Origin of the sequence: Rheinheimera texasensis DSM 17496, assembly GCF_000711985.1 — a bacterium.
GTDB lineage: Bacteria > Pseudomonadota > Gammaproteobacteria > Enterobacterales > Alteromonadaceae > Pararheinheimera > Pararheinheimera texasensis.
The window spans coordinates 863999-920047 of sequence record NZ_JONU01000007.1 but is presented as its reverse complement, the minus strand read 5'-3'; the positions used below and the strand labels follow the sequence as shown (position 1 = coordinate 920047).

Annotated in this window: 59 protein-coding genes and 1 pseudogene (2 of these 60 only partly in view); 45 read left to right on the top strand and 15 right to left on the bottom strand. The window is 52.4% G+C overall.

Annotated elements, in window-relative coordinates:
- The 17 genes and pseudogenes from Q399_RS0104270 to Q399_RS0104190 form a co-directional block, all read left to right on the top strand.
- On the top strand, positions 1 to 6 hold the end of the coding sequence (locus tag Q399_RS0104270; protein WP_031565940.1) for a hypothetical protein. The gene continues 318 nt to the left of window position 1, outside the view; only the last 6 of its 324 coding nucleotides appear in the window; its start codon lies off the left edge, out of view; it ends in the stop codon at positions 4 to 6.
- Between the two features lie 90 nt (positions 7 to 96).
- Positions 97 to 531: a hypothetical protein gene (locus Q399_RS0104265; RefSeq protein WP_031565939.1), complete on the top strand. Its 435-nt coding sequence runs from the start codon at positions 97 to 99 to the stop codon at positions 529 to 531.
- A 31-nt stretch (positions 532 to 562) separates the two neighbouring features.
- Positions 563 to 1039, top strand: a complete 477-nt coding sequence (locus Q399_RS0104260) for a hypothetical protein (RefSeq protein ID WP_031565937.1) — start codon at positions 563 to 565, stop codon at positions 1037 to 1039.
- Positions 1040 to 1335: 296 nt separating this feature from the next.
- Positions 1336 to 1890 (top strand): hypothetical protein, encoded by a 555-nt coding sequence (locus Q399_RS0104255; RefSeq protein ID WP_031565934.1) that lies wholly within the window; start codon positions 1336 to 1338, stop codon positions 1888 to 1890.
- Between the two features lie 40 nt (positions 1891 to 1930).
- Complete coding sequence (locus tag Q399_RS0104250) at positions 1931 to 2575, top strand: hypothetical protein (RefSeq protein ID WP_031565932.1); 645 nt, start codon at positions 1931 to 1933, stop codon at positions 2573 to 2575.
- Positions 2576 to 2683: 108 nt separating this feature from the next.
- Positions 2684 to 3001, top strand: a complete 318-nt coding sequence (locus tag Q399_RS0104245; protein ID WP_031565930.1) for a DUF3784 domain-containing protein — start codon at positions 2684 to 2686, stop codon at positions 2999 to 3001.
- Positions 3002 to 3088: 87 nt separating this feature from the next.
- Complete coding sequence (locus tag Q399_RS0104240) at positions 3089 to 3460, top strand: nuclear transport factor 2 family protein (protein WP_031565928.1); 372 nt, start codon at positions 3089 to 3091, stop codon at positions 3458 to 3460.
- Between the two features lie 96 nt (positions 3461 to 3556).
- Positions 3557 to 3862, top strand: coding sequence for a hypothetical protein (locus Q399_RS0104235; RefSeq protein ID WP_031565926.1), 306 nt, complete (start codon positions 3557 to 3559; stop codon positions 3860 to 3862).
- A 201-nt stretch (positions 3863 to 4063) separates the two neighbouring features.
- On the top strand, positions 4064 to 4579 hold the full coding sequence (locus Q399_RS0104230) for a DUF1993 family protein (RefSeq protein ID WP_051685723.1): 516 nt from the start codon (positions 4064 to 4066) through the stop codon (positions 4577 to 4579).
- A gap of 145 nt (positions 4580 to 4724) precedes the next feature.
- Positions 4725 to 5090, top strand: a complete 366-nt coding sequence (locus Q399_RS0104225; protein WP_031565922.1) for a VOC family protein — start codon at positions 4725 to 4727, stop codon at positions 5088 to 5090.
- A 97-nt stretch (positions 5091 to 5187) separates the two neighbouring features.
- Positions 5188 to 6318: an alpha/beta hydrolase gene (locus Q399_RS0104220; protein WP_031565919.1), complete on the top strand. Its 1131-nt coding sequence runs from the start codon at positions 5188 to 5190 to the stop codon at positions 6316 to 6318.
- 108 nt (positions 6319 to 6426) lie between these two features.
- Complete coding sequence (locus Q399_RS0104215; protein WP_157836219.1) at positions 6427 to 6951, top strand: GNAT family N-acetyltransferase; 525 nt, start codon at positions 6427 to 6429, stop codon at positions 6949 to 6951.
- 217 nt (positions 6952 to 7168) lie between these two features.
- Positions 7169 to 7573, top strand: coding sequence for a lysozyme inhibitor LprI family protein (locus tag Q399_RS0104210; protein ID WP_031565914.1), 405 nt, complete (start codon positions 7169 to 7171; stop codon positions 7571 to 7573).
- A gap of 191 nt (positions 7574 to 7764) precedes the next feature.
- Positions 7765 to 8229, top strand: a complete 465-nt coding sequence (locus Q399_RS0104205) for a hypothetical protein (protein WP_031565913.1) — start codon at positions 7765 to 7767, stop codon at positions 8227 to 8229.
- A 45-nt stretch (positions 8230 to 8274) separates the two neighbouring features.
- Entirely contained in the window at positions 8275 to 8697 is a 423-nt protein-coding gene (locus Q399_RS0104200) for a GNAT family N-acetyltransferase (protein ID WP_031565911.1), read from the top strand.
- 76 nt (positions 8698 to 8773) lie between these two features.
- Complete coding sequence (locus tag Q399_RS22435; RefSeq protein ID WP_281172194.1) at positions 8774 to 8908, top strand: hypothetical protein; 135 nt, start codon at positions 8774 to 8776, stop codon at positions 8906 to 8908.
- 178 nt (positions 8909 to 9086) lie between these two features.
- Positions 9087 to 9461, top strand: a pseudogene (locus Q399_RS0104190) (SRPBCC domain-containing protein); the annotation flags it as partial.
- Between the two features lie 73 nt (positions 9462 to 9534).
- Here the strand turns inward: Q399_RS0104190 and Q399_RS0104185 are convergent.
- The 3 genes from Q399_RS0104185 to Q399_RS0104175 all read right to left on the bottom strand — a co-directional run bounded on the left by Q399_RS0104185 (position 9535) and on the right by Q399_RS0104175 (position 14134).
- Complete coding sequence (locus Q399_RS0104185) at positions 9535 to 11940, bottom strand: PKD domain-containing protein (protein ID WP_031565907.1); 2406 nt, start codon at positions 11938 to 11940, stop codon at positions 9535 to 9537.
- A gap of 213 nt (positions 11941 to 12153) precedes the next feature.
- The gene (locus Q399_RS0104180; RefSeq protein ID WP_031565904.1) at positions 12154 to 13026 is read right to left on the bottom strand and encodes a sugar phosphate isomerase/epimerase family protein; all 873 of its coding nucleotides are present in this window, start codon (positions 13024 to 13026) and stop codon (positions 12154 to 12156) included.
- 37 nt (positions 13027 to 13063) lie between these two features.
- Positions 13064 to 14134: a LacI family DNA-binding transcriptional regulator gene (locus Q399_RS0104175; RefSeq protein WP_051685721.1), complete on the bottom strand. Its 1071-nt coding sequence runs from the start codon at positions 14132 to 14134 to the stop codon at positions 13064 to 13066.
- Between the two features lie 354 nt (positions 14135 to 14488).
- Here Q399_RS0104175 and Q399_RS0104165 point away from each other — a divergent pair, with 354 nt between their 5' ends.
- The 7 genes from Q399_RS0104165 to Q399_RS0104135 all read left to right on the top strand — a co-directional run bounded on the left by Q399_RS0104165 (position 14489) and on the right by Q399_RS0104135 (position 22304).
- Complete coding sequence (locus Q399_RS0104165; protein ID WP_037045534.1) at positions 14489 to 15658, top strand: Gfo/Idh/MocA family protein; 1170 nt, start codon at positions 14489 to 14491, stop codon at positions 15656 to 15658.
- A 54-nt stretch (positions 15659 to 15712) separates the two neighbouring features.
- The gene (locus tag Q399_RS0104160; protein WP_031565898.1) at positions 15713 to 16768 is read left to right on the top strand and encodes a sugar phosphate isomerase/epimerase family protein; all 1056 of its coding nucleotides are present in this window, start codon (positions 15713 to 15715) and stop codon (positions 16766 to 16768) included.
- A gap of 78 nt (positions 16769 to 16846) precedes the next feature.
- Complete coding sequence (locus Q399_RS0104155) at positions 16847 to 18082, top strand: nucleoside permease (protein ID WP_031565896.1); 1236 nt, start codon at positions 16847 to 16849, stop codon at positions 18080 to 18082.
- A complete protein-coding gene (locus tag Q399_RS0104150; protein ID WP_051685806.1) occupies positions 18075 to 19055 on the top strand; it encodes a hydroxypyruvate isomerase family protein in 981 nt (326 codons plus the stop codon). Before Q399_RS0104155 ends, Q399_RS0104150 begins: the two co-directional genes overlap by 8 nt.
- 71 nt (positions 19056 to 19126) lie before the next feature.
- Positions 19127 to 20818, top strand: coding sequence for a GMC oxidoreductase (locus tag Q399_RS0104145; protein WP_031565892.1), 1692 nt, complete (start codon positions 19127 to 19129; stop codon positions 20816 to 20818).
- 1 nt (position 20819) lies between these two features.
- A complete protein-coding gene (locus Q399_RS0104140; RefSeq protein ID WP_031565889.1) occupies positions 20820 to 21422 on the top strand; it encodes a gluconate 2-dehydrogenase subunit 3 family protein in 603 nt (200 codons plus the stop codon).
- Positions 21423 to 21512: 90 nt separating this feature from the next.
- Positions 21513 to 22304, top strand: coding sequence for a 3-keto-disaccharide hydrolase (locus Q399_RS0104135; protein ID WP_031565887.1), 792 nt, complete (start codon positions 21513 to 21515; stop codon positions 22302 to 22304).
- A 122-nt stretch (positions 22305 to 22426) separates the two neighbouring features.
- On the opposite strand, the gene Q399_RS0104130 is transcribed toward Q399_RS0104135, so the two are convergent.
- Together Q399_RS0104130 and yjjX are read right to left on the bottom strand one after the other, a co-directional pair.
- Entirely contained in the window at positions 22427 to 24805 is a 2379-nt protein-coding gene (locus Q399_RS0104130; RefSeq protein ID WP_169739299.1) for a methyl-accepting chemotaxis protein, read from the bottom strand.
- Positions 24806 to 25111: 306 nt separating this feature from the next.
- Positions 25112 to 25627, bottom strand: coding sequence for an inosine/xanthosine triphosphatase (yjjX, locus tag Q399_RS0104125; protein ID WP_031565883.1), 516 nt, complete (start codon positions 25625 to 25627; stop codon positions 25112 to 25114).
- Between the two features lie 151 nt (positions 25628 to 25778).
- Here yjjX and Q399_RS0104120 point away from each other — a divergent pair, with 151 nt between their 5' ends.
- From Q399_RS0104120 to Q399_RS0104090, 7 genes are all read left to right on the top strand, one after another.
- Positions 25779 to 26453 (top strand): nitroreductase family protein, encoded by a 675-nt coding sequence (locus Q399_RS0104120; RefSeq protein ID WP_031565881.1) that lies wholly within the window; start codon positions 25779 to 25781, stop codon positions 26451 to 26453.
- Between the two features lie 39 nt (positions 26454 to 26492).
- A complete protein-coding gene (locus Q399_RS0104115) occupies positions 26493 to 26906 on the top strand; it encodes a DoxX family protein (RefSeq protein WP_051685720.1) in 414 nt (137 codons plus the stop codon).
- Between the two features lie 121 nt (positions 26907 to 27027).
- The gene (locus tag Q399_RS0104110) at positions 27028 to 28233 is read left to right on the top strand and encodes a hypothetical protein (RefSeq protein ID WP_031565877.1); all 1206 of its coding nucleotides are present in this window, start codon (positions 27028 to 27030) and stop codon (positions 28231 to 28233) included.
- 10 nt (positions 28234 to 28243) lie between these two features.
- On the top strand, positions 28244 to 28651 hold the full coding sequence (locus Q399_RS0104105; protein WP_031565875.1) for a type 2 periplasmic-binding domain-containing protein: 408 nt from the start codon (positions 28244 to 28246) through the stop codon (positions 28649 to 28651).
- 166 nt (positions 28652 to 28817) lie between these two features.
- A complete protein-coding gene (locus Q399_RS0104100; RefSeq protein ID WP_031565872.1) occupies positions 28818 to 29351 on the top strand; it encodes a helix-turn-helix domain-containing protein in 534 nt (177 codons plus the stop codon).
- Complete coding sequence (locus Q399_RS0104095; protein WP_031565870.1) at positions 29344 to 30060, top strand: AzlC family ABC transporter permease; 717 nt, start codon at positions 29344 to 29346, stop codon at positions 30058 to 30060. Before Q399_RS0104100 ends, Q399_RS0104095 begins: the two co-directional genes overlap by 8 nt.
- Positions 30050 to 30397 carry an AzlD domain-containing protein gene (locus Q399_RS0104090; protein ID WP_031565868.1) on the top strand — a complete coding sequence of 116 codons (348 nt, stop codon included), beginning with the start codon at positions 30050 to 30052 and terminating at the stop codon, positions 30395 to 30397. The genes Q399_RS0104095 and Q399_RS0104090 overlap by 11 nt, the downstream gene beginning before the upstream one ends.
- Before the next feature lie 55 nt (positions 30398 to 30452).
- Here Q399_RS0104090 and Q399_RS0104085 read toward each other — a convergent pair whose 3' ends face one another.
- Positions 30453 to 31163: a YebC/PmpR family DNA-binding transcriptional regulator gene (locus Q399_RS0104085; protein ID WP_031565866.1), complete on the bottom strand. Its 711-nt coding sequence runs from the start codon at positions 31161 to 31163 to the stop codon at positions 30453 to 30455.
- Between the two features lie 122 nt (positions 31164 to 31285).
- Between Q399_RS0104085 and Q399_RS0104080 the strand changes: the two genes are divergently transcribed.
- The 14 genes from Q399_RS0104080 to Q399_RS0104015 all read left to right on the top strand — a co-directional run bounded on the left by Q399_RS0104080 (position 31286) and on the right by Q399_RS0104015 (position 44747).
- Positions 31286 to 31723: a cytochrome b562 gene (locus Q399_RS0104080; RefSeq protein ID WP_031565864.1), complete on the top strand. Its 438-nt coding sequence runs from the start codon at positions 31286 to 31288 to the stop codon at positions 31721 to 31723.
- A gap of 144 nt (positions 31724 to 31867) precedes the next feature.
- The gene (locus Q399_RS21385; RefSeq protein ID WP_051685719.1) at positions 31868 to 32590 is read left to right on the top strand and encodes a thermostable hemolysin; all 723 of its coding nucleotides are present in this window, start codon (positions 31868 to 31870) and stop codon (positions 32588 to 32590) included.
- A gap of 11 nt (positions 32591 to 32601) precedes the next feature.
- The gene (locus Q399_RS0104070; RefSeq protein ID WP_051685718.1) at positions 32602 to 34089 is read left to right on the top strand and encodes an AMP-binding protein; all 1488 of its coding nucleotides are present in this window, start codon (positions 32602 to 32604) and stop codon (positions 34087 to 34089) included.
- Positions 34090 to 34258: 169 nt separating this feature from the next.
- The gene (locus Q399_RS0104065) at positions 34259 to 34954 is read left to right on the top strand and encodes an iron-containing redox enzyme family protein (RefSeq protein ID WP_031565858.1); all 696 of its coding nucleotides are present in this window, start codon (positions 34259 to 34261) and stop codon (positions 34952 to 34954) included.
- Positions 34954 to 35757 carry an SDR family oxidoreductase gene (locus Q399_RS0104060; protein ID WP_031565856.1) on the top strand — a complete coding sequence of 268 codons (804 nt, stop codon included), beginning with the start codon at positions 34954 to 34956 and terminating at the stop codon, positions 35755 to 35757. Before Q399_RS0104065 ends, Q399_RS0104060 begins: the two co-directional genes overlap by 1 nt.
- 4 nt (positions 35758 to 35761) lie before the next feature.
- Positions 35762 to 36409, top strand: coding sequence for a tetratricopeptide repeat protein (locus Q399_RS0104055; protein ID WP_031565854.1), 648 nt, complete (start codon positions 35762 to 35764; stop codon positions 36407 to 36409).
- A gap of 68 nt (positions 36410 to 36477) precedes the next feature.
- A complete protein-coding gene (locus tag Q399_RS0104050) occupies positions 36478 to 37137 on the top strand; it encodes a response regulator (protein WP_031565851.1) in 660 nt (219 codons plus the stop codon).
- Complete coding sequence (locus Q399_RS0104045; RefSeq protein WP_031565849.1) at positions 37134 to 38450, top strand: sensor histidine kinase; 1317 nt, start codon at positions 37134 to 37136, stop codon at positions 38448 to 38450. The genes Q399_RS0104050 and Q399_RS0104045 overlap by 4 nt, the downstream gene beginning before the upstream one ends.
- Positions 38441 to 38839 (top strand): cupredoxin domain-containing protein, encoded by a 399-nt coding sequence (locus tag Q399_RS0104040; protein WP_245612822.1) that lies wholly within the window; start codon positions 38441 to 38443, stop codon positions 38837 to 38839. Before Q399_RS0104045 ends, Q399_RS0104040 begins: the two co-directional genes overlap by 10 nt.
- On the top strand, positions 38829 to 39557 hold the full coding sequence (locus Q399_RS0104035; protein WP_031565835.1) for an FTR1 family protein: 729 nt from the start codon (positions 38829 to 38831) through the stop codon (positions 39555 to 39557). Before Q399_RS0104040 ends, Q399_RS0104035 begins: the two co-directional genes overlap by 11 nt.
- The gene (locus Q399_RS0104030) at positions 39554 to 40279 is read left to right on the top strand and encodes a hypothetical protein (protein ID WP_031565822.1); all 726 of its coding nucleotides are present in this window, start codon (positions 39554 to 39556) and stop codon (positions 40277 to 40279) included. The genes Q399_RS0104035 and Q399_RS0104030 overlap by 4 nt, the downstream gene beginning before the upstream one ends.
- A 172-nt stretch (positions 40280 to 40451) precedes the next feature.
- Complete coding sequence (locus Q399_RS0104025) at positions 40452 to 42446, top strand: LTA synthase family protein (protein WP_037045529.1); 1995 nt, start codon at positions 40452 to 40454, stop codon at positions 42444 to 42446.
- 110 nt (positions 42447 to 42556) lie between these two features.
- Complete coding sequence (locus tag Q399_RS0104020; RefSeq protein ID WP_031565797.1) at positions 42557 to 43414, top strand: MBL fold metallo-hydrolase; 858 nt, start codon at positions 42557 to 42559, stop codon at positions 43412 to 43414.
- A 157-nt stretch (positions 43415 to 43571) separates the two neighbouring features.
- A complete protein-coding gene (locus Q399_RS0104015; RefSeq protein ID WP_031565794.1) occupies positions 43572 to 44747 on the top strand; it encodes a DUF547 domain-containing protein in 1176 nt (391 codons plus the stop codon).
- Positions 44748 to 44814: 67 nt separating this feature from the next.
- Here Q399_RS0104015 and Q399_RS0104010 read toward each other — a convergent pair whose 3' ends face one another.
- The 9 genes from Q399_RS0104010 to Q399_RS20995 all read right to left on the bottom strand — a co-directional run.
- Positions 44815 to 45117 carry a hypothetical protein gene (locus Q399_RS0104010; RefSeq protein ID WP_031565792.1) on the bottom strand — a complete coding sequence of 101 codons (303 nt, stop codon included), beginning with the start codon at positions 45115 to 45117 and terminating at the stop codon, positions 44815 to 44817.
- Positions 45118 to 45244: 127 nt separating this feature from the next.
- Positions 45245 to 46699, bottom strand: coding sequence for a protein adenylyltransferase SelO (locus tag Q399_RS0104005; RefSeq protein ID WP_031565790.1), 1455 nt, complete (start codon positions 46697 to 46699; stop codon positions 45245 to 45247).
- A gap of 14 nt (positions 46700 to 46713) precedes the next feature.
- Positions 46714 to 47112, bottom strand: a complete 399-nt coding sequence (locus Q399_RS0104000; RefSeq protein WP_031565787.1) for a ribonuclease E inhibitor RraB — start codon at positions 47110 to 47112, stop codon at positions 46714 to 46716.
- An 80-nt stretch (positions 47113 to 47192) separates the two neighbouring features.
- Positions 47193 to 47807, bottom strand: a complete 615-nt coding sequence (locus Q399_RS0103995) for an acyl carrier protein phosphodiesterase (RefSeq protein ID WP_031565784.1) — start codon at positions 47805 to 47807, stop codon at positions 47193 to 47195.
- Positions 47804 to 48679 carry a DMT family transporter gene (locus Q399_RS0103990; RefSeq protein ID WP_031565782.1) on the bottom strand — a complete coding sequence of 292 codons (876 nt, stop codon included), beginning with the start codon at positions 48677 to 48679 and terminating at the stop codon, positions 47804 to 47806. The genes Q399_RS0103995 and Q399_RS0103990 overlap by 4 nt, the downstream gene beginning before the upstream one ends.
- A gap of 55 nt (positions 48680 to 48734) precedes the next feature.
- On the bottom strand, positions 48735 to 51461 hold the full coding sequence (locus tag Q399_RS0103985) for a glucosidase family protein (protein ID WP_051685717.1): 2727 nt from the start codon (positions 51459 to 51461) through the stop codon (positions 48735 to 48737).
- Positions 51462 to 51603: 142 nt separating this feature from the next.
- Complete coding sequence (locus Q399_RS22010) at positions 51604 to 52101, bottom strand: hypothetical protein (protein WP_106388949.1); 498 nt, start codon at positions 52099 to 52101, stop codon at positions 51604 to 51606.
- Between the two features lie 71 nt (positions 52102 to 52172).
- Positions 52173 to 55382, bottom strand: a complete 3210-nt coding sequence (locus Q399_RS0103975; RefSeq protein WP_031565774.1) for an error-prone DNA polymerase — start codon at positions 55380 to 55382, stop codon at positions 52173 to 52175.
- Positions 55382 to 56049 carry the end of a Y-family DNA polymerase gene (locus tag Q399_RS20995; protein WP_037045526.1) on the bottom strand. The gene runs 910 nt beyond the window's last position, so 668 of the gene's 1578 nt are visible here — the last part of the coding sequence; the start codon falls outside the window, past its right edge; it ends in the stop codon at positions 55382 to 55384. Before Q399_RS20995 ends, Q399_RS0103975 begins: the two co-directional genes overlap by 1 nt.

Below are 56049 nucleotides of genomic sequence, written 5' to 3'. Positions count from 1 at the left end.
AAGTAAACACATAACAAACAAAGGCAGCACCGCCCTGCGGGCTGGACGCGCTAACGCGCGCCGCTGCTTTGGCAGTTATGTGCCAATAAGGTTAGTATGAGAAATTTCTTCATCTTCCTCACTCTGATATTTTCATTATCAGTCAGCGCAGAAAACTGCGTTGGTCATATATTTTTCTACAATCTAGATGAAAACGCAATAGAATATGAAACTAAAGCCGACTATGAGTTTTATTACCATAAAACTAAAAAGCGACTACCTAACGAAGGTGTTTCAAGTTCTTTTCACACAAAGCTCCCTATTAAAAGTAACACATGCTTTGGCAATGAAATCTCTATTGATGTATCTAGTCTTGATAGTTCACTTGGCTATGTATTTGTTAAGCCGAACATGCAGAAAAAAGTAGTCGGTGGTGTCTTAACGGACATAGATCTAAGTAATATTGTCAATGAATTTTTAAAACAAGCACATAACAAAACGCTTAAGGCCGGCTCCGCCGGCACGGGACAGCCGCAAGCGGCTGCCGCTTAGCTTGTCGTTATACCTCGTTCAGGGATTGCTCATGAAGCCACTTACTGACAAGCAACGACAGGAATGGTCAGCGGTTTATCGCGAAACACTCGCGCTTGCAGAATTCATGGATCGGTATGTTCCTAAACTTTCCGAGGCAATTCGGAAGACCGAGGAGCCTCGCCACCCTTCTAGTTCTTATCTAGCTGGTCTCAAAGAATCCAGAAAGGATCTATTGGAAATGACATCAGACCTTACTGGCCACGAATTACGCGAATTAGATCAGTATCTGAGGCAAAAACTAAGAGTTTCTTTAGACAGCCTGCAGGTTAAGAGACTCGAGAAGATTGTCGCATTGCGGCAAAAGGGTGCTCTCACCACCGATACGCAATTCCGTTTGATCTATGGACGGCATGAGCAGATATGGAGTGATCCTGCCCACGAGCAAGAAGCGACGGAGCTGAAGGCATTGATGGTCGCGTATGAGAATAAAATTGCACATCGCTCCAAGAAACAGAGCAGTGTTTGAGCATACGAGGTATAACAAGCACAGGCTGTCGGTCGTCAAAACTGCATAGCAGTTTCGCCACCGCAACTATGGTCGTTAGCTTTTCGGAGTAATCACCCTGGGTAAATGGAAATTAGAAAAAGGCAGTTCGCTTTTTCGAGTATATGTATGGCAAAAGATGCCACAGCGACAGCTAAAAACTTTAGTTATCGCAAAATAAACAAAGCTAACAAGCCGCGTTATTGGGTTCCTGCGGCGCCAGTAACGCTCATTATTTCGCGCGTATGCGCGGGGCGTTAAATTTACAAGGAGTATCAATGAAGATAGTGAAACGTCTTCTGAAGCAAGGCGAAAATAAGAATTCAATTTTCGAGAAGGCTTCAGCTGAAGGGCTAAATCCCAAAAAGGTTTCGAAATATCTATCAATGTACCCGGATGCCGAAGAGTCTGAGAACTACAACAGAGCCAATAACATCTTGATTGCTTTATATTCTGTTTTGGTTTTGCTAGGTGTTCTTGGGGCATCGCCATTTCTATCTGGGCTACCTGTAGGGGCAATGTTTGCAGTCTTGGCCTTTGCGCTATTGATACCTGGTGCAGTTATTTACTACATTTATAAAAAACAATCGATGGGGTATTTGGTACTTTGCTTTTTCCTTCTTAAGGGTATCCTTGATTCATTCAAAGAGTACGAAGCCGACCCTATGGCGGTTTGGGTGGGGGTAATCATCAATGCCTGTCTTATTGTCTATGTTGTAATTCTGAAAAATAAGCTCTTCCCTTATCAAAATTTCTTTAACACTAAGAAAGACGTTGAGGGTTTTTCTATCTTCACGAAAGATTTAATGAGTCAATCAAGTAGGACGCCGTAACCGATCCCCTGCCATGAGATGTTAGTTTTAAAAGGTATGTATGAGATTTTTGCTGATTGTTTGTCTGCTCCTTTGGATTATCCCATTGATGGGAAATAAATTATTGCCTAGCATTTTTTCTGTTTGGTATGTTCAGTGGCCGCCTTTTCTACTGCTCAGTATTTTAGTACCTTACGGTTTTGCCAAAAGTATCCAAGCCGCAATGATAAATAATATTCAGGATAAAGAATTTGGCAACTGCCTTTTATTCCTTTTCGTTTTTCTAGCTAACAATTTCCTTATGAAGGTTGGCTTCAATATGCTGCAATCTGTGCCCAAAATGTTAATTGCATCTACTCCCAGTATGCCAGAAAATATGTCACTGCAAGCAATAGAGAACAAGAGTTCAGATAACAGAAAGCTTATAGCTAGTGTTATGTATATCGAATTTGGTCAACCAATAATTTATAAAGATGAAACGAATAGTCTTGTCGTTTACGTTCCAACAGCGGAGGAAAAATTAAAATATCAGGATAAAGAAATTACCGCGTCAAAGGCAAATAATTTAATTGATCAAACTAGAAAGCAAACTCTTGAGACAATGTATTTGTATGTGTGGTCTGTATTGAGCTTCTTTGTCACATTTGCGGTAACTTTTTCTTCCGGACAAAGAAAAGCTGCAAAAGTTATAGCATCCAATTATTAAAATGTATGGCTCGCTAACAAGGCGCGACACTTTGCGGCCAGCGGGCGCAGCGACGCTCACCAAGGTTCGCGCGCGTGCGCTTATAGTTAGCCATTTACAGGAGTAGCTATGAGTACAGGTTTATTTATTCTTCTGATTTGCCTGAGTACTGGGGTAGTTTTTATTCTACTCGGCTTTCTTATTGGTTATAAAAACAAATCAGACCTCATCAATGGCGTAGATTTCAGTAAAATTGCTGATGTTGGTAAATTTTGCAGAACATTTGGCAATGGCCTTATTTTGTCAGGCGTGTTTGTTGCCTTGTCGGGCTGTCTGGTTTATTTCGCTGGTACAGGGCTAGTGTCGTTTTTAGTCTCATTTTTTATTTTTTCTTCATTGCCGTTAGTTTACTTTTTCTATGCAAAGCAAAAGTATGCCGTTGGCTAAGAGTAAGTTAAATGTGGCTGGCAAAGTACGGCACTTTGCGGTTTGTTGCCGCAGCGGCGGCCAAGGTTTGGGCATTTCGTAGCTTCTATGGAAGATTTGAAGCAAATATTAATCGGGTTGGAGCAGCGTCTTTTCCAGCCTGATGTTCGAAGTTCTTCAAGTGAACTCGCTCAGCTAATCTCTGATGATTTTATTGAGATTGGTGCTTCAGGTTTGCGATTTGGCAAGGCAAATGTGTTGGAGCGTTTACCAACGGAGATTGCACCTGAAATAACCGCAAGTAATTATGAATTACGAATGTTTAGCCTGGACTGTGCTCAGTTGTTATACAAAGCGAAGATGTTAAAAATTGATCATCCATCGCCAATTTATTCGCACAGGTGTTCAATCTGGCGTCGGAGTGCGGGCGGTCAGTGGCAAATGATTTACCATCAGGGGACAACATGTGCACCGTTTTAGTCTGCAGCCATAACCATCGTGTTAAACATCGCGGCTTACGTCCGCTGTACTTTAAACAAATGGCTCGCCTATTGTGCGGGCGTTAGCGGAGGACTCGTGAAATTATTTCTAATTTTGTCAGGCTTGTTAACTTTTCAGGTTTTTGGTGAAGCGCACGTAGATTTTGAAAGACTAATCAATGTGACTGACAAAGCAGAATTTTTGCAGTTTAAAGAAAATATTGAATGGATCAAAAAATCGCCAAAGGTAACAGCTATAGAAAAAGATGATCGCGATATATTTGGAAACGGTCGTTTAGTGACAGTTACGGGATATGATTGTGATCGTGATGGCAAAATAGATGAGCCACCCAAATGCGCGATTCTTTACAAAGAGCTAAAAAAGTATTTTGAAACGCACTGATGCTGAAATCATTTGATCGTTTGTAAACATCAGAAGGCAATTACGTCATTGTAAATATTGCTGTTGTTGCTTTTTAAATAGCAAGGTTGGCTTTAGTTTCTACACAGTTCGCAAATAAGCTGCGCAGCTCGCGGCCCGTGCGGCAAACCGCAGGCAGATTGCCAACTGTGCACACAACGTCAGGTGTAGATAAGGTCTGTCGTGAAAAACAAACATATTGCAATTTTTGTTGAATACTTAAGCTTACTTTCGGGCTTACTCAACAAGGTCGAGGAACATGTCGGCGGGGATGAACATATACTCCACGAAAGACTGAGTCCCGATATGTTCCCTTTATGTGTGCAAGTCGAGATTGTGGCCAGTTTTGCCTTAAGGTCCTGTTGTCCAATTGCGGGTGTAGACGTCAGTTCGTACTGCCGTGAGGTGAAGTCATTTATTAATTTAAGGGCTCAGCTTGAGGATACACTTCACTACCTGGCAAGTTTGGATGAAAGGCAGAGCAACCTCGAAGTAGTCATTGCAGATATGGCTGGCCCGGCGCCAATCTCAATGAAAGCAGAGGATTTTCTCATGCGTTTTGCGTATCCAAATTTCTATTTCCACGTGGGGATGGTGTATGCCATTGCCCGGTCTCGGGGCGTACCGCTGACAAAAGGCGACTTTGATGGGCTTCATCAGTATCCGCCGGGTTTTTCATTTGAGCGCAGTGGTACCTGATAAGTCGCCGACGCATCGCACATTTCGTACGTTGTTTATTTTGTGTTGCATTTGCGTGTTTTTTGTGTGCATAAAGTGTCAGGCAAAACCGCAATTTAAAAATTACCGCTTAGCTGAGCTTTATCAGTAAAACAGAGTCAACCCAATGACCAGACACGAAAAATTAAATTATGTTGAGTTCCCGGCTGCTGACCTGCAGTCCACAAAATCATTCTTTCAGAAGGCTTTTGGCTGGTCGTTTACCGACTACGGCCCTGAGTACACCGCATTTTCCGGGCAGGGCCTGGATGGTGGATTCTTCCAGGCCGATTTGAGCGCAATCACAGCCAATGGCTCGGCGTTATTGGTTTTTTATAGCGATAACCTCGAGAGCACACTTTTAAAAGTGACCGACGCCGGTGGCACAGTGATCAAACCGATATTCAGCTTCCCTAGAGGCCGTCGTTTTCATTTCACAGAGCCAAGTGGTAACGAGTTTGCAGTCTGGTCTGAAGCAGACGTATCACCATAAGCTCTACTTCTCACTGGGGTTGCCATTTAGCTTTATCGCTTGTGCTGTAATTACCACACTTAAAAATATATAAAATTCATAATCTTAGGGAAGGAAAATGCGAAAAATACTCCATGGATTCATCCTGCTGTTACTGTGCAGCCCTTGCTGTGGTTGGGCTGCTGCCGATCAAACGGAAGTGCGCGCAGTCAGCATAAAAAGCGCGGTACTGGCAGAGCAACGTGAACTGGTAGTGTATCTGCCTGCGGGTTATCAGCAGAGTAATGAGCGGTATCCGGTGTTCTACCTCACCGACGGCGACATTCAGGGCCCTCATACCGCCGGAACCATCGATTATTTAGCAAAATTTGAGCAGATGCCGCCGATGATTGTAGTCGGCATCGTGAACCGGCAACACCGCGAACGGGACCTGACGCTGACCCCTAAAGACCAGCAAAAGCCCAACCAGCCACAAAACGCTGACCAATTTTTAGCCTTTGTTGAAAACGAAGTGATCCCTTATGTGAAACAGAATTACCGGACGCTGGACTATCAGGTCCTGTCCGGAACCTCTCATGGCGGTCAGTTTGCCATCAATGCGCTGGTAAAGCGCCCAGGCTTGTTTAACGCGATTATCGCCATCAGCCCGTCGTTATATTGGGATAACAATCAGTTGCTTGGGTTAACTGAGCAGGCGCTGAAACAGCAGCGCCTGCAGGGGCGTCTATTTGTATCCATTGCCAATGAAGAACCGACGATGACAGCGCCGTATCAACAATTTGTCGATTTACTGGGCCGTTTTCCGTCCGACAATTTAGTCGTCGCGTCCCAGACTTTTAGCGATGAAACCCACAACACCACAGTGTTGCAAGGGCAATATGTCGCTTTAAAGCACGTCTTTGCCGGCTGGGCTATTCCAGAAGGGCAGCCGCAGACTTTGGCCGATTTGCAGGCAAAATTTGCCAGTCGCGCGAAACTGCTTAAAACAGACCTGATGATCCCGGAAGATAAAGCCAATGGGTACGGCCAGTGGCTGCAATACCTGAACCGCCCACAGGATGCGCTGGTTTTGCTGCAGTGGAACCGGACAAATTATCCGCAATCGTTCCATGCGCATACCGCGCTCATCAACGCTTATCTGCATTTTAAAATGGCCGCTGAGGCCAAAGCCGCACAAAAAGATGCGCTGCAATCACTCAAGGGGCTGAGTACCGACCAAAAAGCTCAGCTGGAAGCTTTGGTTATTTAGCATGTGTTTCAAGTATTCAATCGCGGGCAAATGCCAGTACACAGTAGTTGGGGCAAAGGATGCGCAACATGCTACTCGCCTTTATGGCGGTCGACAGGTATGAAAAACATGGAATTCAGATTTATATCAGCAGACGATGCAGCTTTTTTTGCTGATTTCTACCAAAGAAATGCAGAACACTTAGATAGGTGGGAACCTCTCAGAGACAACGGATTTCATTCAGCTGAAGCCTGGCTACGTCGACTACAAGCGTGTGCGATAGAGTTTGCCGAAGGTAAATCCGTGCATTTTGTTTGCTTTAACCCAATGGAGATGGACATTGTGGCGATATGCTCTCTGACAAATATTGTTAGAGGTCCTTTTATGGCTTGTAACATGGGATATGCCGTGTCGAAGAGGTATCAAGGGAAGGGGCTGATGAAAAAGTTATGTGACCATGTCATTGATTATGCTTTTTCAGAGCTGCAGCTAAACAGGATTATGGCGAATTATATGCCTTGCAATCAAAGGTCAGCGGCGCTGCTTCGGCGTTTGGGTTTTGTTGAGGAAGGGCTTGCCAGAAAATATTTAAAAATTAACGGAAGTTGGGAAGATCATGTGCTTACGTCGTTGGTGAATCCAAACTGCAGGTAATAAACAACAATACACCGCATCTGTGGCGAACAGATTGCGACAGGTCGCAAGAGTTTACGGCAGCCTGCCAAAATCTGAAGATTGTAGCGGTGGCTGGGCCGCACTTTGTGCTGCAAGCTGAACCCAAGGCTTGTGTTGAAGCTGTTCTGGCGGCGATTGGGCATTTAATAGGGCAAAGCAATGGGGTGGATTCAGCATCCCGGCATGAAGGGAATATATGAAACTACGTCTTGGATTGATTGTTGTCTTGTTGTCCTGCGTGTGTCAGGCAGAAGAAGTCGACTGCAATAATGCCTTCACTACATACGAGATGAATACTTGCGCGGCCAAAGAGGTTGAAGCGGCCAATATCCTTTTAGAACAATATCTTAAAAAGGCTAAAGAGAAATACGCAGATGACGCCGCAATTTTCAAATCAATAGAAAATGGGCAAGGGGCCTGGCTTGCCTATCGAACAACACACTGTGATTCAGTCCGTGAAGTCTGGTCCGGTGGCTCAATCCGGGGAGTGATGACCAGCGGCTGTAAATTGCAGTTAACCAAGGAAAGAACTCATACGATTTGGGCTGACTATCTCACTTATATGGATTCAACCCCGCCATTGTTACCTGAGCCAAAATAGCTACTTCACGTGGGGCGCGATTTTTAACACCAAATCATCACCTTTAACGTTGGAAATTTATGGCAGGATTGGTTTGTGGGATTGAAGATGTATTTGTCTGATGGATGGAAGGCAGAGTTTGTTCTGTACCAGCATAAAGGCCTTTAGTTTTTCCCGAATCACAACGGTCAGTTCGTTATAAGGAAATAAATATGCGTATTGTTTTAGCAAGTCTGGTATTCGTTTTGGCCGGTTGCAGTTCTACAACCCAGCTGTCTGGCAGTACCCCTGCGGTGCCCATGACCAACACCATGGACATAATCAAGAGCGCTGCTGAGTCGGCGCCTCAGGGAGTGCCGGGCGAATATCTGTTGACTATCCAGGCCACCGGCACAAAAGACGCGGTGGTGTATCTTAATACTGAACTTGATTACCGGGATCAGCGCAATGTGACAGTGGCGATATATCCAGCCGTGATTGCGCAAATGCAGGCGAAATACGGTGTTGGGCCTGAAGCGTTTTTTACCGGTAAAAAAATTATGGTCAAAGGCAGCGCGCAGCGGGTGCGGGTCGATTTTATCAGTGCAAACCGACGGCAGTCGGGCAAATACTATTATCAGACGCACATCCCGGTGTTAAACATCGCGCAAATCGAGATTGTGAATGATCAGGCCTGATGCCTTACCCGACAGGCGCTTTGACGCTGGCAAGGAGTTCGATTGATGCAAATCGCTATTGCCGAGACTGATCAGGATATTGCCGATTGTTACCCGGTGCTGTCGCAGCTGCGCCCGCAGCTGGCGCAGGAGCAGTTTGTGGCACAGGTCCGTGAGTTGATGCGTGAGCACGGCTACCGGCTGGTGTATTTAAAAGACCCGCAAATCAAATCCGTGATGGGGATCCGAACTGGCGCCTGGTTGCATCGTGGCAAGTATGTCGAAATCGAAGACTTAGTGACCTGCCAGGATCAACGTTCCCAAGGCTATGGCGTGCAAATGCTGAATTGGGCAAAAACGTACGCCAAAGCCAATGGTTGTAGTCAGGTTCGGTTGGTTTCTGGCGTCGCCAGGGAACGGGCACACCAGTTTTATCAGCAGCATGGCATGACATTCGAAGCAAAATATTTTTCCATTGATATTGAGTAAACCATGTTGGCATCAGCATGCTAGACAAGGTTATTTAGCATCAGGAAATATCAGTTTATCAGCAAGGAGATAGAGAATGACGGAAGCAACTTTTATCGCGCTGGGCGCTGCAGCTATGGGGCTTTTGGTGTTTGCCTTTGCTATTTTTGTCGCGGTCAATGCGAAAAAGCAGCAGGGCAATAAAAAGACGAAGTCAGACAAATCCAGCTGACGCACTGGTTAGGAACCATGAGCGACAGACGTTAGCAGACATTTTTTCCAAAACTTGCCGATTTATACAAAGCCGTTTCGACCAGAAGGAAGAACCTGAATGCAGGTCCGCTGATTTGCACTGATAAGCAACGGAGTGATAATGAAAATTTCAACAGCCCCTACTAAACGCACCTTTAGAACTGGTGTGGCAAAGCTTTGTCACACCAAAGGATATTGTGTGCTGGAACTTTGCCATCGACGAATGGTGTTGCCCGAAGGCTGAGCTGGAGCTGGTCGTGGGCGGAAGTTTTAACTACCGGATGGAAGCGAAAGATGGCTCTTTCGGTTTTGATTTTTCCGGTTCTTTTGTTGCTATCAAGCCTTATCAGACACTGAGTTACCAGCTGGGTGACGGCCGTCAGGTAGATATCGAATTCATCAACACGCCCGAAGGGGTCAAAGTCACAGAATCCTTTGATGCTGAAGATGAAAATTCCGCAGAAATGCAGCGACAGGGCTGGCTTGGCATTTTGCATAACTTCCGGCGTCATGTGGAGCGTCAGACCAGTTAATCAGGGCCCGCAAAATTCTTCAGAACCATGCGATGCAGGAAAGGTAGCCAGACCGGTCTGGCTACCTTTTCTTTTAGCGATGGCAGAAGGTGAAAGTATTCAGAATAGTCCCCAGTGGCATAAAAGGGTGCTGGTATTGCTGGCTGGTGGCGAAGCCACCACTGCCAAAGCTGTGATCCAGCAACACATCCGCGTCAGTGACTGCAACCCGATAACCTGCACCTGATGGCAGCAGCAATGTTGTCAGCCCCGTCTTGGTCAAATCGACCGGTACAGTCACGGTATAGTCGCTGCTGAAGATTGAACCGGCAGGCAGGGCATTGAGGGTAAAACGCAAGTTAAAACGCTCTGGTCCGCGATAAAATGCACAGCCTTGTATCGTCAGCATCTCCAGCGGCAACTCTGGCACCAGCCGTTGATTTCCCAGCATTAACTCGAAGTTATCTTTGGTTTGGACCGGGCTGGTGTATGTCAGCAGCGCAGACTTTTGCTGACGAACTTTGACTTCAACCGCCTCGCCGGACCGTTGCTGTATCACTTTGCTGAAGTAACCATTGCTGTCGGCTGTTGTTTGGCTGCCATTGATCAAAATAGTCACGTCATTTGCCAGTGGCTGATTGTCCGGATCTAACAACCGTCCTGACACTGTGCCGCTGATGGTCTGTGTTGGTTCAGTGATGCGGACTTTGCGCTCCGCTTTGCTGCTATTACCGGCATCATCGGTCAGGGTCAGTGTCAGCAGATAATCACCGGCAACGTCGGCGGTAAAATTCGGCGTGGCGCTGTCGGGTTGCAGCAACACGGCTTTACTGCCAGCCGGTTTTGTCATCAACCAGCTAAAACTGAGCCGGCCATTTTCCGGATCGCGACTTTGACTGGCGTCAAAACTGAACAACGCACCCGGAACTCCGGTTTGTTCAGCCGGGCCTGCCAGAATAATTTCCGGTGGCAGGTTATCCGTCACTTGCAGATCCCAGCGCGCGGCCTGAGTCCGCTGCTCACTGTCAGTTACCTGTAACTGCAGCTGATAGCGGCCGGTCGCAGTCGGACGCCAGTCTAACTGAGAGCCGGTACTGGCAGTCAGATTCACGCTGACCGGGCTGCGTAAAACCGACCACTGATAGCTGAGCGGCTGATTGACGGCGCTGGCCTGGCCCAACAAGGTCAGCGTCTGCTGAACCGCAGCTTGTTGAGGGCCTTTGATTAAAACTGTCGGCAGGCTTGCCACTTCAATCACCCGACGTACCTCTGTTTGTTGCCTGCCATTGCTGACCTGCAGCAGCACCAGATACTGACCTGTTACATCAGGGCGCAGGCTGGCTTTGCTACTGGAAGCATCCTGCAACTGAACCTGACTGGCCTTAGGTTTGGCCAGTAACTGCCAGCGATACTGCAGCGGCAGTTGCAACGGGTCAACACTGTCAGCAGCGTCCAGTACGATCGTCTGTGCAATACCGGCCTGCTCTGGTGCACTAAGCCGCACGACCGGCGGTAAATCACTGCTGCGGACTGTGATACTTTGTTGCTGACGGCTCTGTTGGCCGGCGGCGTCAGTGAGTACCAGACTCAACTGATAATCACCGGCCGTTTTGGCGCTAAACCGGGCTATGGGCTGATCCGTTTCGCTCAGCTGATGCTGGCTGCCGGCCGGGCTTTGGCTAATTTGCCACTGGTATTTCAGACCTGCTGAGTCGTCCTGACTGCCGCTGGCCGATAATTGCAGCGCAAAATCAGGCGCAATAGTGCTAACCAGCGTTTTGATTTCGGCCTGCGGTGGCAAGTCTGTGGTGGCGAGACTGGCAGTGATGTTCACACTTTGGCGCGCCTGCAGACCTGCCGTATTGGTCACCGTCAGTTCGGCCTGATACTGGCCGGCCACGTCTGGTGAGAACCATGGCCTGATCTCATTGGCATGCTGCAGAATAGCCTGGCTGGCGGCCGGCTTTTTCACCAGGTGCCATTGCAGAGTAGTGAGTTCGCCCTGTTCCGCGCTGGATTGTTCTGCGGATAGTTGCACCAGCTGCATGACTTTCACCCGAAGGTCTGGCCCCGCCACTGCAACCGGTGGCTTTTGCACCGGCGGTACAGCTTTTAATTCAAAGCTGGTTGTGGCTTTGTCACTTTGGACTTTGCCATCATGCACCTGCAGCGATAGCGTGTAGTTGCCGGCATCCTGCAGGCTGAATTCAACTTTTTGTGCGGTTGCGTTATTCAGGGCAATGTTCTGTTGCTGGCTGTTGGTTAATTGCCAGCTGTAGGTCAAAGCGTCGTTATCTGCATCTGTGCTGGTTGAACCATCGAACTTCAATATCTGGCCATTATTATAAGGCGGGCTGGCCTCTGCTTTGATCTTCGCTTGCGGCGCCCGGTTGGTCACGACTTTGTCGGGCTGCGGGGTTGAGGGGGATTTGCCGCCGCTACCGCCGCCGCAGCCACTGAGCAACGCCAGTGTCAGGAAGGTAAGTGTACAATTTCTCATAACTTTCTCCATCAGTTGTAAAGCTCCTTGGTGGGAGTTTTTCCCAGGATAGGAATATGACGGAGATTGCTATTTATGATCAATAGTTAATTAATAGTTATTTAAAAATTAATTTAAAGAATTGGGTTTTGACTGATGCTTTTGGCTGTTATCTGCTGGTAAGTACGAACAAACGCGCTGTGTTGCCGGAGGCGTAGCCCCCGGCAGTGGCATTTAGCCCTTCAGCACCTGCGACAGCGCCTGGTAGCCCTGGCGGATGGTGGTGATGCGGTTGGCAGAATTGTCGTGTTCGACAAATTGATGACGAATACCGGCTTGGTCGGCTTTGGCGAAAATCGCTTTAAAATCAATAGTACCTGTGCCCACATCGACCATAGCGCCGTCTTTGGCCATGTCTTTGACGTGCACCAGCGGGAACCGGCCCGGATTGGCGGCAAAGAGTTTTAACGGGTCGACACCGGCTTTAACGGACCAGAATAAATCCAGCTCCATTTTGACTAAATCTTTATCAGTCTCACTCAGCAGCACATCATAAGGCACACCACCTTTGACCGGTGTCAGCTCAAAATCATGGTTGTGATAGGCCAGCTGCAGGCCGGCGTCTTTAATCGGTTTGGCAAAACCGTTCAGCTCCGCTGCCAGCTTTTTGTAGCTGTCGACTGAATCGCCACGCTGTTCTTCAGACAACCAGGGCAGCACAATGTAGTGATGGCCGATGACTTTGGCATCTGCGATCACTTGTGGCAGCGCGCTTCTGAGCACTTCGAGCGGCACATGTACTGACGGTGCAGCAAGGCCGTTGGCATCAAGCAGTTTGCGGATATCTTTGGCACTGTGGCCAAAATAACCGGCGAATTCGACGTCGCCATAACCCACACCTGCGACCAGCTTCAGCGTGTCAGCGACACTTTTCTCCATCATATCGCGCAGGGTATACAGCTGCAGACCGGCTTTTTTTGAGTTGCCTGAGTCAGCAGCCAGCGCCTGAAGCGGGTTGCCGAGCAGGGCAACAGCGGCGAGGCCGGCACTGCTTTGCTGCAGGAATTGGCGGCGGCCCGGCGAGGGCAGTTTTTCGGTCGTGAACATGATGAAGCTCCCTGTTTTGGTTCAAATATCGGTTTGGCTAGCTTTTATCGGGCTGGTCTTTTTGCTGCAGATCGGGCTGTTGTTGATGTGCCCCCGGCGCAGGCCCGGTACTGGCGCGGATCACCAGGTCAAACGGTAAAATCACTTTCGGCGCTTTGCTGAGTTTGCCTTCCAGCACGTCAATCAGCAGGCGCACCGCTGTGCGGCCAAACTCTTCGGCCGGCTGAGCAATAGTGGTCAGTGGCGGATCGGCAAAAGCGGCAAAAGAAATATCGTCAAAGCCAGCGACGGAAATATCCGCCGGTACGCGCAGGCCTTGTTGCTTAATGCGTTGGATAGCGCCAATCGCCATTTCGTCGTTTTCACAGAAAATCGCGGTTGGCGGATTGGGCAGCGCCAGTAAATCGGCGGCGGCGTCAAAGCCGGATTGCAGTGAGAAGTTACCGGGTGACAGTAACTCAGCAGCAAAAGGCACACCGGCGGCTTCCAGTGCGTCGCGATAACCGGCAACGCGGTCGCGTGTCAGCGGGCTTCTGGCCGGGCCTTTAATCATCGCGATGCGGCGATGGCCAAGCGCTAACAGATGTTCGGTCATGGCGCAGGCGGCGGCGCGGTTATCCAACACCACTGTTGGGCAAGGCGCTTTGTCCAGTACTTCACAGGCATTGACCATTGGCAGCAGCGCGGGCGCTTCGTCACCGGCGTCGGGCTGTTGCAGCGCATCAAACGGATTGTGGGCACGCAGCTGAATGAGGCCATCGGCTTGCGAGGTTTGCACCATGCGGGCATAGGCCGCTTCCATCTCATCATCGCCAAGTGTATTGCCAAGCAGCAACGCATATTGGTTGTCGTGTGCGGCTTCCTGCATGCCACTGATGACGCGGGCGAAGAACACGTTGGCGACGGTCGGCACCAACACCACTAAATTATGCGTTTTACCGGAGCGAAAACGCACTGCCATTAAATTGGGTTTATAACCGGCCGCTTTGACCGCGGCCAGCACTTTATTGCGGGTTTTCAGCGACACCAAATCGGGTTGCTGCAAAGTCCGGGACACTGTTGCCACGGACACTTCGGCCAGGCGGGCCACTTCACGGATATTGGACATAAGCGTTCTTTTTGTTGGATCCAAACCGGCATTCTACTCAGTTGCAGGCCTTAGAATGCAATAGCTTTTAATGTAACCGGTATCATTTATAAGTGATATTCTTGGTGCTGTGAAGAGGGAGTGTGGTTTTTATCAGCAATAAATTAGTGCAAATGCTCGTTTCTGGTGCGGTGCTTAATTTGGTTTTGCGCAAAAATGACGCAAATATTTTGCATTTGAGCGGATTTTAGGTTGACGTCATAAAATGTAATCCGTTACATTTTTTGTAGATAGCCTGCCGGGCCTGTTCCTAAAACCTCTGGAACGCCAACCCGCTGTGCTGATTTCAGTTTGCAGAGGATCCAGGATAACCCAATGACCCAATCAATCCGCCCGCGTTCGAAGAAAATTCGTTTAGGCATGTTAGGTGGCGGCGAAGGCGCTTTTATCGGCGCTGTGCATCGCCACGCTGCAGCATTAGATGGTCAGACTGAGCTGGTGTGCGGTGCTTTCAGCCGGGACTCTGGCAACAATCAACGCACTGGTGAGAGCCTTGATCTGGCGCCAGAGCGGGTTTACGCCAGCTGGCAACAGATGTTAGCGGCAGAAGCGGCATTGCCGGAACATGAGCGCATGCAGCTGTTGGTGATAGTCACACCGAATCAGCTACATGTGCCAGTCAGCCGTGCCGCCATTGCAGCAGGCTTTCATGTGTTTTGTGAAAAGCCGGCGGGTGTTAGCTTAGCGGAAACGCAGTTGCTGGCCGCAGAACTGGCGCAAAGTGACCGCTTGTATGGGCTGGCGCATACGTACCTGGGCTACCCGATGGTGTGGCAGGCCAAACAGCTGGTGGCCGACGGCGTGCTCGGCACTTTGCGCAAAATTTATGTCGAATATCCACAGGGCTGGCTGACCGACAATTTAGAAGCCAGCGCACAGAAACAAGCAAGCTGGCGCACAGATCCGGCGCAGGCCGGTAACAGTGGTTGTATGGCCGACATCGGCACTCATGCTTTTGGCCTCGCCGAATTTATCAGTGGCCAGCGCATTAACCAGCTTTGTGCCGAACTCACCAGCCATGTGCCGGGGCGGCGGCTCGATGATGACGGTGCGGCGCTGTTTAAAACCAACGGTGGTGCCAGCGGGGTGCTCATTGCCAGTCAAATCTGTGCCGGTGAAGAAAATGCGCTGAAAATTCGGCTGTATGGCGACAAAGGCGGGCTGGAATGGCAGCAGATGGAGCCAAACAGCATCATAGTGCGGCCACACGGCGCACCGTTTTATGTACTGCGTGCCGGGGCCGGTCAGGCCGGTTTGGGTGCTGAAGCACTGAAGCGTTGCCGGTTGCCGGCAGGGCACCCGGAAGGGTATTTAGAAGCGATGGCCAATCTGTACCGTGATTTTGCCAATGCTATTCGCGCCGGCCAATGTGGAACTCCAAGCGGTGTGCCAGGCATTAGTGCCGGCTTACGCGGCATGGCGTTTATTGACACGGTCAGCACTGTGAGCAATGAAAAATGGCAGGCCGTGCCGGACGTGGGCTAGCAGATACGCGGGTTAAGCGGTGCATTTGACGAATTTTGGTTTGAAGGACACACAATGAACAGTATTCAAGGCCCGGCGATTTTCCTGGCGCAGTTTATGGGCGACAGCGCGCCATTTAACAATCTCATCACGATGGCGAAATGGGCGGCGGATTTAGGCTACAAAGGCATTCAGGTGCCGACTAACGATCCGGCGTTGTTTGATTTAGAAAAAGCGGCAAACAGCCAGGCTTACTGCGATGAGATCAAAGCGCAATGCGCGGCTGTGGGCATTAGCATCACTGAGCTCTCGACTCATTTGCAAGGCCAGTTGGTGGCGGTACATCCGGCCTATGATGAGCTGTTTGATAACTTTGCGCCGGCGCATTTACGCGGCAAGCCAAAAGCACGCACTGAATGGGCCATTGCGCAGCTCAAACTCGCGGCCAAAGCCAGTCAGAATTTAGGTTTGAAGGCGCACGCGACCTTCTCCGGCGCCTTGTTGTGGCATTTGGTGTATCCGTGGCCACAGCGCCCGGCCGGTTTGGTCGAGCAAGGCTTTGCCGAGTTAGCCGCCCGTTGGTTGCCGATTTTGGACGCCTTTGATGCGGCCGGTGTGGATGTCTGTTATGAAATCCACCCCGGTGAAGATTTACACGACGGCGCCAGTTTTGAGCGTTTTTTAAAGGCCACTAATTTCCATCCACGCGCCAATATCCTGTTTGATCCCAGTCATTTTGTGCTGCAGCAGCTCGATTATCTGGCCTTTATCGACCGATACCATGACCGCATCAAAATGTTCCATGTTAAAGACGCCGAGTTTCGGCCAGACGGTCGCGCCGGGGTCTACGGTGGTTATCAGGACTGGGTCGACAGACCGGGCCGGTTTCGTTCATTAGGCGACGGCCAGGTCGATTTTAAGAGCATTTTCAGCAAGTTAACTCAGTACGGTTATCGCGGTTGGGCAGTGCTGGAATGGGAATGTTGCTTAAAAGATTCAGCACAGGGCGCCAAAGAGGGCGCACCATTTATCGCCGCGCACCTGATTGAACGCGCCGGCCGCGCTTTTGACGATTTTGCCGGTGGCAGCTCGGATGCAGCCCGCAACAGACGGATTTTGGGCCTCGAATAGCGGTTTGTTATCGAGAGCCAATACGAAACACAACAAGTAGAACAAAGAACACAACAACAAAAAATCACGGGGATGACGATGAGTACAATAAAAATACGCCTCAGTACGATGATGTTTCTGCAGTTTTTTATCTGGGGGGGCTGGTTTGTCACCCTGGGTACTTTTTTAAGCCAAAACCTTGGTGCTGACGGTCCGCAAACCGGCATGGCGTTCTCGACCCAAAGCTGGGGCGCCATTATCGCACCGTTTTTTATTGGTCTTATCGCCGACCGGTTTTTTAACGCAGAGCGCATTTTGGCGGTGCTGCATCTGATTGGTGCGGTACTGATGTATCTGATGGCGCAGGCGACTGATTTCGCTGCGTTTTATCCGTTAGTGCTCGGCTACATGCTGGCTTATATGCCGACGCTGGCGCTGGTGAACTCAGTGTCATTTGGTCAGATGCAACAGCCGGAGCGTGAGTTTGGTCAAATCCGCGTCTGGGGCACCATCGGCTGGATAGCGGCGGGCCTTGTGATCAGCTACCTGTTCGGCTGGGATGCGGCCGATGCGATTGCGGCCGGTGCGCTGCAAAACACTTTCCTGATGTGTGCGGTGGCGTCTCTGGCGCTTGGTCTGTACAGCTTTACTTTACCAGCCACACCGCCGGCGGCGCGCGGCAGTCAGGTCAAGATTGGTGAATTACTGGGGCTGGACGCGCTGAAACTATTAAAAGACCGCAACTTTGCGCTGTTTTTTGTCTCGTCGATTTTGATTTGTATTCCGCTGGCGTTTTATTACCAGAATGCCAACCCGTTCCTGACCGCGGTCGGCGTTGAAAATGCCACCGGCAAAATGACGCTGGGCCAGGTATCAGAAGTCGCGTTTATGCTGGCGCTGCCGCTGTTTTTAAACCGCTTTGGCATTCGCTGGACTTTGATTTTAGGCATGGCGGCCTGGGTGCTGCGTTATGTGCTGTTTGCTTATGGCGACGCGGGTAGTGGTGTGGCTTTATTGCTGGTTGGTATTGCGCTGCACGGTATTTGTTATGACTTCTTTTTTGTCTCGGGCCAGATTTATACCAACAGTAAAGCCGGTGCGGCTTATAAAAGCGCGGCGCAGGGCCTTATCACACTCGCCACTTACGGCGTCGGCATGCTGATTGGCTTTAGCGTGGCGGGGCAGGTGACTCAGGCGTACACCTCGGCGGCGGGCGCGGACTGGACCCAGATCTGGTTATTCCCGGCTGGTTTTGCCGCAGTGGTGCTGGTGCTGTTTGCACTGATTTTCAAAAACGAGACATTAGCAGCAGCTCAGGATGGCCGTCATGACTAAACAGCCGCAATCTACTGACGTTGCGTCTACTGGCACATCCCGCCGCAATATGCTGAAGCAACTGGCGGCCGGCAGTGTGGCGCTTGGCGTCGCCGGGCCGTCGATTTTGCTCAGCGGTTGTGCAGCAACGGCAGCGCAATCCAATCAGGCAGCGGCCAGCGCAGGTGATGCAAATGGCACAGATGACGAGACGCCGCCACTCAAAGGCCGGGTGCGACATTCAGTCGCCAGCTGGACTTATAGCCATCTGTCGATTGAGGAGCTGTGCCAGCTGGTCAAATCCTTAGGTTTCAGTGCCATCGATTTAGTCGGCCCCAAAGACTGGCCGACGTTAAAGAAATACGGCATCGACTGCTCGATGTGTAATGGCGCTGAAATTAACCTGGTCGACGGCTGGTGTAACCCAGCATTTCACGCCGAACTGATTAAACGCTATCGGGCCCATATCGATTTAGTTGCTGACGCCGGTTACACCAACCTGATTTGTTTTTCCGGCAATGCCCGTGGCATGGACCGCGAAACTGCACTCAATCATGCCGTGATTGGCTTGTCGCAGATTTTGCCGCAGGCGGAAAAGCGTGGGGTGGTGCTGCAGATGGAGCTGTTTAACAGCAAAGTCGACCATCCGGATTATCTGGCTGATAACTCGCGCTTTGGGATCGAGCTTTGTAAGCGACTGAAATCAAATAACTTTAAGCTGCTGTATGACATCTACCATATGCAAATTATGGAAGGTGACATTATCCGCAGTATTCAGGACAACCATCAGTATTTTGGCCATTACCACACCGCCGGGGTGCCGGGGCGCCATGAAATTGATGACACGCAGGAGCTGTATTACCCGGCGATCGCCAAAGCGATAGTCGCAACAGGGTTTAAGGGGTATCTGGCACAGGAATTTATTCCGACGCCGGCGACGCCACAAGGCAAGGTGCAGTCGCTGGCGGATGCTGTCCGCATTTGTGACGTTTAACCAAATACAGCTTTAACAACCGACCCGAGGCGCCGGCAGAGCGCTCACACAACAGATCACAGGTAAAACAGATGACAACTGCGCAAAATCATTACGACGCTATCGTCGTCGGCTCCGGCATCAGCGGTGGCTGGGCGGCGAAAGAGCTGACCGAAAAAGGCTTAAAAGTGTTGCTGCTCGAACGCGGCCGCAACATCGAACATATCAAAGACTACACCAACGCGATGAAAGAGGCGTGGGACTACCCACACCGCGATCGGCCGACCGAACAGATGAAACAAGATTACCCTGTTCTTAAACGTGACTATCCGCTCAATGAAAGTACTTTCGGCATGTGGGCCAACGAAAAAGACTCGCCTTACACTGAGAAAAAACGCTTTGACTGGTATCGCGGTTATCACATGGGCGGCCGCTCTTTATTGTGGGGCCGGCAAAGTTATCGCTTCAACGAGCGCGATTTTACCGCCAACCTGGAAGAGGGCGTGGCAGTGGACTGGCCAATCCGTTATGCCGATTTGGCGCCCTGGTACGATTATGTAGAGCGTTTTGCCGGTATTTCCGGTAATCGCGACGGCTTGGATGTGTTACCGGACGGCCAGTATCTGCCGGCTTTTGAGCTGAACATCGTCGAAAAAGATGTGGCGGCGCGCATCAAAAAAGCCTTTGGTGGCAGCCGTCAGCTGATTTGTGGTCGCACGGCAAACATCACCCAGCCAAAACCTGAACAAAACCGCGTCAACTGCCAATACCGCGCGAAATGCTGGTTGGGTTGTCCGTTTGGCGCTTATTTCAGTACTCAGTCCTCAACGTTGCCGGTCGCGATGAAAACCGGCAATTTGACCGTGCGGCCATTCTCGATTGTGACTCAGGTGCTGTACGACAAAGACAAAAAACGCGCCCGTGGCGTCGAAGTTTTGGATAGTGAAACTAATCAAACCGTTGAATTTACCAGCAAAATCATTTTCTTAAACGCGTCGGCTTTTAACTCCACCTGGATTTTGATGAATTCAGCGACAGACGTCTGGGAAGGTGGTTTAGGTTCAAGCAGTAATGCGCTTGGCCGCAACGTCATGGACCACCACTTAGGCGTTGGTGCTTACGGTGAAGTCGAAGGTTACCTCGACAAATACCATTTTGGCCGCCGGCCGACTGGTTTTTACGTGCCACGGTTTCGCAACTGGGGCGGTGATAAACGCGATTATTTACGGGGTTTTGGTTATCAGGGCTCGGCTAGCCGCGAGAACTGGCGACGTGATGTGGCGGAGCTGGCAATTGGCGCCGACTTAAAAGCGGCGTTGACCGAACCCGGCCACTGGACCATTGGCATGGGCGGTTTTGGTGAAATGCTGCCACACCATGACAACCGGATTTTCCTCGACCCGAAAGTCAAAGACAAATGGGGTCTGCCGGTGCTGGCGATGGACGTGGAAATGAAAGCCAACGAACTGCGCATGCGTAAAGACATGATGCAGGATGCGGTGGAGTTCTTTGAAGCCGCCGGCGTGAAAAACGTACATGGTTATAACGGCGATTACGCGCCGGGCATGGGTATTCACGAAATGGGCACGGCACGGATGGGGCGCGACCCGAAAACGTCTGTGCTGAACGCCAATAATCAGGTGTGGGACGCCCCTAACGTGTTTGTCACCGATGGTGCTTGTATGACATCGGCGTCGTGCGTCAACCCGTCGCTGACTTATATGGCGTTGACTGCGCGTGCGGCTAACTTTGCCGTCGAAGCACTGAAAAAAGGGGAACTCTGAGATGGAAAGACGTGACCTGTTAAAAATGATCGCCGCCGCCACCGGCCTGGCTTTTGTCGGTGGTGAGGCCTGGGCTGCAGGCGTCAAAACCACATCGGCCAGCAAAGCTTTATTTGGTGCTGGCGACATTATGCTGCTGGATGAAATTGCCGAAACCATTTTGCCGCGCACAGAGACGCCGGGCGCAAAAGACGCGGCCTGCGGCGCGCAGATGGCCGTGATGGTGCAGGATTGTTATGACGCCAAACAACAAGCGCTGTTTGTTGCCGGGCTTGCTGCGCTGCAGGCAAGCTGCAAACAACAATATCAGCGGGATTTTTTGCAGCTGACCGCTGCCGAGCGCACAGCTTTACTGACGCAGCTCGACAAAGACGCCAGTGCCCGCAATGCGGCAATTGCCAGCAATGACAGCACCAACGTGTCAAACCGCAAAGGTGATGCCAGCATCGAACCGCACTATTTTACCTTGCTGAAACAGCTGAGTATTTTTGTGTTTTTCACCTCCAAAGTGGGTGCTACTGAAGTGCTGCGCTATGTCGCAGTACCGGGCCGTTACGACGGCGCGATGCCATATAAAAAAGGCGATAAAGCCTGGGCGACCTAATGGCCGGCCTTGGTTTTTATAGCCTGGGTTTTATAGCAACAGAAGGCGCTGTTTTTAGCAGCGCACCGAATCACTTTGTGAGAGTTTTTTATGCAGCAATTATCGGTTTTATTCAGCGCCGCGCTGGTGTTCAGCGTTGTGGCGCCAGCCTCTCAGGCAGCGAGCGGCAATTTCCCAACAGCGGCGGAACTGGCCAAAATGACCGACGCCGAGCGCCACGCCCAGGCCGCCCGCACTGAAGTCTGGACGCCAGTGCCGGCAGTTGTCAGCTTTGACCAACAGAACGTGCCTTCGGATGCTATCGCTTTGCTTGGCAGAGATTTGTCGGCCTGGCGTTCGGTGAAAGATGGCGGCGCGGCGAAGTGGCAACTGAAAGACGGCGTGATGACGGTCAAGCCTGGCAGTGGTGATATCCAAACTGTGGAGAACTTCTGTGATATCCAGCTGCATCTGGAATGGCAGTCGCCACCGGCAGATCCGGCGAAAACCGGTCAGATGCGCAACAACAGCGGGATCTTTTTCCAGGACAAGTATGAAGTACAAATCCTGGATTCATATCAAAACCCGACTTACCCGAATGGTCAGGCTGGCGCCGTCTACAAACAAACCATCCCGCTGGTAAACGCGACCAAACCAACCGGACAATGGCAGGTGTATGACATCATCTACAAAGCGCCGCGCTTTGACGGTGATAAACGCCTGAGCCCTGGATATGTCACAGTGCTGCACAACGGCGTGTTGCTGCAAAACCATACGGAAATTTTGGGGACGACCGAATGGATTGGTCCGCCGCAGCAACAGCCACATGGCTGTGCGCCACTGAAACTGCAAGACCATGGCGACAAGGTCAGCTTTCGCAATATCTGGGTACGTAAGTTGTAATCATACAGAGCGGGGGGCTATGTAGCCCCCTGACGTCGAAGTGCTGAGTCTGGCGCTGAGCGTCATGGCTCATCCTGTAACGCAATTCTGCCGGTGTTGCTGATAAACCGGTTTGAGTAAATTCAACGTGCTTTTGTCCGCCGTTTTACAGACAAATTGTTATCACTGACCTTAAAGCGTTGGATCATTTGCATCAGGGTGTCGCCGAGTTTTTTCACATCCTGGCCAACACTAAACGCCAGTTCGCTGCATTGACTGGAATCTGCAAAACTCTGTTCCATTTGTTCATAGCAAAATGTGACCTGAGTAAAGTTGTCCTGTTGCGAATGAATAGCCCCGGCAATACTGTCGACTTTCGCATTGATATGCGCCATGGCGCGGGTGACGGCGTTTAATTGCTCAATGGCTGCGTCAATATGCTGGTTGGACAGATCTGCATTTTGTTTGCCTTGTTCCATCAGTTGCACCACAGCCAGAGTACCGCTTTGGATCGCCTGGACCATGCCCGTTACCACTTCGGTTGATTGGTGGGTTTTCGCCGCCAGTGAGCGGACTTCGTCAGCCACAACGGCAAAACCGCGGCCAGCCTCACCAGCGCGGGCGGCTTCAATGGAGGCGTTCAGCGCCAGCAGATTAGTCTGTGCAGCGATATTTTTGATCACATCTACAACAGTCACAATACGGTCGGTGTCACCTTTGAGTCTTTCTATTGCCTCGACTGAATAGTCGATGAGTTGCAGCAGTTCGGCAGTAGAAGTGGCTACTTCGCTGACGCGTTGCTGACTGACCGCAACCACTGCATTACCGTCACCGGCGGCTTCCCGGATCGCTTGCAGTTCAGTATCCACTTGTTGTGTGGCAGCATGCGTGTCCTGCAACCGCAGGTTTACTGCGTCGGCCTGACGGCGTTGTTCTGAGGTGGCTGATGCGAGCTGGCTGTTGACCTGATTCAGGTCCTCAGAAATCGGCACTAACCGTACCACAGACTTCAGAACACCAGAAAAGGTGCCGTCAATATGGCTGATAAAGGCATTCATCCCGGCAGATAGCTGAGCGAGCTCGTCGTGCCCCCGCACATCCAGGCGCTGGGTTAAATCGCCTTCGCCCTGCGCGATGTCATTGACAGTATTGAGCATTGACAGAACAGGCTTCAACAGAATGCGGGCGAACAGCCAACCGAGTAAAGCGCCGGCGAAAAGTGCGCCGATGCAGGCCAGCACGGCATTATGCAGAATGCTTTGTTTGAGTGCCTGAACGGGCAACAGCGCTTCCTCTGCACTCATTTCAGAAATGATCACCCATTGCAGTCCATTTATTTGCAGCGGTTTATAAGCAGCAAAGACGGCACTGCCATCTGTTTTGCTAAAAAGCCCGACACCGGATTGGCCGGTGAAGGCTAGTTCGACCGACTTGCTGCGTTGTGGCAGCAAGCCTATCGTGGTGTTTTTCAGCGTGATTGCGTCAGCTGCGGATTGACTCAGGCCTGCGGCCAGCTGTTGGCTGATAAAAGCGTCTTTGCTCGTCAGCAAACCGCGTGCATCGCTGCGCATAACTAAATCAGCACCGACCAGATAAGTTTCTCCGGTAGCGCCAAAACCAGTCTCTGCCCAGGCTTTGTTGTGCGTCATCACATTATTTAAGCGATCGACCGGCAGTTGAAAAATCAGGATGCCGCTGAGCTGTTCATTGACAAAAACCGGCGTGGCAATAAAAGCCGCCGGTGCGTCGTAAGAGGGCAGGTAAGGCGCAAAATCAGTAATGTAAGTCTCACCAGGCGCTTTGGCATTCACGGCCGCCCGGTAGGCCTGACCCAGTCCGGTATCTTTGTACGGGCCGTTGTTGAGGTTGGTGGCAAAATCGAGTTCTTTGAAAACCGTATACACCACGTTGCCGCTCTTGGCATCGACCAGAAAAATGTCGTAATAACCGAACTTTTGCTGATAAGCATGTAAAGCCGGATGAAATTTGCGGTGCGCTATACCATAGGCATTGTCTTCTTTACTATCGATGAGCTGATCTTTATTGCCAAGTGGCGCGGGGTTTGCTGCGATAAACCGGTATTGCAGCGGGACACTGAGTGTTGCTGTACTTTGCAGCAAAGCATCAGGTGCAGCGCTTTTGCCGCCGTTCAATTCCGCGTACCGGCGATCAAATTGTTGCTGATAATACTGCTGCACTGCTTTGGTGCGCGTTGCCTGTTCGCTGGCTGGAACTGCGGCCGGGTAGGCGTTAAATGCGCTGTTAAAAGAGGTCAAGGCTTCCTGTACCATTAAGTCGCCGGCAAAGGTTACGACCTGATCCTCAATGGTTGCCAGATAGTCCTCGACATGAAGGGCGGTAGAGTCTCTGGTGGCGGTCAGTTTTTGTTCTGCAGCCTGCTGTAAGGCGGCTGCGCCCTGATTCACGGCTTTGATGCTGAGTAAAATGCTGAGCAGCAGAGCCGGGACAAAAGCCAGCAAGGTGCCAGCAGTAATCATTTTGGTGTGTAGGGAAATCTTCATCAACAGGTCCAGTCTTGTGCTTGTTTTCATTCGCCCGGCTGTGCGGGTGTTTTATCTGTGCAAGCCAACAGAGCAATGGATATGCCACGGCGGCATGACTTCAGACCAAGGTCGTAGTCTGTTTGGGCAGGTTGCGATTAGATGCTGGAAACGACCGACCAGTGGCGGTTAGAAGATTAAAAACGGCGCTCAACACTGGCAGCAAACCGCCTGGGAACTCTGATATTAAAAGGATGGTTGCTCTGGAAGATTTTCGTCAGGACTGAAGCGCACCAGTATGGTGCGACATACAAAAATGGCCTGTTGTTAAAACCACTCAGGTGTTAAGAACGGGATCAACGCCAAAATCAGCGCCTGTTGATACACACTGCTGCGGCTCAGTTTATGTTGAGTCAGCAAGCCAATAGCACCGCCGGCTTGTTTGATATTTTGTGTGCCAAATAAATCGTCCATCACATCGCCAAGCTCCTCGCCCTGCGCTAAACGCTGCACAGCTACTGGTGGGAGCTGCAAAGATGCGGAGCGGGCGCGGCCTTCACGTTTGCCATCGCTGATGCGGATCCAGGCGAATGTCATGCCTTCGTCTAACCCGGCTTCTATCGCGACATAAAAATCGGCTTGTTGTTGCAGTTGTAAATTGTGCAGGCGGTTGTCGGCGCCGAGTAAAGTTTCCGCTGAGCTCATCGGCTGTGCTGCCACGCCGGATTCTGTTTTAAAGCCAACCACCTCACTGCTTCTGTCCGGAAAAGCGATAGTGAAAGCGTCGCGCACTGCATTGATTTTAGCGGGATTGGTGGAGGCGACAGCGATTTGCCAGGACATTGGGGACTTCCTTCTGAACGAAAAATGCCGAGTATACCGACTGGGCGGCTGACTTGCATTTAGCCTGCATTGAATGGTCGGATTTCAGTTTTGAGTTACTTTGTGTTTACATTAATTTTACCCTGATTCATCCACATGCCGGAGCCCTCTGATGGAAACCCAATATCCGCTGACTGATTTTATTGTATATAACGCTGAAGAGCTGCAACGCCGTGCCGGTGCGCATCTGGAGTTGATGCAGCGTCGCCATACTATCCGTAGTTTTTCTGACAAACCGGTGCCGCGTCAGGTCATCGAAAAGTTAATTCAAATCGCAGCCAGTGCGCCAAGCGGCGCCAATCACCAGCCCTGGCATTTTGTCGCCATCAGTGACCCTGCGGTAAAAAAACAAATCCGTCAGGAGGCCGAACTGCAGGAAGCAGGTTTTTACAGTGGCCGGGCCGGCGAAGAATGGCTGAACGCGTTAAAACCATTAGGGACTGACGCACATAAACCGTACCTCGAAACTGCGCCCTGGCTTATTGTGATTTTTTCGCAAAAACGCGGCGGCATCGACAACAATGACAGCGATACCAATTACTATGTGCATGAATCTGTGGGGATTGCGACCGGATTTTTGATTCAGGCGGCGCATGAGGTCGGGCTGGTGTCGCTGACGCATACGCCCAAGCCTATGAGTTTCTTAAGTAAAATTTGTGACCGTGATAACGACAATGACCGGCCTTATATGTTACTGGTATTGGGTTACCCGGCCGATGACGCGACAGTGCCAGCGCATGCGCTGAAGAAAAAACCATTTGCGCATATTTGTACTGTGCTGGAGTAACAGAACCCGCAGCAGCCCATGACGGTATAGGAGCAAAGGATGTACAACAACAGGCCCGACAAACTGGACCCATTATTGTGGTCATTGTTGCGACTAACTCTGGCCGGCTTATTGGCTGCACATGGCTGGGCCCGGTTGTTGGGGGGCGGTGTGGTGCCTTTTGGCGAATGGTTACAGACGCAGGGCCTGCCAGCCGGATTTTATCTTGCTGCCGCTGTCACCGGTTTTGAAATCATGGCCACTGTGCTTTACGCCGCCGGCAAGTGGGTCTGGCCTTTGTCGCTGGGCTTTATCGGCATTTATACGACGGGATTGCTGTTGGTTCATGCGCCTTATGGCTGGTTCGTTGTTGGTGCCGGCCGCAACGGAATGGAATACAGTGTGCTGTTAATTGTCTGCCTGGCGTTAACAGGCCTTCGCGCTTACCGACAGCAGCAACAGCCCCGATTCTGAGGCGCTGACTCTGCATTTTGCGGTCAAACACGTTTTTACAGCTGTTTTTAAACGAATTTTCTATGCTGCCTGCTGCTTCAGCTACGCTTGAAGGATATTTCATAAAAAAGGCAGGATAGAGATGAAACCTATTATATTGGCTAATAAATCATTCCGGTCACTCGGGCTGGTGCTGGTCACGGCGTTATTGCCGGCCACCGCACTGGCCGAGATCACTCTGAATGGCTTTGCATCGATACGCGGCACTTCGGTGTCAAGCGATGGCGGGCTGGAGCCGTTTCCCGGTTTTGAAGAAGGCGAATTGTCGTTTAATCCGGAGTCGTTGTTTGCGCTGCAGGCGCAGGCCGATCTCGGCGAAGGGCTGTCGGCAACAGTGCAGCTGTTTGGTGAAGGTCGCAGTGACTTTGAAGTCGAAGCGCGCTGGGCTTACCTCAGTTACCAGTTCAACGACAAACACAGGCTAAGCGCCGGCCGTTTCGCCAACCCGATCTTCCATCAGTCTGAATACGAAAAAGTTGGCTACGCCCACAATTTTTCGCGTTTGCCCAAAGCCGTCTACATCGATTTTGATTTCAGTACCATTGAAGGGGTCGCGCTGGACAGCCAATACAACCTTGGCGACTACAGTCTGTCTACCAAAGTGTTATTTGGCGGTTGGTCCGGTGAATCCTTCAGCGCGGTAACCAACACCTTTGTCGATTTTGGTATGGACAATATCATCAGCGCGAATGCCACGCTGGCCGGAGATTGGTGGCAGCTGTTTGGAGGGGTTTTTGCTGCGCAGATTGATGGTACCAGTATCGATAACAGTACTGTGTTTCCGTTGGCTGCCGCTGGCATCAGTGCTGCTAGTAAAACCGGCGCGACTGCCGGACAGATTGCGGATTTTAAATCGCGAATCGGTTGGGATAACAAAGACGCCTTTTATTGGTTCAGCGGCTTTGCGATCGACCGCGATAACTGGCTGCTGGATTTTGAGTTTGTTGACTATGTGGTGAAAGACTCAACTGATGCAGCCAACCAGTCCTGGTATCTGGCGCTCGGCCGGCGGTTTGACAACGTGGTATTGACGGTGCATACCGAAGATTATGCCCAGTCGCCGGACCATGATTTCCTCAACGGTGTGGCTCATCCGGCCTTACTGGCCACGGGTAAAGGCATCAATAACGCTTTTGGTCAGCGTGAGTTTGATGGCGTCGGTTTGTCGGTGCGTTATGACTTCCACCCCAGTGCCGCCTTCAAAGCCGACTATTTCAGCGGCACTGATACCAGAGCTGCGGTTGGCGACTATAAAATCTTATCATTTGGCATCGATTTGGTGTTCTGAGGAGAGCATGATGAAAAAATTATTGATAATCAGTAGCTTACTTTTTTGTCAGTTGGCCCTGGCTGAAGTCGCTGTGATAGTGCATCCTTCGAACAACAACCAGTTGGACGAAGCGACCATTTCGAAAATATTCCTCGGCCGGGAAAAATCTTTTGCCGACGGCCAGTCGGTCGTGCCATTGGCGCTGGCGGACGCAGCGCCGGCCAGTAGTGCCTTCAACGATGCGGTACTGAAAAAATCGTCAAGTCAGCTTAAAGCCTACTGGTCGAAACTGGTGTTTACCGGTAAAGGCACACCGCCGAAAGAAATTGGCAGTGATGAAGAAATGCTGAAACTGGTCGCGACTAATCCATCGGTGATTGGGTATGTTGACGCCAGCAAAGTTGACGCTTCAGTCAAAGTGGCGTTGAAGTTTTAGCGGCGCAGTAGTATTTCGTCGGTCATTAAAACAGGAGCTGATTTCAGCTCCTGTTGCTATTTCTGGCGGTCCAAAAGCCATTCGTTGATCTTGACAGTAGGTTGTTCTTTATATAGAACGTTCCATATAAGGAACAATTCGGCTGTAACAGTAAAAGGGCAATGGCGTGGATCCGCAAAGTTTACAAACATTGGGGCGGCATATTCAGGGCCTGCGGGTGAGCAAAGGGTTGTCGTTGTCGCAGCTGGCGGCAGCGGCAGGTATTGCTAAATCGAATCTGTCGCGGCTGGAGCAGGGCGCCGGCAACCCGACGCTGGATACCATTTGGCGGCTGTCGCTGCAGCTTGGTGTGCCTTTTGGCAATTTAATTGCGCCGGTAGCTGCGCTGGTTGGTGATGCCGGTGTGCAGGTACGTTTATTGGATCAGGGCAAAGATCGGCCTGCAGTGGATGCTTATTGGATGTCTGTGGCGCCGCATACTGAACGACAGGCCGAAGCGCATGCCAAGGGCACGGTTGAGATGATTTGTCTCATCAGCGGCGAGCTCGAAGTGGGGTCTGCCGGCAGCATAAAACGGCTCAAAGCCGGCGACAGTCATCAGTTTGCTGCCGATGTGCCGCATTTGTATCGCAGTGGTGAGCACTGGGTCACGGCGTTGCTGACCATTGTGTATCAACAGAAGGAACTGTGTGATGAGTAACATCTCAGCCTGGCGACTGGGTGCGCGTGATGCCTTACCGCTACTCGGTGGTTATATTCCGGTGGCCATTTCCTTTGGCCTGATCGCGGTGCAGGCCGGTTTTACCGCGGGTGCGGCGGTGCTGATTTCGACGCTGATTTATGCCGGAGCCTCGCAGTTTTTATTTATTGCCATGGTCGCAGCCGGCGCACCGCTGTGGCTGGTGATAGTGATGACTTTACTGATTAATGCCCGCCATGTGGTGTATGGCCCAAATCTGGCGCCTTATCTGCCATCAGGCCGGCTCTGGCCCTGGCTGATGCATGGTCTGACCGATCAGATTTTTGCCCTGGCGCATACCCGCTTGCCGCAGTTGTTGGAGTCACAGCGTCTCGGCTGGTATTGCAGCGCAGCTTTAATTGCCTGGGGCAGCTGGATAGCCGGCACCGCGCTTGGCGCAGTCGCCGGGGCAGAAATTACCGCACGCTGGCCGCTGCTCGGGCAAGTGCTGCCGTTTGCGCTGCCGGCTTTATTTATTGTGCTGCTGGCGCCGCGTTTTACTTCCTGGCAATGGACCTGCACTTTGGGCAGCACGGCACTGGTGGCGCTTGCGTTGAAGCTGGCCGGCCACAGCAATCTGGCGATCCCGCTGGCGGCTCTGTGCGGTGCTGTGGTGTTTTATCTGTTGCAACAACAGGCAACCCGCACGGAGGCACAGCATGAGCACTGAAATTTGGCTGACATTACTGGCCTGTGCAGCCGGTACTCTTTTACTGCGCATGCTGCCGTTGCTATGGATGCAGCGTCATTTGCGCCGGCGCGACCCGGTGCGCCAGGGCGAAGCGATGCCATTGTGGCTCACAGTGCTGGCACCGACCATGATTGCCGCGATGCTCGGCGTGTCGCTGATCCCGGTCAGTGAAACCGCCAGCGGCTGGCTGGCGACAGTGCTGGCAAGTGTCGTGACGGTATTGGTCTGGCGGCGCACCCGCTCGCTGGGTTGGCCGGTCTGCGCCGGAGTTGGTGTGTTTGGACTGGTGTCGGTATTGGCGCTGCTGAGTATGTAACAAATAAAGAAAGAAAAACCGCCTTGCGGCGGCTTTTCAGATATGGAGTGAAGGCTTATTCGCCAAGGCCGACATAAACGTGTTGGACGTCGTCGTCGTCTTCAATGGCTTCGAGGAAGTGTTCAACTTCGGCCAAAGCTTCGGCGGACAGCGATGACATGCTGAGCGGGTTGTTTGGTTTATAAATCAGTTTGGCAGCTGACACGGTAAAACCAAATTCCGGCAGCGCTTTGGCTACCAGGTCCAGGTCAGTCATTTCGGTGTAAAACACTGCATCGCCGTCTTCACCTGGTTCGAAATCTTGCGCGCCGGCTTCAATCGCCGCCATTTCAATGTCGGCATCGGCGTTGACCGGTGAGGCATCAATCTGGCCTAAGCGTTTGAAATCCCAGGAGACAGAACCAGAAGAACCGAGCTGACCTTTGCGGAATAAAATCCGCATACTTTGCGCTGAACGGTTTTTGTTGTCGGTCAGACATTCGACAATTACCGGCACCTGATGTGGCGCGAAGCCTTCGTAAACGACGTGTTCATAGTTGACCGGGCCGTCGAGTAAACCGGCGCCTTTTTTAATCGCGCGTTCCAGCGTTTCTTTTGGCATCGACGCTTTGCGTGAGGCTTCAATCGCCATGCGCAGTTTGGCGTTCATTGCCGGATCTGCACCATTGCGCGCCGCGACCATGATTTCTTTGGCCAGTTTGGTAAAAAGTTTGCCTTTTGCCGCTGCGGCATCAGCTTTGTGTTTGGATTTCCATTGCGCGCCCATGGCTGCTCTCTCACTTTGATTAACGTCGGAAAAAACCGCCGTAGTCTAGCCAATCCGCCCCTTTGAGGCAACAGAGCAAACAACTGTGCTAAACTGGCGCACCATTTTTCGGAGTAGTAGTTATGAAAGGGCTGCAGTTTTTTGCTTGTACCGCGGTATTGTTCAGCGGGCTTTTAATGCAACCGGCACCGGTATTGGCCGAAGAACCGGTGACAACCACAGTAGTGCCGACCACTGATGTCGAAGCGACGATGAAACAGATGGGGCTGAATTTTAAGCAGGCGATGCAGGCAGCTGATGTGCCAACCATGCAAGCCAAAGTACAGGCGCTTATTGATTTAACCGCGTCGGTGCAGGCTTATCAGTTTGCGCCGGAAAAACAGCAGGTGTTTCAGCAAGGGCTGGACAAAGTTGCGGCGCAATTAGTGTTAGTGCAAGGCGCGCTGGCTGAGCAGAACCTCGACCACGCCAAACAACTGCTGGCCGAAGTTGATGCGCTGAAAAAGCAGTATCACAAAGAAAGAAGCCCGTCGTTCTGGCAGTTAATTTTTGGCGGCTGATTTTATTTCAAATTAAATTCTTTTTATTTCAATACGTTGATATAGTTCATCTATGAATTTAGCAACCTTAATTAACCTTAAGGTTGCTTTAAGTTTCCCCCGCCAGAATCAGCATCATCAAACAAGACCTGTGGAGAGGTTGAAATGACTGCTGCTGTAACGCTGTCCCCGGTTGAATATCTGCCACCTCTGGCCTTTAAAGAGAGCCAGGCTGCCGGTACCGAATCATCTCAGGCCCAGCTGCTGTGGTGCGACCGCAACCACGCTGGTCGTCACAGTCTGGAGCAATTCATCGCCGGCGGTTTTGCCGCGGCCTATGACGCCCGCATCAGCCAGTTTATGCCGCATCTGCTGGCAGTCACGCTGCATGGTCAGTGGCAGGCCGTACTCGGTATCCGCAGTGGTCTGGCACCACGTCTTTTTGTCGAACAATACCTTGATGCAGATATCTGTACAGTGCTGGCCGGTGCCGGTATCCAGACGCAGCGTGCTCAGGTCGCCGAGATTGGCAATCTGTATGCCAGTGGCCGGCAACAAACCTTATTACTCTTTATCGCCATGGCTGTGGCGCTGTATCAGCAGGGCTATCGTCATCTGGTGTGCTGTGCCACACCGACCGTGATGTCAATGTTGAGCCGCCATGGTCTGCAGTTAAACGTGCTGGCAGAGGGCGACCCAAGCCGCTTAGGTGATGCTGCCGCCGATTGGGGCAGTTATTACCAGCGTCATCCGCAGGTTTGCCAGCTGGATTTAGCAGCGGCTTACCAGCTGATTATGGCCAAGCCGCAGTTACAGCAAATGCTTTGTGGTTTTCTGCCTTTATTGCAAAGCGCAGGCGCCAGTTTGTCTGAACAAGCCGGTCATTAAGGGGAAGTCTGATGCAGTTAAATATCCCTTCAGGCGCACGTTTGACTGATTTAGTCAGTGGGCAAACTCTGGACCAGCTGGCGATTGCCGCCGGCGTAACCGAATGGCAGCAGTTATTGCAGGATCTGTCTGCCCGCCGCTTAGTGTTGTGGGCCGATACCAGCCTGGACTGGGTGTTGTTAGATATCGCCTGCCTCAATAGCCAACAGCTATTAGTGCCACTGCCGCTGTTTGCCAGTCAGGGCCAGTTAACGCATGTTTTAAGTGCGGTGGGGCCTGAGTTTTTATTGTCGGACCGCGAAGTACCAGGAGAGTGGGCAGCGCAGCTTGGTCTTACTTTACGTGGCCGCTGCCGCAGTTTTTATCTGTACCAGACCCCGGCCACTCTGCAGCAACAGGCGCTGCCGGTACCAGCCGGCGCGCAAAAAATTACTTTTACCTCAGGTTCAACCGGTCAGCCCAAAGGCGTGTGTCTGTCGGCACAAACTCAGCTGAATACCGCGCAAAGCCTGGTTATGCGCATTGCGCCAAAATTGCAGGACCAAAGCCAACCGCGGCATTTATGCCTGCTGCCGCTGTCTTTACTGCTGGAAAATATCGCCGGTGTGTATGCGCCGCTATTGGCCGGTGGCGAAGTGCTGCTGATGCCGGACGCCGGCCGGGGTTTTGCCGGCAGTAGTCTGGCTAATCCACAGCAGTTGCTGGGCCTTATCAGCCAAACCCAGCCCAATAGCCTAATTTTGGTGCCGGAATTACTGCAATTGTTGGTGCAGGCGGCGTTAAAAGGTTGGCCGGTGCCGGCCAGTCTGCAGTTTATCGCTGTCGGTGGTGCCAAAGTGGCGGTCGATACTTTGCGCCAGGCCGCAGCGCTGAAATTACCGGTTTATCAAGGCTATGGCTTAAGTGAATGTGGCTCAGTGGTCGCGCTTTGCAGTGTCGATGCCGCGCACGCCACAGATGATGAATTACAAAGCGCCGGCAAACCGCTGCCACATCTGGAAGTACGGCTTGAACAGGGCGAAATTCAGGTGAAAACACCGTTTCTGGGTTATCTGGGGCAGAACACTCCTGAGCAGAATGAGTGGGTCGCGACCGGCGATTTAGGCCAGTGGACTGAAGCGGGTGATTTACAAATTCTGGGCCGGCGCAACAACTTACTGATCTCAAGTTTTGGTCGCAACATTTCACCGGAATGGGTGGAAAGCGAGCTGACCAAAACCGGTCTGGTGCTACAGGCTGTGCTGTGTGGCGATGCCAAACCCTATTGTGTGGCCGTGCTGTACGCCGCGCCAACGGTCAGCGATACCCAGCTTAGTGATTATATCGACTGGGTCAATCAGCAATTGCCGGATTATGCGCGCGTGGCACGTTATCACCGCCTGACCACGCCTTTATCACAAGTCGAAGGTACTTTAACCAGCAATGGCCGGCCACGCCGCGCCGCCATTATGCAAAGGTATCAACAGCAAATTGCCGCTTTGTATCCCCTTCATCCTTGAAGTTGCGGCGGTGTTGGCTGCGTTAGCTCGCCCCGGTCACATAGGCCGCTATGCTCCCGGGACTCGCAAACTTGCCGCCTAGCCGCACCTTCAATGATTTTGGGTATACGGGACGAACTGAACAACTGAACCAAATTTTTAGCGGACAACCGCTGTATCGGAGTGATTTATGAGCTTTTACCAGACTTTATTACAAGCGACCGAACAAGACCGTCAATACCTGCTGGGCGCCCCAATCATTGCCCGGTGTTTTCATGGCGATATCAGCCGCGATGACTATGTGGCATTTCTGACCCAGGCTTATCATCACGTCAAACATACAGTGCCACTACTGATGAGTGTTGGTGCATTGTTGCCAGAAGCAAAAGAATGGCTGCGCGAAGCGGTGGCGGAATATATCGAAGAAGAGTTAGGTCACCAGGAGTGGATCTTAAACGACATCAAGCGTACCGGCTACGACAAAGAAATGGCCCGTCGCAGCACGCCGTCCTTTGCCACTGAGATGATGGTCGCTTATGCCTATGACACAGTGCGCCGGGTAAATCCGGTTGGTTTTTTTGGCATGGTGCTGGTGCTCGAAGGCACGTCGACAGCGCTGGCTGAAAACGCCGCCGAAACTATCGCCAATAAACTGCAGTTACCAAAATCAGCGTTCAGCTATCTGACATCGCACGGAGCGCTAGACCAGGACCATATTAAGTTTTATGAAAATCTGATGGATAAAATCGACGACCCGGCCGACCAGGCGGTGATTATCCATGCGGCTAAGCGTTTCTACCGCTTGTATGGCGATATTTTCCGCACTCTGACGCCAGAGCATGGCATTGCCAAACTGGCCGTGGCTGCAACAGCGGAGGCAGTGTGATGAACCTCAAGGGCAAAACGGTGTTATTGACCGGTGCCAGTGGCGGTATCGGTCAGGCCATCGCGCTTGAGCTTGCCGCGGCTGGTGCCCGTTTAGTGCTGGTGGCACGCAACACAGTCCGGTTGGCAACGCTGCAGGCAGAACTGGTGGCTAAATATCCGGCTGCTCATCAGATTTTCAGCGCCGATTTAACGCAAACACAGGACCGGCAGGACTTGCTGGCCTTTGTCCGCGAGCTGCAAGGCATTGATGTGCTGATTAATAACGCTGGTATCAGCCAGTTTGGTCTGGTGGCGCAGCAGGATTTCGCCGCACAGCTAGGTACTAACCTATTGATGCCGATGTTACTGACACAAACTTTGTTGCCTGAACTGCAGCGCAAACCTGAAGCGCTGATTGTCAACGTCGGTTCGGCCTTTGGCAGCATCGGCTATCCGGGTTTCAGCGGCTACAGCGCCAGCAAATTTGGCCTGCGCGGTTTTACTGAAGCGCTGAAACGTGAGCTTTCGGACACTGGCGTGCAAGTATTGTACTTCGCGCCACGCGCCACTGATACCGCCATCAACAGTGATGCAGTAGTGGCGATGAACCGCGAACTGGGTAATCGAAGCGATAGCCCACAACTGGTCGCAACAGCACTGTTGCAGCAAATTCAACAAGGGCAGGCCCGGCGTTTTGTCGGCTGGCCTGAGCAATTATTTGTCCGGGTCAATGCGATTTTTCCCGGTATTGTCGACAAAGCACTGGCCGCCAAGCTGGCCGTGATCCGTCGGTACGCCCAACTTTCTCATTCAGAGGCTTAATCCCATGAAAACACAGATCAAATCTTTATTTGCTGCAGTGACATTACTACTGAGCTCGAGCGTATTGGCCGACGTGCTGGCGGATATCAAACCGCTGCAGGACCGCTGGGCCGAAGTGAACTATAGCTTGCCGGAAGATGACCGCGAAAAAGCCTTTGCCGAACTGCTGGCAAGTGCAGACAAAGTGGTCAGCAGCAATCCGGATAAAGCCGAAGCCCTGATTTGGCGCGGGATCATCAAATCGAGCTACGCCAATGCCAAAGGCGGCTTAGGTGCTTTGTCGGTGGCGGAAGGCTCGAAAGCCGATTTAGAGCAAGCCATCACACTGGACCCGACCGCATTGCAAGGCTCGGCATATACCAGCCTCGGCGTGTTGTACGCCAAAGTACCTGGCTGGCCTATTGGCTTTGGTGACAACAAAAAAGCCAAAGAATTACTGTTAAAAGCACTGGAGCAAAACCCACAAGGGATTGATCCAAACTACTTTTACGCCGATTATTTAGCAGGAAAACGCGACTGGGCACAGGCTTTGCGTTATCTTGAAATTGCTAAAGCAGCCGCGCCGCGGCCGGGTCGTGAAAGTGCTGATGCCGGCCGGCAGCAGGAAATTGCTAACTTGCTGGCTAAAGTGCAGAAAAAGCTGAAAAAATAATTGTCAGTCACATCTACCCAACATCATTAAAGATTTGGCTAGATGACGAGTATAAATACGGAGAAAGGATGCGGGTATTACTGGTAGAAGACGATCAGGCGCTGGCGCAAGGTGTGCAGCTGGCGCTAAGCTCCCAGGGCTTTGCCGTCAACCATGTCAGTACCGGAGCGGCCGCATTGTCCAGTATTCGCAGTGGCGATTGTGACGCTGTAGTGCTGGATTTAGGCCTGCCGGATATCGATGGCCTGGATGTGTTAAAACAAACCCGGCATAAATTCCCGCGTCTACCGGTGTTGGTGCTCACCGCTCGCGACGGCGTCGATGACCGCATCCGTGGTTTGGATTTAGGCGCCGACGATTATCTGGTCAAACCCTTTGCATTACCCGAACTCTTTGCCCGCTTACGGGTGATTGAACGCCGGCTTGGCACTGCGAGCAGCCATCTCATCACTGTCGGCAACGTAGTGCTCGACAGCACTGCACATCAGGTGCAGGTTGACGGTGAAGCTTTAACTCTGTCCCGCCGCGAATATGTGTTGCTGAAACTGTTGCTGGAATCCGCCGGCCGCATCAAAACCCGCGAGCAAATTGAAGCCAGCTTGTACGCCTGGGGCGAAGAAGTTGCCAGTAACGCGCTGGAAGTACACATCTCGAATTTACGTAAAAAACTGCCAAAAGACTTTATCAAAACCGTGCGTGGCGTCGGTTACAGTGTGAGCGTGGCATGACCTCCATCCGGCGTTATCTGGTGACTTTGTTAATCGCCTTGCTGACGCTGACCAGTTTTTTAGCCGCGCTGCAAAGTTACCGCTTGAGCAGCGCCCAGGCGCAAAAACTGTTTGATGATGACCTCAAAGCTTTAGCCGCCAGCGTACTGGCACCGTATTTACCGGACGACCCGCACAGCACGTCGACGCTGGCTGAAGCCAACGCCATTCAGCTATGGCAAGGTGGTCAGCTGGTGTATCACAGTGCGCAAACCCCCGAAACTTTGTTGAGCACCGCCGACGGTTATAGCGAGCAAAATTTTGCCGGCAAACGCTGGCAAACATTTCGACAGAGTATCGATGATTTGACGGTGATAGTGGCGCAACCGCTGCAGGACCGGCTGGCGCTGTCTGATCAGGTGGTGCTGGCGTCGATTTATCCGGTGGTGTTGAGCCTGCCGCTGCAGGCGCTGCTGATTTGGCTGCTGGTCGGCCGTGGTTTAAAACCATTGCTGGAGCTGACACGCCAGCTGACACAAAAAAAAGCTGATGATTTGACGCCGCTGCAACTCGAGCAAACACCGACAGAGCTGGACCCGGTACTAAGCGGTACCAATCAGCTGCTGGCGCGTCTTGATGATGCTTTTGCCAGAGAAAAACGTTTTGCCGCCGATGTGGCGCATGAACTGCGTACGCCGCTGGCCGTATTACAGGTCAATTTACATAATGCGCAGCAGCGTTGGCAGGAAGCGGGCCTGGCTGATCCGGATCGGATCATGCCTGCTTTGCAGGATGGCGTCAGCCGGATGAGCGCGTTGATTGAACAGATTATGCTGCTGAACCGCACCAATCCGGCGCATTTTTCCGCCAAATTGCAACGACTGGATTTTGCCGCGCTGTGCCGCGAAGTGGTGATAGACTTGTACCCGCAAATTGAACGCAGACAACAACAGGTTGCACTGGAAGGGGATGAGTCGGTGTGGCTGGATGGTGATGCTTTTGCCTTAAAATTACTGGTGGTGAATCTGCTTGGCAATGCCAGCAAATACACGCCGGAGCAAGGCCAAATCCAGCTGAGCGTAAAGCAGGAAGGCCAAAAGGCCCGGTTAGTGGTCGAGGATTCGGGCCCAGGGATAGCTGCGGAGGAATATTCGCGCGTGTTTGAACGTTTTTATCGGGTGGGCGGTGACCGGCATCAGTCGGGTCAGCCCGGCAGCGGGCTTGGCCTTGCCATAGTGCAGGATATCGCGCTGTTGCATCAGGGCACGCTGGCGCTTGGCCGTTCGGCGCTTGGTGGCCTGGCTGTGACGCTGGAGTTGCCGCTGTGTCATTAAAACCTACACTGCCCCGGCGTTATTTTCAGCTAGTGCTGATGCTGCTGTGTTGGCCGGCGCAGCTTTTTGCCGACAATCTGCCGGTATTCGAACTGACACTGAAAGATCATCTGTTTAGCCCCAGTACTTTACAGGTGCCGGCCGGCAAAAAAGTCAAAATCATTATCCATAACCAGGACCCGAACCCGGAAGAGTTTGAGAGCTTCTCAATGAACCGGGAGAAAGTCATTTTAGGCAACAGCAGCGGTGTGGTGTTTGTCGGTCCGCTGCAGCCCGGCACTTATCCCTTTACCGGTGAATATAATCCGGACAGTGCCAAAGGCCAGCTGATTGCACTGCCGGAAGCGCAGTGGCAGGCGCTGCAGGCCGGAGGCAAAGATGCTGATTAATACCGTAATATTGCTGCTGCGCGAATTATTGCCGGTGGTGCTGTTGCTGAGTTTGCTGCTGGCGGCTAATCCAGCGGCGATGCGCGCTATTTTGCTGCGGGTGTTATTGCTCGGCGCGCCTTTGCTGGTGTTGCAAAGCAGTCAATACAGCTGGCTGGCGGAACTGCTGGACGGGCAGGGGCTGGAATTCTGGTATGCCTGCTGTTATGGCCTCTGTGCAGTTTTTATCGCGGCGCTCCTGCTGCAGAAGCAGCAGCATCAATGGTTAGCTGCTGCGGCAGTGGTCGCGTTGTTATTGGTCAATGGCAGTAATTTGGTGTTGTATTTATTTTTGTATCCGCGCCAGCTTGATGACAGCCAGAGTCTGTGGTTGGGCGCTGCGCTTGGCAGTGGTATCAGCCTTAGTATTGCGGTGCTGATGTACCACCTGGTGCTGGAACTGCGCTGGCACTGGCGGCAGGTCGCTGCGGTGCTGTTGTGTTTCAGTGCGGCACGGCAAATCAGTGCGGCGGTGTTTATTCTGCATCAGATGGATTGGCTGGGCGGCGCGGCACCGGTGTGGTCGCAACATCTGTGGATCGATGAGAGCTCAGAGCTCGGTTATTTTCTTAATGCGTTGCTGGGTTACAAGTCCAGCCCCAGCCAGGGCCAGCTGCTGGCCTGGAGCCTGACGCTGCTTGTGTTACTGGCGCTGCGCCAGCGGGAGTTAAAATCATGAACCGTATTTTTTCCGGTGGCCTGTTCACGATATTGTTTGTGCTATGTGCTGGTTTTTGTCAGCCAGTGCTCGCCGATGGCCGTGTTGTAGACAAAGTCTATCATCCTTATGTGCAGCCGTATGAACAGGAATTTGAATATCGTTATGTGTACCAGAAGCAAAACGCGCATCAGAACGACAACGATATGGCGCAAAAACTTGGTTATGGTCGCGCCATCGCGGACCGGCTGGCGCTTGAGCTGTATGTGATGGCCGAACGCCGCTCGCCGGATGATTATCATATCAGTGGCTATGAACTGGAGATGCGCTGGATGTTGACCGAACAAGGTCAATACAGTGCTGACTGGGGCATGTTGTTTGAACTGGAGCGGGAAAACCATCTGGGCAATTTTGAATTTACCACAGGCCTTTTAATGGAAAAAGAATTTGGCCCAACCAGCCTGACTTTAAACGCGCTGGCGGTGTATGAGTGGGGGAATAACATCGAAAACGAGCTGGAGGGTGAATTTCGCCTGCAATATCGCTATAGGTATTTGCCGCAGTTGCAGCCAGCCTTTGAGTTTTACGCCGGCGAAAATTACAAAGGCGCCGGCCCCAGTCTGATGGGCGTACAGAAATTTGAGCAGATGAAAATGCTGAAATGGGAACTGGCGGTCATTTTTGCGATTGACGCTTCTACGGTCAACAACACGCTGCGGTTTGCTCTGGAGTATGAGTTTTAAACATTGCACCGGTTTGGTGCTGGTCGGTGCAGCAAAGTCTTGCTGTTAACTGCTAATTTAGGTAAGTTTTGTGACACTTTTGTGGCGGCGCGCACCGCTTGGGCCTTAAGGTTTCTTTAAGATCCCACCGCCACAATGCCCGATGAAAAACAAAATAAGTTGCAGGGTTTTGATGTCACAACAGTCTTTATTCAGCCGGATCAGCGGCCCTTATCTGGTTTTTACCCATTTTATTCTGCTGGCGTTGGCTGGTTTAACCCTTAGCCGTATCGCGCTGATGCTGTGGCAATGGGACCGGGTGCAAGCTGCCGGCAATCCGCTCTGGATGTTAGTGCAGGGCGTACGCGCCGACCTGATTTTGCTCGGTTTATTGCTGGTGGTCCCGCTCCTGCTGGCACCGATGCTGGCGCTGTCCCGATTTAAAGCCCTTTGGCGGCGTTTTAGTTATGTCTGGTGTTTGTTTGCGCTCACCTTATTGATTTTTATCGAGTTATCCACGCCATCATTTATTCTCCAATACGATATCCGGCCCAATCGTTTGTATGTCGAATATCTGAAATACCCGAAAGAAGTATTCAGCACTTTGTGGCATGGCTTTCGGGTGCCGCTGCTGCTAGGCACTGCTTTGACGGTGCTGCTGGTGGTTCTGGCGGCCCGGCATTTTCGCGCTGTGGCGCAGCAGCAGGGCTGTACCTCGAATAAAAAATTATGGCTGACCTGGCCGCTGGTGGTGGTGCTGGTGTTTATCAGTATCCGCTCGACCACACAGCACAGACCGGCCAATCCGGCTTTGTTTGCGATTACGCCCGATGCGATGGTCAATTCGTTGATTATCAGCTCCGGTTATTCCGTGCTTTATGCCATCTACAGCCTGCGCCACGAAGCGCGTTCGACCGAGATGTACGGCAAACTTGATGAAGCAACGATGCTACAGCAGGCGCGGGACTGGCCCTGGCTAAAACAGTATCAGTTCAATGATCCTGCTATGCCGACATGGCATAAGCAGCAGGCGACAGTGCAGCGCGATAAACCGCTTAACCTGGTGATTGTGTTACAGGAAAGTATGGGCGCCACTTTTGTCGAGTCGCTCGGTGGCGTGCCGGTCACGCCTGAGTTAGAACAGCTGAAAACACAAGGCCTCTGGTTTAATCAGCTGTATGCCACCGGCACCCGTTCGGTACGGGGTATTGAAGCTGTGGTCGCCGGTTTTGCCCCAACACCGGCACAAAGCACAGTGAAGCTGTCCAACAGCCAGCAAAATTTCACCACGCTGGCGTCTGTACTCAAAGCGGCTGGTTTTCACACCCAGTTTATTTATGGCGGCGAAGCGCATTTTGACAATATGCGCAGTTATTTTACCGGCAATGGCTTTAGCCAAATCGTTGATATCAACCAGATGAAAAAGCCGAAATTCGTTGCCAGCTGGGGCGCCAGTGACGAGGATTTATTTGATAAAGCCGATGCGGAGCTAACCCGGCTGCAGCAGCAGCGTCAGCAGTCCGGTCAGCCGTTTTTCAGCCTGGTATTTACGTCGAGCAACCATGAGCCTTTTGAATTCCCGGATGGTCGGATTGATTTACATGAAGAGCCAAAAAATTCCGTCAATAATGCGGTGAAATATGCTGATTGGGCGATGGGGCAGTTCTTTAAAAAAGCCCGCAACAGCAGTTATTGGCAGGATACTTTGTTTTTAATTGTGGCTGATCACGACAACCGCGTATACGGCTCTAACCTCATTCCGGTGGAGAAATTCCGCATTCCCGGCCTGATTTTAGGTGCTGATACCAAAGCCGGCACTATTGATACACTGAGCAGTCAGATTGATTTAGCGCCGACGCTATTGTCGATGCTGGGTGTCAGCAGCTGCCATCCGATGACAGGCCGTGACCTGACGCTCGATAACAGCTCGCCGGGGCGGGCGCTTATTCAGTTTGATCAATACTTTGCGCTGAAGCAGCCAGACGGCCTGACCATCTTAAAACCGGATGGCACTGTGGTGCGCGGCAGCTACGATGAGGCGAAAAAGTCGCTGCAACTGAGTGATTTACCAGCCAGCCGGCAGCAATACGAAAAGGCGCTGGCCGAAGTGCAGCTGCCATCTTATCTGTATCGGGAAGGGAAGTATAAAAGCGAGCACCGCTGCGAAACGCCAGCGGTCGCACCTTAATGTTACTTGACAGGCAAAGGCTTGTGTTGCGGACTGATCAGATTTAGCGTCAGTGGCGTAAGGAGTTGCATCGAAAACAACTTCATAAAAACAGCACAGGAACTTTGCCAATGACTCTCTCTGTTCGTTTATTTCCGGCCTTTGCGCTCTTTGGCAGCGCTTTAATGATGAATTCTGCTTTGGCCGCTGATGCGCCTAAAGTCAGCAGCCAGCAACTGGCGCCAAATCTTTATATGGTCAAAGGCAGTGGCGGCAATATTGGCGCCTTGCTTGGTAAAGATGGCGCTTTAGTCGTCGATGCCCAATTTGCTGCGACAGCGCCTTTGGTCAAGGCTGAGCTGGAGCGGCTGCAAAGCGGCGTACAGGTCAACACATTAGTTAACACGCATTTTCATAAAGACCATACCGACGGTAATGCTGCGCTCGCTGGCGGAGCCAAAATCATTGCACACCAGGCGGTATTGAGCCGACTGCAAAGCGATACCAAGTTCAACAAGGCTGGTTTACCGACCGAAACTTTCAGCGGCGAGAAAACGCTGCAAATCAATGATCAGCAGGTGTTGCTGCAAACGATGCCGGTCAGTCACACCGATGGCGATCTAGTGGTTTGGTTTAAAGCGCAGAATGTGCTGCATATGGGCGATCTGTTTTTTGCCGACCGTTTCCCGTTTATTGACCTTAACAGCGGCGGCTCGGTGGCCGGTTACATTGCCAACACTAAAACGATCATCGGACAAATTAACGACAGCACCAAAATTATTCCCGGCCATGGCGAGCTGATGGATAAAGCCGGCCTGCAGCGCTTTTTGAGCATGATGGAGCAGACCTTGGCAGAAGTGCAGGCGATGAAAGCCCAGGGTTTAACGGCTGATCAGGCGGTGGCGAAAGGCTTGTCCGCGCAGTGGAAAAAATGGAGCTGGAACTTTATCACTGAAGAGAAATGGATTAGGACTTTGTATCAAGCCTAAGCCGGTTTTTGTCAGCCCGGCCAGAGCAGGCCGGCTGACTTTTTGCTGAAAGTAAAATAAATGTAATGGTTGGTTGCATCTTTGTGTTTGTTTGGCTAGGGTTGTTTTTGTACCGCAAATAACAAAACTTCGGTTAACCACACAGGGGCTGACACTGATGAAACTGCACATTTCTGTATCTGCCATGGCAGCGCTGCTGCTTACTTCGACGCTCACCCATCCAGCTTATGCACATTCTGCCGCAACCTTAGAAAATCATCCTTCGCCAGCAGGCCAGACGGCGGCACCACAGGCATTGCCTGCCAGCTTTTTCGGCGGGACAGAACAGGGCAAAAAAATTGATTACAAAGTGCTGGACCTGGTGCTGCGCACCTCAGTGTTAGCCGAAGGCATACCGCAGCGCAGCACAGTGACAGAGCGGGAACAGCGCTACGACATTTATCGCAGTTATCCGGTTGGCGACCATTTCACCGCGCTTGCCGCCAACCGTTTTCATTTTGAAGAATATCAACACAACCCGGAAATGCGGGATGTAATAGGCCAACTGCGCCGGCAGTTGTCTGCAGTACCGGATCAAACGCCGCTGAATCAACTGACTAAAAACGAACAGCTGGCCTACTGGCTGAATTTGTATAACATCACAGTGCTGGATGAAGTGATCAAAGTCTATCCGCGCAAAGATCTGGAAACATTTTTACTCGGGACGGCAGAACAGCCCGGTATACTGAGCCAAAAGATCCTGACCGTCGCTGGTGTGCGGCTGAGTTTAGATGATATTCAGTTCGCGATTTTGCCGAAACAATTTCCAGAGCAGCCTGAATTGATTTATGGCCTGTACCAGGGCGTGATTGGCAGCCCGAATATTCCAACCATGGCCTATACCGGTAGTAACGTGCAGCAGCAATTAGTCAAGAATGCTGCTGAGTTTATTAACTCCAACCGTGGCACCTTGCCCAAAGGCACTTTGGGTTTTCGTGTTTCCAGTTTTTACCAGCGCAGTGCGGCCTATTTCCCGGATTTCCAAACGGACCTGCGTAAGCATTTAGCCACTTATTTGCGGCTTGACGAACAGCCTTATCTGCAGGGCAATAAAACCATTCTGACCAATTTGTCGAATTACAGCGTGACTGATGTATACGGCACATTGCCAAATACCAAAGGCCATAAAACTGCGGTCAAAGTGGCGGCATTACCCTTAGGCCCGGTGGTTGCGCGTAAACTGACGTCTGAGCAGCTGGAAAGATATCATCTGCTGAAACAGCGTGGGCAGACGATGCAGGCGAAGCAGCAACAGACACCAACCGCGCAGCAGCAACCGGCTGCAGCGATTTAAGGTTTTCAGCCTGACGCTAAAAAGCCCGCAGTGCGGGCTTTTTGTCTTTCAAGTAAACAGCGCAAAACTACATCAGCTGTGGCGGCGTTTTAATGCCACGGGCATTGCGTTTGCCGGCTATCTCCAGTTCGGCCAGATGAAACAGGTTGGTAAACACCAGAGGCGGTGCCGGATAGCCGAATTGTTCGATAAAAGCGATACGCGCCTGTTCCAGCAGTAGATTAAACAGCTGGTCGTATTCGGAATGGCCGTCGTAGCTCAATGGCTCTTGCAGGCTGGCGAGCTGATGCTGTTGCTGTTTGCGGATAAACCAGTTCAGTAAAAACTCGTATTCTTTGACGTCGAGAATTTCCCGGCAATCCAATCCCATCGTTATGCTCCGGCCAATAGCGTCGTGCTGAATAATGTTGGTTTTATAGCGTTAACAAGGCCCTGAAGATCAGCCGGTGGCTGACAAAAAATCAAAACATGTGTCAGCTGCTATTGTAGGGGCTACTTCAGGTACCGCAAAAAGTCCGGTAGTCACAAAAATCAGCCGGCGGTAAAGCTGCCCAATATTCGTCGTCAACAAAAGGTGTCTGACTGGCTTTCACAAATGCTTTGGCCGGCGCCAAATCGCCATTCAGTGCACTCTCGATGATTTGTTCAATCCGGTAATTACGCGGGATAAACGCCGGATTGGCCTGCAACAGCTGTTGGCTCAATTCGGCAGGGTTGATTGGGTTTGCCGCCAACCGGTTTAACCAGCGTTGGTGCCAGGCATCAAAGGCTGCATCTTCCGCAAAAAGTGCTCGGGCGGCTGCCCCCGGCGTTGCTGCTGCACGGGATAATTCACGGAAAAACAATGTGAAATCAATTTGTTGCTCTGCAAGCACATTTAGCAGGTCATCAATCAGTGGCAGATCAGATTCAAGCGGAGATTGTAGCCCTAACTTAGCAGCAAAGCGCTGCAGCCGTGCAGTCTGATACATGGCAGGGAAGTCATTCAGCACTGTCATCGCTTTTGCAATGGCCTGTTGTTCGTCGGCATCCAGCAGCACAAGTAAAGACTCGGCGAGCCGCGCCAGATTCCACTGTGCTATTGGCGGCTGATTGCGGTAGGCGTAGCGGCCTTGCGTATCAATAGAGCTGAAACAGGCATTGGGGTTAAAACTATCGATAAAAGCACAAGGGCCGTAATCGATGGTTTCGCCACTGACTGTCATATTGTCGGTATTCATCACACCATGCACAAAGCCCAGGCTCATCCAATGGGCAATCAAATCGGCCTGAGCTGCTGCGATGGCGCGCAATAATGCCAGATAGGGCTCTGCCTCTGTTGCCAACTGCGGGTAATGCCGCGCAATCACATAATCAGCCAGCGCTTTGACATCCGATGCCGTGCCATGAATAGAGGCATACTGAAAAGTGCCGATGCGGATATGTGAAGCCGCAACTCGAGTGAGCACAGCGCCGGGCACCTGCGTATCCCGGTAAATCGCCTCGCCGGTGGTAACGGCGGCTAAAGCACGGCTGGTGCGCACGCCCACCGCAGCCATCCATTCGCTGAGGAGATATTCCCGCAGCACCGGGCCAAGCGCGGCACGGCCATCGCCGCGGCGGGAAAACGGCGTCGGGCCTGCGCCTTTTAACTGCACGTCAAAGCGCTGGCCGTTTTGGCTTAACACTTCCGTCAATAACAAAGCGCGGCCGTCGCCTAAACGCGGCGCCAGCGAGCCAAACTGATGGCCGGTATAGGCCAAAGCGGTCGGCTGCATCCAGGGTGCCAGCTGGTTACCGCTGAAATAGCCAAGGCCCAGCGGCGTCTGCCGGGCTTCTTCCGGCCACTGTAACTCGGCCGCTAAGGCTTCGTTAAACAGCAACCAGGCAGGCTCTGATACAGGAGTTGGCGCCACTGTCTGGTAAAACAGCGGCCCCAGCGAGCGATAGGTCAGTTCAGCGGTAAAAGCCATGGCCGGGTTTTGTCTTAGTGGTGATGATGATCGCAGTCATCATCACATTCGTGGTCATGATCGTCAGCGAATTCATCGTCGCCGTCCTGATGTTGCATCACACCCCAGCCATCGTTGTGGCCACTGAATTTCTTGGCGAATTTGTCCAGTTCAGCTTCTTTGGCGGTGATGGCGGCGTGCTCTGGCACCATGTTCAGCGAAACAATCAGTTCCCATTGGTCCAAATCGTTTAAATTCAGTTCCACTTCGCCGGGTTGGTCCAGTTTGGTCATGGCTTCCAACGCTTTTTCTGCTTTGGCGCGGTCCGGGAAGACCAGGTAAAAATCGAGATCCAATGATTTGGTTAAATCCATGCCGGAATCTTGCATGGCTTGCAGCATATCGCCGTTGCCGTCGTCAGGAAATTGGCTCATATCAGCTCCGAGTGAAGAAGGGGAAGGCCAGGGCGGCCGCTAAAGGGTTTTATTGTATCACTATTTTTTGCCGGAAGGCTTTAGTCCGGAAGTCGGCGTGCAGTCAACGCAGTCAGCTCCGGCCCCAGTTCGCGGACATATGCCTGTAGTTGCGGGTAAAACTGCAAAAACAAGGTTTCTAGTGCAGGCGAATGCTGGCGGATCTCATCGATACTGCCGGTAAATTGGTGAGCAAAGCGGATGCTGCTGGCAATTCGGTCCAGCGCCATGCCGATGTTATCCAGTTGCTGATAACTGCCAAACCAGTCTTGTTGCACTATGGCTGTCACCGTCGCGGCCATCGCTGGCGGCATCACGCTGCGTTGTTGCCACAAATGTTGGTACAGCTGCTGGCACAGCGGCTCGAGCGGGCGGCTGTCGAGCTGCGGCCAATGTTTGAGCAGCAAATGGTCAAATAACACGTCGAGCATTACCGGCGCAAAACGGCGGCGCGCCTTGCTGAACAACGCTTTGGCCTGCTGCACTTCAGCGGCGGCATCGGTATAACGGTCGATGGCACGGTGGCGCCAGATGCCGGCTTGCACAGCAGTCGGTAGCGTTTTAAGGTCCAATCCCTGACAAAAATCGCCCATCAGATTGCCCAGCCTGGATTGTGGCGTCGGCTCGGCCAGTATCAGATGGGCGAAAAAGTTCATTGTGATGTCGCAGTCTGGCGGGCGGGCTGTTGATGCAACACCGATTGCAGCAAACCGGCCAATAAAATCAGCGCCACGCCACCTAGTTGCAGCAGACTCAGCGTTTCCTGAAACAGCAACCAGCCGGCCAGAATGACCGCCACAGGTTCAATGTACGCCAAAGTACCAAACACCCGGGTTGGTAAATGTTCCAGCGCGACAATCGCCAGATAAATCGCCAGAAAACCCGGGAAAAAACCAGCCAGCAACACCCAAATCCACTGGTCTGTAGCAGGGATTGGCGCTGCGGTTAAAAATGGCAAGACACAAAGCGCCCCGAGCAACAGCTGATAAAACGCACGTTGCAGCGGTGATGCCGATTTGCCGCTGTGGCGGTTGGCCAGCAAAAAGCCGGTATAGGTCACAAGCGACAACACGCCATAAACAAAACCCGGCCACTGTTCGGCTGTTAACACCAAATCAAGTTTAAATTGCTGCAACATGGCAAAACCTAAAAATGACAAGGCAATCAATAACCCGGACAGCGCGTCAAGTTTTTCCCGGAACAGGAAATGAGCGGCAATAGCGGCCAGCGCCGGCGCCAGATACACCAGCATAATGGCATTAGCGAGACTGATAAAACTGATGGCTTTGAGAAAGCACAACATAAAGCTTGCCAGCAATATGCCGTTCAGCACAATACGCCGGTCCGGCTTTTGTTTCAGGTCGGCTTGTTTACCCAGCAGAAGCACCAGCGCGCCTAAACAAAGTGCGCCGACAAAAAGCCGGTAAAAGGTCAGTTCGGCGGCACCAAGGCCGGATAAACGGGCGATGACGCCACTGCTGGCCATCGACACTGCCGAACATAAGGCCAGGATCAGATAAAAATTCACAACAACTCCGTGGGATCAGGTACCCGGCGAGTCGGCGCCGGGCCTGGTGTTGACTTTATTCCGCCATTGGCTGGATTTGTGCCTGCTGGATCACCGCCTGATTTAGCGGGCCGGTACGGCCGCCTTTGCCGCCGGTGTACAAGTTAAAATGCTGCAGATAACTCATATTAAAGCCATCGCTGATTGTGACAGTACACTGTTCACCGGCCTTGGCGCGGAACATAGCGCGGCTTGACCAGCCGGCTTCCAGTGCAGTGGCAAGATGCGGCATCACCAGCGTCGCCTGTTGCAGACCAGATTGCGGACAGTTGGCGCTCAGGCGCTTCACCACCGCTGTAATGCCGGTATTGATCGGGCCATTATCGATAAAATATTGCAGCCGCAAGGCATGCAGACCTTCGTGGCTGGCGCTGAAGTTCAGCTGTAGCTGTTGCTCCGGTGCGCCCCAGTTTTTAAACACCGGTTGATTGAGGTAATCGCTGATTTCATGATCAGCACTCAACAGCCCCTGGCCGGCAACAAAGTTAACTGCGGCGCCCGGTGTACACAAAGTGCGGCTTGGTTGTGAGCTAAGGCCGCTATCCTTGTAGCTTTGCGTCAGGGCATAACACTGGCTGTAGGTTGTTTTGGCTTTGCTGTCAGTCCAGTCTTGCTGGCGCGGTTTGAGTTTCACCGGCACGCCATTTTTATACAGCGTGAAGCGGGTATCGCTTTCGCCGGCGGCGTCAAAGCGCAACGTCGGAATCCCTTTTTCACTGAGACTGAGCTGCAGCAACGGCTCTTTTGGCGCTAGCAGCTTGCGTTTTTCGCTATTGCTAAGGCCAGTGAGCGGCCCGGCATTATTGCTGGTGCGCAGCTGAGTCACGCTGGATGCTGGTGCGTCGAACGCTTGTAATTTCAGCACCAGTTCGTTGCGCTGCTGCGAGAAATCACTGAGTTTGATACTGAATTGCTGATTGCCGGTCAGCACTTGCGGCTGGCCGTTGAGGCTTAATTGCGCCAGCCGGTAGACCTGACCCCGCCGTGCCTGTGGTGGCAGCTCCAGCTGCAAGTCCAGCGTGGTACCGGCCAGCGTCAGATTTTGCAGAACCGGGTTGTTACCAAGGTCGAGTTCACGTGCTAAATCTACCGGAATATACGGATTGATGCTGAGCATGCCGGCTTTGAGCTCAGTTCCAAATAGCTGACCGGCCACCAAATCGCCGTAAGCCGCCACAGACCAAAGCTGGCGCTCAGAATTAATCACCGGGCCGGATAAAGCGCCATCTTCAACATGAGCTTTTTGGCTGAGCCATTCCAGATTTTCCATATTGGACTGATTCAGCACTGCGCCTTGATACAACGACACTGCCACCTTGTGGAACAGCTCAGCCTGATTTTGCTGGCGTGCCGCACGTAGCAGATAAGCGCTGACAAAAGGCCAGATTGCGCGGTTATGGTAAATCGGCACGTCTGGCAGCGCCGGGAAAATCACCGGCGGGCCGGCCTGGGTTAGAGGATAGTTTTGCAGAATTTGCTGGGCCTGCAGCGGCGAGGCCACGCCATGGGTGATCGCCAACGCTAAACCCAATAAATCATAATGTTCAACAGCCACCGGGTTATAGACTTCACCAATATAACGGGCGTATAGACCCTTTTCCGGCAACCAGAACCAGCTGTTGATGGCTTGTTTTAATGCCTGCGCCCACTGCGCAAGTTCCGCAGCACGGGCTGGTTCCTGCGTTTTGGCGGCTTCTGCCGCCCGGCTTAAGGCCACATAATGCAACACGTTAGTTGAGAGCGAAAACGACTCTGCCAGGAACAAAGTATCTTTGGCGGTCCAGCTCGGATAACTCTGTTCACGCCAATCGAGGAACGAGGTTTCACCGCGATATAACCCCAGCTTGGTATCAAAAATATAACTGCGGTCCTGCAGGATGGTATTGCGCGCAATCGCATACCAACGCTGTTGCCAGGCCTCTGCGGCCGCCTGATTCGACGCACCTTCCGGGTCTTGCGCGGTCATCCCGCTGGCGGCTAACACCCAGACCACGCGGTCGGAACTGACCGGCCAGCTGCCGCCGGAGCCGGTATCCTGCAGCGCGACTTCGGTATTTTCCACGCCACGGGCAATCAATTCTGGCCGCACCTGCGAGGTTTTAAACAGCAGGGAAGTTTGTGCGCGTTCAGGGTCCAACGCGCTAAGGCCTAAATCCAACGCATAAGATAAATCACGGGTCCAGACATAATGCCATTTGGCGCCGGTTTCAAAACAAGGGCAAGGCAGTGCTTGCTGGTCGTTGAAGCCCCAGTCGGTAATTTCACTGACACTGTTTTGCTGACGTTCCAGCTGGCTGAGCGCAAAGGCAGCATCAAACAGCGGGTTTTTACTGATGAGCAGCGCGTCAGTGCTGGCCGGGCTGATGGTTTTTTCCACTGGCGCGGTCGCTGGTCCGGTCTTTAGCACAAACTGACGGCTGTTGACGCTGCCATCGTCATTTTTTTGCGTCAGGGCTTCAACACTGACACTACCAAATTTACTTTGCAGCTGGCGGCTTTGCAGTTCACCGGCCAAGCGTGGCGCGGAGCTTTGTACCGCAATGCTTTGTACAGCGATGTTTTCTGCTGGCTGTGCGCTGTCAGACTGCGGTAACGCCGTGGGAGCGGGGGCCGGTTGTGCAACTGCCTGTTGCGCATGAGCCTGCACTGAGAAAAAAAATAACGGAGAAAACAATAAACTAAGCGGCAGCGTAGCGCCGGCAGTCAGACGGCGCACGCTTCGGGTAATAGCATTCAGTAACATGGAGAAACCCAGCAAAAACTAACAAGAAGATGTCTGAGTGTACTCAATGAGAGCATCTTAGGGTACACCCGGCGGCAGCTTTTTAGTGCTGAAATCACTGAGTTGCTGCAGGGGCTTCTAACCTGCGACCAATCTGGTCATTTTAGTTGCACGCCAGTGCGGTTTCGCCCTGTGTTGTGTCGTTAGGATCTTCATCCGGCGCAGTTGCTGGCTGCCATTGTCCCGCTAAAACCAGCGCGCGTTCAGCTTCGGTCAAAATGCCACGTAAGCGGGTGCGCCTGCGATGTTTGCAGGCCTGTGGCTCCTGACTTAACAATGCAGCTCTGAACAACGCTGGCTGGTGGATCATGGCAAAAGCACAGCTCCAGAATAAATAAGCGCTGTGACGCAATAATCCTTGTTGCTGTTCCTGTTCCAGCTGCGCCACGACCGGCGCTAACAGCGCCGGATTTGCGAGAATTTTATCCACCATGGCACTGTGCAGCTGCCAGATCGTCGCATCGATGCTTTTTTCCTGTGCGCCTTTGGGGCTATCGAGGCGGGAGCGACGCCTGCTGGTTGACTGACCGTCTTGCAAGGCGCCGCTGCGACGTTTTAGTACGAACTGGTCAAAGCGCTGGTATTTATTCGATTCTGTCATCGGATTTTGGAGCCTGGATCCCGGATTTTGGTCTTGCTGCGTTGATTCTACCGCAAGCAAGCTCCGGCGGATCAATGAAAATCCCGGCTTGGCAGCGGTAACGCCGGCAGCAGCGGGTCCAGGCTTTCTATTCTGCCAGCCACCAGATGACAAACCAGTCCTTCACGCTGCAGCACGCCATGCACCAGCCAAAGCCGGCTGCTGATAAAGGTTTGTTGTTGCGCCAGCGCCGTCGCCTGCCAGACAATGAGGTTGATTTGGCCGGTCTCATCTTCCAGCGTGACAAAAGTGACACCGCCGGCGGTGCCCGGGCTTTGCCGGACAGTGACCAGGCCTATCACCCGCAGCATCTGACCGGAACGTGCTGCTACTAAATCACAGGCGCGTTGCAGTGATTGCTTCACCAGCGTCGGATGCTGACGCAATAAGGCGACCGGATGCAGCTGCAGGCTAAGGCCCAGACTTTGATAATCCTCGCCCAGCTGCTGCCAGGCGTCCGGCGCCGGCAGCGGACAAGGCGGCTGGTCAGGCTGTTGTGCTGCAGGGGGGGCGGCAGGGCTGTTGCCTGCTGGTTCAACCATCAGATCCAGCCCCAGTTGTTGTAAAAGTGCGGGGCCTGCAGCGCCGGTATCTTGTGGCTGGCGCATCAGCTGATGGAGTGGCTGGCGAAACAGCGGCAGCTCATCCAGCCGGTCCAGTAATTGCCAGCGGCTGGCGAAGCGGTGGCCACACAGCGCCTTCAGTGCATCACTGCTGGCCAATGCATTCAGCTGGTCTTGCCTGAGACCGGTTTGTTTCAGCTGGCTTAAGCTGGCAAAGCCGCCGGCCGGGCGCTGTTGCAAAGCCGACCGGAGCAATTCCTGCTGCAAGCCTTTGACCTGACGCAGCCCAAGCCGCAGCGCCGGCCCTGTGTCGCTTTGTTCAATCTGGTGGTCCCAATCCGAATGCTGGATACAGACCGGCAGCACCTGTAGACCATGGCGTTTGCCATCCTGTACCAGTTGAGAGGCAGAATAAAACCCCATCGGCAGGCTGTTGAGCAACGCCGTTAAAAATTCCAGCGGGTAATAACATTTCAGCCAGGCCGAAGCATAAGCCAGTAAAGCAAAACTGGCCGAATGCGATTCCGGAAAACCATATTCACCAAAACCACAGATTTGCGCGAAGATTTGCTCAGCAAAGCTTTGCGGGTAGCCACGCTGCAGCATGCCGTCGATCAGTTTGGCTTTAAATTGCAACAGTTCACCGGTCTTTTTCCAGCTGGCCATAGCGCGGCGCAGCTGGTCGGCTTCACCGCCGGAAAAACCGGCCGCGACCATCGCCAGTTTAATCACTTGCTCCTGAAAAATCGGCACGCCCATAGTGCGGCTTAACACTGACTCCACGGCTGGAGACGGGTAACTGACTGGCTCCAGGCCGTCGCGGCGGCGTAAAAACGGATGCACCATATCGCCCTGAATAGGGCCTGGCCGCACTATGGCAATTTCGATGACCAAATCATAAAAACACGCCGGTTTTAACCGCGGCAACATGCTCATTTGCGCGCGCGATTCAATCTGAAACACGCCAATAGTGTCGGCCTGCTGAATTTGCCGGTACACCGCCGGGTCATCACCGGTCTGACTAATCTCTGCCAATGTCAGCGGTTGTTCGCGATGTTGATTCACCAGTGCCAGCGCTTTACGCAGCGCCGACAACATACCCAGTGCCAGAATATCAACTTTGAGCAGACCCAGAGTTTCCAAATCGTCTTTGTCCCATTGGATCACGGTACGCTCGGCCATACTGGCATTTTCTACCGGCACCAGTTCATGCAAAGGCCCGGCTGAGATGACAAAACCGCCGACATGCTGGGATAAATGCCGTGGTTTGCCGCGGATTTGTTCCACCAGACTGATCAGCTGCCGGGCCGGCAAACTGTGAATGTCCAAACCATGTTGTGCCAGTTGCTGCCACCAGCTGAGATCTGGATGGCGCCGGTTCAGCTGTTTCAGCCAGTATTCAAGCTGGGTGATGCTAAACCCCAGTGCTTTGCCGACATCGCGCACCGCGCTGCGTAGCCGGTAACAAATCACCGTCGCAGCTAAAGCCGCGCGCTGCCGGCCATATTTCTGATAAATGTACTGAATCACTTCTTCGCGGCGTTCATGTTCAAAATCGACATCAATATCCGGTGGTTCATCGCGTTCTCGGGAAATAAAACGCTCGAATAGCACCGAAATTTTGCGCGGGTCGACCGCAGTAATTTGCAGGCAATAACAGACGATGGAGTTCGCGGCAGAGCCACGGCCCTGATACAAAATCTGCTGATCGCGGGCAAAGCGGGCGATATCGGCGATAGTCAGAAAATAATAGGGGTAGTTGAGTTCGGCGATCAGCTGCAGCTCGTATTCGATTTGTCTGGCGATGTCGGGGGGAACCTGGCCGCCAAAACGGATAACGCTGCCTTCTGCCACCAGCTGTCGCAGATACTGCATAGCCGTTTGTCCCGGCGGCACCAGCTCGGCCGGATATTCATACTGCAAACTGTCGAGATTAAACTGGCAGAGCGCAGCAATTTGACAGCTTTGTGCCAAGGCGTCTGCACTGAATAAATGCTTCAGTTTGCTGATGGGCCTTAAACAGCGCTCCCGGTTAGCGGATAAAGCCAAACCGGCGTTGGCGACGGTCTGACCGAGCCGGATAGCAGTCATCACATCCAGCAGCGGCTGCTGCGCCGCTTCATGCATCAACACTGCACCAACAGCGCAGGCCGGCAAGTCAAACTGCCGGCAGAGCAGCTGGCAATGTTGCTGCAAATCGTGATCCCGTGCATCCAGCGTGCGTTGTTGTGCCAGATATAAACGCTGGCCAAATTGACGTTTTAGCCAGGCGCCCCAATGCTGATCGCTTTGATGGGTGCCGTCTGGCAGCCACAGCACCAGACAATCGCGGCAACTTTTTAAGTCCCATTCATCGAGCTGATACTGGCCTTTTTGCGCGCGCCGCCTGCTGTTTGTGATAATACGACAAAGCTCAGCATAAGCGCGGCGGTCCGGACAGAGCAGCACCAGCTGCAAGTCGGTGGCGTAACGAAAATAAGCACCGACAATCAACAGCAGTTTCAGCTGCTTTTGTTTGATTTGACGATGGGCCCGCACCACGCCGGCCACTGAACATTCATCAGTCAGTGCCAGTGCCTGATAACCGAGACTGGCGGCGGTATCAACCAGTTGCTCCGGGCTCGCGGCAGCACTCAGAAAAGAGAAGTGGCTTTGGCAAAACAGTTCGGCGTAGGACATCAGGCAAATACTCCATGCACAAACCATTGCTGCTGTTCAGTGCGATATAGCCATAACCAGCGACCATCGGCACTTTGGGCCGTCAGATAATCCCGCGCTTGTGCCTGGCCTTGCCACCAGTGGCTCTGAATGCGTTCAAGCCCAGGCATCAGTTGCACCTGCTGTTGCAGTGGCACAGGCGCTGCAAATAAAAACGCCGGTCGGAGTGGCGTAGCAGAGAGCCCTGGTTGCAAAGGCGCTGCCGTGGGGGCTGAATGGGGCGACTGCGCTGCGGTTTTTACTGCTACTCCGGGCACTGCTTTGGCATACAAGGCTGCTGGCTGGTGTAGCTGCAGAGCGGCCATTTCAGGAGTTGACAGCTGTGGTGTGATTGTCTGCTCGCCGGCTTGTTGCAGGGCCTGACTGCTGCCTGCGAGCTCCGGCAAAAAGGCGGCATGTTCAGTGGGCCTGCGCACTTGTGTGGCGCCGAGTTTTGCCTGCAATAGCCCCACCAGCTGCAACGGGCTGTATTGGCCTTGTTTGCCCTGATACAGATCAGCACTGTGCATCTCTTCTTTACAGTACTGGCTGGCCAGTAGTTGCATGGCCAGAACCGGGGCCGGTAGCGTTAAAGCTTCGAGCTTCAGTTGCCATAAGGCCAGCCAGCGGTTTGCCAGTGCTTCAGCCT

What these genes read in the sequence shown, in the direction of transcription:
- Q399_RS0104205 (WP_031565913.1), top strand. Translation starts at nt 7,765, where the DNA reads ATGCGTATTGTTTTAGCAAGTCTGGTATTCGTTTTGGCCGGTTGCAGT.
- Q399_RS0104065 (WP_031565858.1), top strand. Translation starts at nt 34,259, where the DNA reads ATGAGCTTTTACCAGACTTTATTACAAGCGACCGAACAAGACCGTCAA.
- Q399_RS0104215 (WP_157836219.1), top strand. Translation starts at nt 6,427, where the DNA reads ATGGAATTCAGATTTATATCAGCAGACGATGCAGCTTTTTTTGCTGAT.
- yjjX (WP_031565883.1), bottom strand. Translation starts at nt 25,627, where the DNA reads ATGTCCTGGCAAATCGCTGTCGCCTCCACCAATCCCGCTAAAATCAAT.
- Q399_RS22010 (WP_106388949.1), bottom strand. Translation starts at nt 52,101, where the DNA reads ATGACAGAATCGAATAAATACCAGCGCTTTGACCAGTTCGTACTAAAA.
- Q399_RS0104010 (WP_031565792.1), bottom strand. Translation starts at nt 45,117, where the DNA reads ATGGGATTGGATTGCCGGGAAATTCTCGACGTCAAAGAATACGAGTTT.
- Q399_RS0104245 (WP_031565930.1), top strand. Translation starts at nt 2,684, where the DNA reads ATGAGTACAGGTTTATTTATTCTTCTGATTTGCCTGAGTACTGGGGTA.
- Q399_RS0104045 (WP_031565849.1), top strand. Translation starts at nt 37,134, where the DNA reads ATGACCTCCATCCGGCGTTATCTGGTGACTTTGTTAATCGCCTTGCTG.
- Q399_RS0104005 (WP_031565790.1), bottom strand. Translation starts at nt 46,699, where the DNA reads ATGGCTTTTACCGCTGAACTGACCTATCGCTCGCTGGGGCCGCTGTTT.
- Q399_RS0104265 (WP_031565939.1), top strand. Translation starts at nt 97, where the DNA reads ATGAGAAATTTCTTCATCTTCCTCACTCTGATATTTTCATTATCAGTC.
- Q399_RS0104225 (WP_031565922.1), top strand. Translation starts at nt 4,725, where the DNA reads ATGACCAGACACGAAAAATTAAATTATGTTGAGTTCCCGGCTGCTGAC.
- Q399_RS0104150 (WP_051685806.1), top strand. Translation starts at nt 18,075, where the DNA reads ATGACTAAACAGCCGCAATCTACTGACGTTGCGTCTACTGGCACATCC.
- Q399_RS0104130 (WP_169739299.1), bottom strand. Translation starts at nt 24,805, where the DNA reads ATGAAGATTTCCCTACACACCAAAATGATTACTGCTGGCACCTTGCTG.
- Q399_RS0104240 (WP_031565928.1), top strand. Translation starts at nt 3,089, where the DNA reads ATGGAAGATTTGAAGCAAATATTAATCGGGTTGGAGCAGCGTCTTTTC.
- Q399_RS0104000 (WP_031565787.1), bottom strand. Translation starts at nt 47,112, where the DNA reads ATGAGCCAATTTCCTGACGACGGCAACGGCGATATGCTGCAAGCCATG.
- Q399_RS0104070 (WP_051685718.1), top strand. Translation starts at nt 32,602, where the DNA reads ATGCAGTTAAATATCCCTTCAGGCGCACGTTTGACTGATTTAGTCAGT.
- Q399_RS0104160 (WP_031565898.1), top strand. Translation starts at nt 15,713, where the DNA reads ATGAACAGTATTCAAGGCCCGGCGATTTTCCTGGCGCAGTTTATGGGC.
- Q399_RS0104135 (WP_031565887.1), top strand. Translation starts at nt 21,513, where the DNA reads ATGCAGCAATTATCGGTTTTATTCAGCGCCGCGCTGGTGTTCAGCGTT.
- Q399_RS0104020 (WP_031565797.1), top strand. Translation starts at nt 42,557, where the DNA reads ATGACTCTCTCTGTTCGTTTATTTCCGGCCTTTGCGCTCTTTGGCAGC.
- Q399_RS0104145 (WP_031565892.1), top strand. Translation starts at nt 19,127, where the DNA reads ATGACAACTGCGCAAAATCATTACGACGCTATCGTCGTCGGCTCCGGC.
- Q399_RS0104115 (WP_051685720.1), top strand. Translation starts at nt 26,493, where the DNA reads ATGTACAACAACAGGCCCGACAAACTGGACCCATTATTGTGGTCATTG.
- Q399_RS0104220 (WP_031565919.1), top strand. Translation starts at nt 5,188, where the DNA reads ATGCGAAAAATACTCCATGGATTCATCCTGCTGTTACTGTGCAGCCCT.
- Q399_RS0103985 (WP_051685717.1), bottom strand. Translation starts at nt 51,461, where the DNA reads ATGTTACTGAATGCTATTACCCGAAGCGTGCGCCGTCTGACTGCCGGC.
- Q399_RS0104055 (WP_031565854.1), top strand. Translation starts at nt 35,762, where the DNA reads ATGAAAACACAGATCAAATCTTTATTTGCTGCAGTGACATTACTACTG.
- Q399_RS0104060 (WP_031565856.1), top strand. Translation starts at nt 34,954, where the DNA reads ATGAACCTCAAGGGCAAAACGGTGTTATTGACCGGTGCCAGTGGCGGT.
- Q399_RS0104090 (WP_031565868.1), top strand. Translation starts at nt 30,050, where the DNA reads ATGAGCACTGAAATTTGGCTGACATTACTGGCCTGTGCAGCCGGTACT.
- Q399_RS0104255 (WP_031565934.1), top strand. Translation starts at nt 1,336, where the DNA reads ATGAAGATAGTGAAACGTCTTCTGAAGCAAGGCGAAAATAAGAATTCA.
- Q399_RS0104050 (WP_031565851.1), top strand. Translation starts at nt 36,478, where the DNA reads ATGCGGGTATTACTGGTAGAAGACGATCAGGCGCTGGCGCAAGGTGTG.
- Q399_RS0104180 (WP_031565904.1), bottom strand. Translation starts at nt 13,026, where the DNA reads ATGTTCACGACCGAAAAACTGCCCTCGCCGGGCCGCCGCCAATTCCTG.
- Q399_RS0104250 (WP_031565932.1), top strand. Translation starts at nt 1,931, where the DNA reads ATGAGATTTTTGCTGATTGTTTGTCTGCTCCTTTGGATTATCCCATTG.
- Q399_RS0104210 (WP_031565914.1), top strand. Translation starts at nt 7,169, where the DNA reads ATGAAACTACGTCTTGGATTGATTGTTGTCTTGTTGTCCTGCGTGTGT.
- Q399_RS0104110 (WP_031565877.1), top strand. Translation starts at nt 27,028, where the DNA reads ATGAAACCTATTATATTGGCTAATAAATCATTCCGGTCACTCGGGCTG.
- Q399_RS0104175 (WP_051685721.1), bottom strand. Translation starts at nt 14,134, where the DNA reads ATGTCCAATATCCGTGAAGTGGCCCGCCTGGCCGAAGTGTCCGTGGCA.
- Q399_RS0104015 (WP_031565794.1), top strand. Translation starts at nt 43,572, where the DNA reads ATGAAACTGCACATTTCTGTATCTGCCATGGCAGCGCTGCTGCTTACT.
- Q399_RS0104200 (WP_031565911.1), top strand. Translation starts at nt 8,275, where the DNA reads ATGCAAATCGCTATTGCCGAGACTGATCAGGATATTGCCGATTGTTAC.
- Q399_RS0104095 (WP_031565870.1), top strand. Translation starts at nt 29,344, where the DNA reads ATGAGTAACATCTCAGCCTGGCGACTGGGTGCGCGTGATGCCTTACCG.
- Q399_RS0103995 (WP_031565784.1), bottom strand. Translation starts at nt 47,807, where the DNA reads ATGAACTTTTTCGCCCATCTGATACTGGCCGAGCCGACGCCACAATCC.
- Q399_RS0104260 (WP_031565937.1), top strand. Translation starts at nt 563, where the DNA reads ATGAAGCCACTTACTGACAAGCAACGACAGGAATGGTCAGCGGTTTAT.
- Q399_RS0104105 (WP_031565875.1), top strand. Translation starts at nt 28,244, where the DNA reads ATGAAAAAATTATTGATAATCAGTAGCTTACTTTTTTGTCAGTTGGCC.
- Q399_RS0104155 (WP_031565896.1), top strand. Translation starts at nt 16,847, where the DNA reads ATGAGTACAATAAAAATACGCCTCAGTACGATGATGTTTCTGCAGTTT.
- Q399_RS0104085 (WP_031565866.1), bottom strand. Translation starts at nt 31,163, where the DNA reads ATGGGCGCGCAATGGAAATCCAAACACAAAGCTGATGCCGCAGCGGCA.
- Q399_RS0104080 (WP_031565864.1), top strand. Translation starts at nt 31,286, where the DNA reads ATGAAAGGGCTGCAGTTTTTTGCTTGTACCGCGGTATTGTTCAGCGGG.
- Q399_RS0104165 (WP_037045534.1), top strand. Translation starts at nt 14,489, where the DNA reads ATGACCCAATCAATCCGCCCGCGTTCGAAGAAAATTCGTTTAGGCATG.
- Q399_RS0104025 (WP_037045529.1), top strand. Translation starts at nt 40,452, where the DNA reads ATGTCACAACAGTCTTTATTCAGCCGGATCAGCGGCCCTTATCTGGTT.
- Q399_RS0104185 (WP_031565907.1), bottom strand. Translation starts at nt 11,940, where the DNA reads ATGAGAAATTGTACACTTACCTTCCTGACACTGGCGTTGCTCAGTGGC.
- Q399_RS22435 (WP_281172194.1), top strand. Translation starts at nt 8,774, where the DNA reads ATGACGGAAGCAACTTTTATCGCGCTGGGCGCTGCAGCTATGGGGCTT.
- Q399_RS0104120 (WP_031565881.1), top strand. Translation starts at nt 25,779, where the DNA reads ATGGAAACCCAATATCCGCTGACTGATTTTATTGTATATAACGCTGAA.
- Q399_RS21385 (WP_051685719.1), top strand. Translation starts at nt 31,868, where the DNA reads ATGACTGCTGCTGTAACGCTGTCCCCGGTTGAATATCTGCCACCTCTG.
- Q399_RS0103975 (WP_031565774.1), bottom strand. Translation starts at nt 55,382, where the DNA reads ATGTCCTACGCCGAACTGTTTTGCCAAAGCCACTTCTCTTTTCTGAGT.
- Q399_RS0104030 (WP_031565822.1), top strand. Translation starts at nt 39,554, where the DNA reads ATGAACCGTATTTTTTCCGGTGGCCTGTTCACGATATTGTTTGTGCTA.
- Q399_RS0104035 (WP_031565835.1), top strand. Translation starts at nt 38,829, where the DNA reads ATGCTGATTAATACCGTAATATTGCTGCTGCGCGAATTATTGCCGGTG.
- Q399_RS0104140 (WP_031565889.1), top strand. Translation starts at nt 20,820, where the DNA reads ATGGAAAGACGTGACCTGTTAAAAATGATCGCCGCCGCCACCGGCCTG.